General features: G+C 61.6%; 52 protein-coding genes, 1 pseudogene and 1 riboswitch (2 of these 54 running past the window's edge). Of the genes and pseudogenes, 22 read left to right on the plus strand and 31 right to left on the minus strand.

Features of this window, described 5'->3' with window-relative positions; genetic code table 11:
- The 4 genes in view from dmpG to KRX12_RS04175 are tightly spaced (at most 17 nt apart) and all read right to left on the minus strand, a layout consistent with a single transcriptional unit that may run on beyond the window.
- On the minus strand, positions 1–854 hold the 5' portion of the coding sequence (dmpG, locus tag KRX12_RS04160) for a 4-hydroxy-2-oxovalerate aldolase (protein WP_218365831.1). 151 nt of this gene lie to the left of the window's left edge; 854 of the gene's 1005 nt are visible here — the first part of the coding sequence; it begins with the start codon at positions 852–854; the stop codon falls past the left edge of the window.
- A gap of 17 nt (positions 855–871) precedes the next feature.
- Complete coding sequence (locus tag KRX12_RS04165) at positions 872–1777, minus strand: acetaldehyde dehydrogenase (acetylating) (RefSeq protein ID WP_218365832.1); 906 nt, start codon at positions 1775–1777, stop codon at positions 872–874.
- The gene (locus tag KRX12_RS04170) at positions 1777–2565 is read right to left on the minus strand and encodes a 2-keto-4-pentenoate hydratase (RefSeq protein WP_218365833.1); all 789 of its coding nucleotides are present in this window, start codon (positions 2563–2565) and stop codon (positions 1777–1779) included. The genes KRX12_RS04165 and KRX12_RS04170 overlap by 1 nt, the downstream gene beginning before the upstream one ends.
- Positions 2566–2574: 9 nt before the next feature.
- Positions 2575–3510, minus strand: a complete 936-nt coding sequence (locus KRX12_RS04175; protein WP_218363551.1) for a 3-carboxyethylcatechol 2,3-dioxygenase — start codon at positions 3508–3510, stop codon at positions 2575–2577.
- Between the two features lie 192 nt (positions 3511–3702).
- Between KRX12_RS04175 and KRX12_RS04180 the strand changes: the two genes are divergently transcribed.
- Both KRX12_RS04180 and KRX12_RS04185 read left to right on the plus strand, forming a co-directional pair.
- On the plus strand, positions 3703–4095 hold the full coding sequence (locus KRX12_RS04180; RefSeq protein WP_218365834.1) for a (deoxy)nucleoside triphosphate pyrophosphohydrolase: 393 nt from the start codon (positions 3703–3705) through the stop codon (positions 4093–4095).
- Positions 4092–6941, plus strand: coding sequence for a DUF3427 domain-containing protein (locus KRX12_RS04185; protein ID WP_218365835.1), 2850 nt, complete (start codon positions 4092–4094; stop codon positions 6939–6941). The genes KRX12_RS04180 and KRX12_RS04185 overlap by 4 nt, the downstream gene beginning before the upstream one ends.
- A gap of 4 nt (positions 6942–6945) precedes the next feature.
- Here the strand turns inward: KRX12_RS04185 and KRX12_RS11000 are convergent, their stop codons facing one another.
- Positions 6946–7512, minus strand: coding sequence for a bifunctional 3-phenylpropionate/cinnamic acid dioxygenase ferredoxin subunit (locus KRX12_RS11000; protein ID WP_370625538.1), 567 nt, complete (start codon positions 7510–7512; stop codon positions 6946–6948).
- Between KRX12_RS11000 and KRX12_RS04195 the strand changes: the two genes are divergently transcribed.
- From KRX12_RS04195 to pth (KRX12_RS04240), 10 genes are all read left to right on the plus strand, one after another.
- Positions 7511–8344 (plus strand): fumarylacetoacetate hydrolase family protein, encoded by an 834-nt coding sequence (locus KRX12_RS04195; RefSeq protein WP_218363553.1) that lies wholly within the window; start codon positions 7511–7513, stop codon positions 8342–8344. The two genes, KRX12_RS11000 and KRX12_RS04195, sit on opposite strands and share 2 nt — an antisense overlap.
- A 243-nt stretch (positions 8345–8587) precedes the next feature.
- Entirely contained in the window at positions 8588–9250 is a 663-nt protein-coding gene (locus KRX12_RS04200) for a 50S ribosomal protein L25/general stress protein Ctc (protein ID WP_218363554.1), read from the plus strand.
- A gap of 145 nt (positions 9251–9395) precedes the next feature.
- A complete protein-coding gene (locus tag KRX12_RS04205; RefSeq protein WP_218365836.1) occupies positions 9396–10904 on the plus strand; it encodes an ABC transporter substrate-binding protein in 1509 nt (502 codons plus the stop codon).
- Between the two features lie 455 nt (positions 10905–11359).
- Positions 11360–12010 (plus strand): class II aldolase/adducin family protein, encoded by a 651-nt coding sequence (locus KRX12_RS04210; RefSeq protein WP_151530097.1) that lies wholly within the window; start codon positions 11360–11362, stop codon positions 12008–12010.
- A 427-nt stretch (positions 12011–12437) separates the two neighbouring features.
- Positions 12438–14195, plus strand: coding sequence for an L-fucose isomerase (locus tag KRX12_RS04215; protein ID WP_218363557.1), 1758 nt, complete (start codon positions 12438–12440; stop codon positions 14193–14195).
- 73 nt (positions 14196–14268) lie between these two features.
- Entirely contained in the window at positions 14269–15609 is a 1341-nt protein-coding gene (locus tag KRX12_RS04220; protein WP_255550094.1) for a rhamnulokinase family protein, read from the plus strand.
- A gap of 11 nt (positions 15610–15620) precedes the next feature.
- Positions 15621–16967 (plus strand): L-fucose:H+ symporter permease, encoded by a 1347-nt coding sequence (gene fucP, locus KRX12_RS04225; protein ID WP_255549018.1) that lies wholly within the window; start codon positions 15621–15623, stop codon positions 16965–16967.
- A gap of 66 nt (positions 16968–17033) precedes the next feature.
- The gene (locus KRX12_RS04230) at positions 17034–17462 is read left to right on the plus strand and encodes an RbsD/FucU family protein (RefSeq protein ID WP_218363559.1); all 429 of its coding nucleotides are present in this window, start codon (positions 17034–17036) and stop codon (positions 17460–17462) included.
- Positions 17463–17561: 99 nt separating this feature from the next.
- On the plus strand, positions 17562–18557 hold the full coding sequence (locus tag KRX12_RS04235; protein ID WP_255549078.1) for a LacI family DNA-binding transcriptional regulator: 996 nt from the start codon (positions 17562–17564) through the stop codon (positions 18555–18557).
- A gap of 66 nt (positions 18558–18623) precedes the next feature.
- Positions 18624–19166, plus strand: coding sequence for an aminoacyl-tRNA hydrolase (gene pth, locus KRX12_RS04240; RefSeq protein ID WP_218363561.1), 543 nt, complete (start codon positions 18624–18626; stop codon positions 19164–19166).
- Here pth (KRX12_RS04240) and KRX12_RS04245 read toward each other — a convergent pair.
- Together KRX12_RS04245 and KRX12_RS04250 are read right to left on the minus strand one after the other, a co-directional pair.
- Positions 19163–20659 carry an FtsX-like permease family protein gene (locus KRX12_RS04245; protein WP_218365838.1) on the minus strand — a complete coding sequence of 499 codons (1497 nt, stop codon included), beginning with the start codon at positions 20657–20659 and terminating at the stop codon, positions 19163–19165. The genes pth (KRX12_RS04240) and KRX12_RS04245 overlap by 4 nt on opposite strands.
- Positions 20656–21402, minus strand: coding sequence for an ABC transporter ATP-binding protein (locus KRX12_RS04250; RefSeq protein ID WP_218365839.1), 747 nt, complete (start codon positions 21400–21402; stop codon positions 20656–20658). Before KRX12_RS04250 ends, KRX12_RS04245 begins: the two co-directional genes overlap by 4 nt.
- 130 nt (positions 21403–21532) lie before the next feature.
- Between KRX12_RS04250 and KRX12_RS04255 the strand changes: the two genes are divergently transcribed.
- The 4 genes from KRX12_RS04255 to KRX12_RS04270 all read left to right on the plus strand — a co-directional run bounded on the left by KRX12_RS04255 (position 21533) and on the right by KRX12_RS04270 (position 25264).
- Positions 21533–22297: a sensor histidine kinase gene (locus tag KRX12_RS04255; RefSeq protein WP_218365840.1), complete on the plus strand. Its 765-nt coding sequence runs from the start codon at positions 21533–21535 to the stop codon at positions 22295–22297.
- Positions 22294–22947, plus strand: a complete 654-nt coding sequence (locus KRX12_RS04260; RefSeq protein ID WP_218363565.1) for a response regulator transcription factor — start codon at positions 22294–22296, stop codon at positions 22945–22947. Before KRX12_RS04255 ends, KRX12_RS04260 begins: the two co-directional genes overlap by 4 nt.
- Before the next feature lie 22 nt (positions 22948–22969).
- Entirely contained in the window at positions 22970–23470 is a 501-nt protein-coding gene (tpx, locus tag KRX12_RS04265; RefSeq protein WP_151530087.1) for a thiol peroxidase, read from the plus strand.
- Between the two features lie 312 nt (positions 23471–23782).
- On the plus strand, positions 23783–25264 hold the full coding sequence (locus KRX12_RS04270; protein ID WP_218365841.1) for a sodium/glutamate symporter: 1482 nt from the start codon (positions 23783–23785) through the stop codon (positions 25262–25264).
- Positions 25265–25365: 101 nt separating this feature from the next.
- On the opposite strand, the gene KRX12_RS04275 is transcribed toward KRX12_RS04270, so the two are convergent.
- The 3 genes from KRX12_RS04275 to KRX12_RS04285 form a co-directional block, all read right to left on the minus strand.
- Positions 25366–26820: a glyceraldehyde-3-phosphate dehydrogenase gene (locus KRX12_RS04275; RefSeq protein ID WP_218365842.1), complete on the minus strand. Its 1455-nt coding sequence runs from the start codon at positions 26818–26820 to the stop codon at positions 25366–25368.
- A 187-nt stretch (positions 26821–27007) separates the two neighbouring features.
- Positions 27008–27187: a hypothetical protein gene (locus KRX12_RS04280; RefSeq protein WP_151530084.1), complete on the minus strand. Its 180-nt coding sequence runs from the start codon at positions 27185–27187 to the stop codon at positions 27008–27010.
- A 152-nt stretch (positions 27188–27339) separates the two neighbouring features.
- Positions 27340–28341: a nitronate monooxygenase gene (locus KRX12_RS04285; RefSeq protein ID WP_218365843.1), complete on the minus strand. Its 1002-nt coding sequence runs from the start codon at positions 28339–28341 to the stop codon at positions 27340–27342.
- Between the two features lie 31 nt (positions 28342–28372).
- Here KRX12_RS04285 and pth (KRX12_RS04290) point away from each other — a divergent pair, with 31 nt between their 5' ends.
- Positions 28373–29038: an aminoacyl-tRNA hydrolase gene (pth, locus tag KRX12_RS04290; RefSeq protein ID WP_370625539.1), complete on the plus strand. Its 666-nt coding sequence runs from the start codon at positions 28373–28375 to the stop codon at positions 29036–29038.
- Positions 29039–29055: 17 nt separating this feature from the next.
- Here pth (KRX12_RS04290) and KRX12_RS04295 read toward each other — a convergent pair whose 3' ends face one another.
- On the minus strand, positions 29056–30006 hold the full coding sequence (locus tag KRX12_RS04295) for a Sir2 family NAD-dependent protein deacetylase (protein ID WP_218365845.1): 951 nt from the start codon (positions 30004–30006) through the stop codon (positions 29056–29058).
- Between KRX12_RS04295 and KRX12_RS04300 the strand changes: the two genes are divergently transcribed.
- Positions 30005–31639 carry a peptide chain release factor 3 gene (locus tag KRX12_RS04300; RefSeq protein ID WP_151548919.1) on the plus strand — a complete coding sequence of 545 codons (1635 nt, stop codon included), beginning with the start codon at positions 30005–30007 and terminating at the stop codon, positions 31637–31639. The two genes, KRX12_RS04295 and KRX12_RS04300, sit on opposite strands and share 2 nt — an antisense overlap.
- Before the next feature lie 308 nt (positions 31640–31947).
- On the opposite strand, the gene KRX12_RS04305 is transcribed toward KRX12_RS04300, so the two are convergent.
- Entirely contained in the window at positions 31948–32562 is a 615-nt protein-coding gene (locus tag KRX12_RS04305; RefSeq protein WP_218365846.1) for a DUF4282 domain-containing protein, read from the minus strand.
- 242 nt (positions 32563–32804) lie between these two features.
- Here KRX12_RS04305 and KRX12_RS04310 point away from each other — a divergent pair, with 242 nt between their 5' ends.
- Positions 32805–33887 carry a hypothetical protein gene (locus KRX12_RS04310; protein WP_218365847.1) on the plus strand — a complete coding sequence of 361 codons (1083 nt, stop codon included), beginning with the start codon at positions 32805–32807 and terminating at the stop codon, positions 33885–33887.
- Positions 33888–33923: 36 nt separating this feature from the next.
- A riboswitch (FMN riboswitch) is annotated at positions 33924–34049 on the plus strand.
- Positions 34050–34198: 149 nt separating this feature from the next.
- The gene (pnuC, locus tag KRX12_RS04315) at positions 34199–34906 is read left to right on the plus strand and encodes a nicotinamide riboside transporter PnuC (protein WP_218363573.1); all 708 of its coding nucleotides are present in this window, start codon (positions 34199–34201) and stop codon (positions 34904–34906) included.
- A 199-nt stretch (positions 34907–35105) separates the two neighbouring features.
- Here the strand turns inward: pnuC and KRX12_RS04320 are convergent, their stop codons facing one another.
- The 8 genes from KRX12_RS04320 to KRX12_RS04355 form a co-directional block, all read right to left on the minus strand.
- Positions 35106–35411 (minus strand): hypothetical protein, encoded by a 306-nt coding sequence (locus tag KRX12_RS04320; protein ID WP_218365848.1) that lies wholly within the window; start codon positions 35409–35411, stop codon positions 35106–35108.
- 271 nt (positions 35412–35682) lie between these two features.
- Entirely contained in the window at positions 35683–36771 is a 1089-nt protein-coding gene (locus tag KRX12_RS04325) for a 3-hydroxyisobutyryl-CoA hydrolase (RefSeq protein ID WP_218365849.1), read from the minus strand.
- Positions 36772–36952: 181 nt separating this feature from the next.
- Positions 36953–37864, minus strand: coding sequence for a polyphosphate kinase 2 (gene ppk2, locus KRX12_RS04330; RefSeq protein WP_218365850.1), 912 nt, complete (start codon positions 37862–37864; stop codon positions 36953–36955).
- A gap of 106 nt (positions 37865–37970) precedes the next feature.
- Complete coding sequence (locus tag KRX12_RS04335) at positions 37971–38297, minus strand: putative quinol monooxygenase (protein WP_151530073.1); 327 nt, start codon at positions 38295–38297, stop codon at positions 37971–37973.
- Positions 38298–38338: 41 nt separating this feature from the next.
- Positions 38339–40135 (minus strand): ABC-F family ATP-binding cassette domain-containing protein, encoded by a 1797-nt coding sequence (locus tag KRX12_RS04340; RefSeq protein ID WP_218365851.1) that lies wholly within the window; start codon positions 40133–40135, stop codon positions 38339–38341.
- A 64-nt stretch (positions 40136–40199) separates the two neighbouring features.
- A complete protein-coding gene (locus KRX12_RS04345; RefSeq protein WP_218365852.1) occupies positions 40200–41147 on the minus strand; it encodes a 4-(cytidine 5'-diphospho)-2-C-methyl-D-erythritol kinase in 948 nt (315 codons plus the stop codon).
- Entirely contained in the window at positions 41144–42064 is a 921-nt protein-coding gene (gene rsmA, locus KRX12_RS04350; protein WP_218363579.1) for a 16S rRNA (adenine(1518)-N(6)/adenine(1519)-N(6))-dimethyltransferase RsmA, read from the minus strand. The genes KRX12_RS04345 and rsmA overlap by 4 nt, the downstream gene beginning before the upstream one ends.
- A 143-nt stretch (positions 42065–42207) precedes the next feature.
- A complete protein-coding gene (locus KRX12_RS04355; RefSeq protein WP_218365853.1) occupies positions 42208–43347 on the minus strand; it encodes a resuscitation-promoting factor in 1140 nt (379 codons plus the stop codon).
- Positions 43348–43803: 456 nt separating this feature from the next.
- On the opposite strand from KRX12_RS04355, the gene KRX12_RS04360 reads away from it, so the two are divergent.
- The gene (locus KRX12_RS04360) at positions 43804–44676 is read left to right on the plus strand and encodes an HAD family hydrolase (protein ID WP_218365854.1); all 873 of its coding nucleotides are present in this window, start codon (positions 43804–43806) and stop codon (positions 44674–44676) included.
- Here the strand turns inward: KRX12_RS04360 and KRX12_RS04365 are convergent.
- From KRX12_RS04365 to rsmI, 5 genes and pseudogenes are all read right to left on the minus strand, one after another.
- Entirely contained in the window at positions 44661–45485 is an 825-nt protein-coding gene (locus tag KRX12_RS04365) for a TatD family hydrolase (RefSeq protein ID WP_218365855.1), read from the minus strand. The two genes, KRX12_RS04360 and KRX12_RS04365, sit on opposite strands and share 16 nt — an antisense overlap.
- Before the next feature lie 4 nt (positions 45486–45489).
- A complete protein-coding gene (gene metG, locus KRX12_RS04370; protein WP_218365856.1) occupies positions 45490–47322 on the minus strand; it encodes a methionine--tRNA ligase in 1833 nt (610 codons plus the stop codon).
- Between the two features lie 95 nt (positions 47323–47417).
- Positions 47418–48680: an alpha/beta fold hydrolase gene (locus KRX12_RS04375; RefSeq protein ID WP_218365857.1), complete on the minus strand. Its 1263-nt coding sequence runs from the start codon at positions 48678–48680 to the stop codon at positions 47418–47420.
- Positions 48681–48803: 123 nt separating this feature from the next.
- Positions 48804–50684 carry a BCCT family transporter gene (locus KRX12_RS04380; protein WP_218365858.1) on the minus strand — a complete coding sequence of 627 codons (1881 nt, stop codon included), beginning with the start codon at positions 50682–50684 and terminating at the stop codon, positions 48804–48806.
- A gap of 321 nt (positions 50685–51005) precedes the next feature.
- Positions 51006–51881, minus strand: a pseudogene (rsmI, locus tag KRX12_RS04385) (16S rRNA (cytidine(1402)-2'-O)-methyltransferase); the annotation flags it as partial.
- A gap of 140 nt (positions 51882–52021) precedes the next feature.
- On the opposite strand from rsmI, the gene KRX12_RS04390 reads away from it, so the two are divergent.
- The gene (locus tag KRX12_RS04390) at positions 52022–53692 is read left to right on the plus strand and encodes a dolichyl-phosphate-mannose--protein mannosyltransferase (RefSeq protein ID WP_218365860.1); all 1671 of its coding nucleotides are present in this window, start codon (positions 52022–52024) and stop codon (positions 53690–53692) included.
- Here the strand turns inward: KRX12_RS04390 and KRX12_RS04395 are convergent.
- The 6 genes from KRX12_RS04395 to KRX12_RS04420 form a co-directional block, all read right to left on the minus strand.
- Positions 53689–54402 (minus strand): zf-HC2 domain-containing protein, encoded by a 714-nt coding sequence (locus KRX12_RS04395; protein ID WP_255549019.1) that lies wholly within the window; start codon positions 54400–54402, stop codon positions 53689–53691. The two genes, KRX12_RS04390 and KRX12_RS04395, sit on opposite strands and share 4 nt — an antisense overlap.
- Entirely contained in the window at positions 54399–54803 is a 405-nt protein-coding gene (locus KRX12_RS04400; RefSeq protein WP_151530061.1) for a DoxX family protein, read from the minus strand. Before KRX12_RS04400 ends, KRX12_RS04395 begins: the two co-directional genes overlap by 4 nt.
- Positions 54804–54910: 107 nt before the next feature.
- Positions 54911–55690 carry a fructosamine kinase family protein gene (locus KRX12_RS04405; RefSeq protein WP_218365861.1) on the minus strand — a complete coding sequence of 260 codons (780 nt, stop codon included), beginning with the start codon at positions 55688–55690 and terminating at the stop codon, positions 54911–54913.
- 76 nt (positions 55691–55766) lie between these two features.
- Positions 55767–56153, minus strand: coding sequence for a hypothetical protein (locus KRX12_RS04410; protein WP_151530059.1), 387 nt, complete (start codon positions 56151–56153; stop codon positions 55767–55769).
- Between the two features lie 320 nt (positions 56154–56473).
- Positions 56474–56887 carry a hypothetical protein gene (locus tag KRX12_RS04415; protein WP_218365862.1) on the minus strand — a complete coding sequence of 138 codons (414 nt, stop codon included), beginning with the start codon at positions 56885–56887 and terminating at the stop codon, positions 56474–56476.
- Positions 56888–56898: 11 nt separating this feature from the next.
- A protein-coding gene (locus tag KRX12_RS04420) for a Na/Pi symporter (RefSeq protein ID WP_255549020.1) crosses the window boundary here: on the minus strand, positions 56899–57159 show its 3' portion. Its footprint extends 981 nt past the window's final position; only the last 261 of its 1242 coding nucleotides appear in the window; the start codon falls outside the window, past its right edge; it ends in the stop codon at positions 56899–56901.

The raw sequence follows: 57159 nt of genomic DNA on the forward strand, positions 1-57159 counted from the left end.
TACACGCCCATCTGCCCCTGAACGATCGACCCGCGGTCCATAGCGGGCAGTCGATCCACCATAGGTTTGAGTACATCCTCCGCGGCATGCAGGATTTCCTTGGTCTGCACACCAGTGTCAATTCCTAGCCGCTCGAATGCTACGGCAAGGACTTCCGTCGGTGAGTTGCCAGCCCCGGCGCCTAGCCCGGCGAGAGAACCATCAATTTGGCTCGCACCTGCGCGAACCGCGAGAACAGAGTTAGCCACGCCGAAGGACATATTTTGATGACCGTGGAAGCCCACCTGGGCATCGTCACCGATCTCGTCCACGAGCGCCTTCACACGGTCTGATGCCTGCTCCATGATCATTGCACCGGCCGAGTCCACGACGAACACGCACTGGCAGCCAGCATCCACCATGATCCGCGCCTGCTGTGCGAGAGCAGCCGGCTCCGAACGATGCGAGAGCATGAGGAAGCCACTTGTCTCGAGTCCCAGCTCGCGGGCAGCTTGGAAGTGAGAGATAGACACGTCGGCTTCGGTGCAGTGGGTGGCAACGCGAATCACGTCTACCCCTCGCGCTTGTGCTTCCTTGATGTCATCTACGCGCCCGACACCAGGTAGAACCAGAGCAGCGATTTTGGCATTTTTCGCTTCATCGCGTGCGGCCGCGATCAGATCGAGTTCATTGACCTTGGAGAAGCCATAGTTGAAGGAGGATCCGCCCAGGCCATCGCCGTGAGTAACCTCAATCATCTCTACATTGGCATCATCGAGGGCTCGTACGACTGTGCGCACCTGCTCCTCGGTGTACTGATGGCGCACCGAGTGTGAACCATCACGCAGCGTTGTGTCATTAATACGAATACTCATGGGTGAAAATTCCTCTCCTAGATCAGGCTCGCGAGTCGTTCGCCTGTGGCCACAGCTGCTGCAGTAATGATGTCCAGATTGCCTGCGTACTCCGGCAAGTAATCGCCGGCACCGGTCACCTCAAGCAACACAGTGACGCGACCCCAGCCATTCCATTCCGGTCGTGCTTCATCGAACTGCGGAGTAGCAGTGACGTGATAGCCGGGAACATAGGAACTCACGCGTTCAACCATGGTCTCGATTGCAGCGAGAACCTTGTCTTGCAGTTCGCCTTCCTGTGCCGCCTCGGCAGGCAACGAGCAATAGACGGTATTACGCATATTCATCGGCGGCTCAACGGGATTGAGCACGATAATGGCCTTGCCTCGCCGCGCCCCGCCCAGCTTTTCCAGCGCGGTAGCTGTAGTTTCTACAAACTCGTCAATATTGGCACGCGTGCCTGGTCCTGCGGATCGAGAGGAAATCGAGGCAACGATTTCCGCATACTCCACGTCAACAACGCTGGACACAGCAGAGACGATAGGGACCGTAGCCTGTCCGCCACACGTGATCATATTGACGTTGTCGAGGTCTTTGATCTCGTCCAGATTCACACTGGGAGAGAAGTAGGGTCCCACAGCCGCGGGGGTTAAGTCGATTGCCCGGATTCCCGCTTCCCGATAAAGCGGGGCATTTGCGAGATGCGCATTGGCGGAGGTTGCCTCAAAGACGATATCCGGCAACCTGTCCTGCTTGACCAGCCACTCGACACCTTCGGCCGATGTAATCAAGCCCTTGTCTTTTGCCTTCTTGAGCCCTTCCGATTGTGGATCGACTCCCACCATGTACACCGGCTCAATGACCTCTGACTTGAGGAGTTTGTACATGAGGTCGGTGCCGATATTTCCCGGACCAACGATGGCTGCCGTGATCTTTTTACTCATTATTGTTGCCCTTCACTAAAAGTGGCTGTCAAAGTTCCATATTTGCCGTAATCCACGCGAACGCTTTCTCCCGCGTGTACCGCTGCGGCGCCGCAGAAACTACCTGTAAGAATGATTTCTCCTGCCTGGAGCGGGGTTCCCTGCTCAGCAAGCACGCCGGCTAGCCAGACGAGGGGCTCTAAAGGGTGCCCCATGACTGCCGAACCGATTCCTGATTGCGGCGCGCCTTCTCCCACCGTCATCTCGGCTTCAACCTCAGCCAACTGCTCAATAGGTATGTCAACCGGATTGGAGCTCAAAATGACTGCCGCACACGAGGCATTGTCTGCCACTGTGTCAACGAGACGGATATCCCAATTCCGAACGCGGGAGTCGATGATCTCTACTGCGAGATAGGCTTCCTCTACTGCGTCGACAACCTCGTCAAACGTGGCATCAGCGCCCAGATCGCGATTGATCTTAAAAGCCAATTCAGGCTCCACTTTTGGAGCGATAAACTGAGAGACATCAATGTGGTCCCCATCGTGGAATAGCTGCTGATCGGTGAAAAAACCAAAATCGGGACTATCAACGCCAAGCTGCTGCTGCATCGCGATGGACGTGAGCCCAATCTTCCTACCAAGGATGGTGCGCCCTGCCTCTTTTAGTGCACGTTCTTGCCACTGTTGGATGGCATAGGCACCGTCCAGATCTAGATCAGGAATGGTGTTGCGCGGCGGCTCGATGGCTTCTTTAGTCTCATAGGCTGCGAGCAGTGCTGCGGCAACCTTCTCTTTCGCATCATTCATAGCTGCGCCCTATCCTTTCGCCATGATTCCGAAGCCAGCGATGAACTCCTTGATTGGCTTGTAGTACTGATAACGGACTTCTGCCTCGGGATTGGCGGCCGCAAGTGCGGAAAACGCCGCCACCCAGGTGCGTACCTCGTGGGAGGAGTGACCTGCTTGTTCGTCCATCTCGTCAGCCGTGTAGCTATCGAATCCAGTTGGATCGTTGCCGGCACACACCTGCATGAATGCTGTGTCCCACTCCGGGTTAAGGTCCTGAATAGGGGCCTCGCCTTTGGCAAATGCGACAGCGTTGTTGATCACGTTCTGCTCTCGAGCGTGCCGGGCTTCTTCCGTGGGATGACGGCCGTTGAGCAAGAGTTTCTTTTGTTCTTCGGTGGCCGTAGCCCATTGCGGCACCGGAGGATCGTGGGACAAACCTCCCGATGCCATGAACAGCACCCGTTCATCGCGGTCTGCGAAGAAGCGCCCCACAGCCTCACCCAGGTGCCGTACACGTTCCATTGATACGAAGGGGCGAGCGACTCCATTGACGAAGATAGGAATAACTGGGACTCCCTCGATATCGCCGTAGATCACCTCTAGCGGCTGTACTCCCCCGTGGTCGATCTCCATGCGACGCGAGATAGCGACGTCGATATCACTGGAAATGATGAACTGAGCGAGCTCCTCTGCTAACTCGGTGGGAACATTGAGCTGCCCAACTTGTCCGCCCCAGTCTCCAACGCTCACACACTCGTAGCCCACACAATAAGGCGGCATCAGATCATAGAAGAATCCGTTGTAGTGGTCGGGCCAGAAGAGGACCACAAGCTCCGGGTCATAAGACTTCACGTAGTTTCGAGCCTGTTCGAAAGCGTTGTGGAGTTCTTCGAGCACGTCCTTCGGTGGTTCAAGAACATTGAGCAATGGACTGTGCGACATCGCAAGTAACTGTGTAGACATGCCCCTAGCGCCCCTCTTTCCTATTAGCGTCCTTACGTTCCAATCCACAATATGGTTCAGGTCACTATGATCGACAGCTCTCGTTCCGATTGATGGAACACTCCGCATGAGCCAATATCAGGGTCTGGTGTCCGGGGCGATTGCTACAATTGCAACGTCAAACAGCACTAACCCCCGATGACGCGAGGCGTGATGAAGAAGACCATTCGAGTGACCGGCGCCGTACTCCAACGAGACGGAAAGATCCTTGCCGCCCAACGAGGACAGGGAAAGAGCCTCGGCGGCTTCTGGGAGTTCCCGGGGGGAAAGATTGAAGAGGGAGAGACACCGGAGGCTTCCCTCGCCCGCGAGCTCAAAGAAGAGCTACTGATCGACGCCCGGATCGAAGAACACATCACCACCACGCGGCATGAGTATGATTTCGCGATCATTGAACTGGCCACATACGTGTGCTCTCTGCCCTCCGGGGAAGAGCCCACACTGACCGAGCACGAGCAGGTCCGCTGGCTCAGTAAAGAGGAGCTAAAGGACGTGGAATGGGCGCCGGCCGATGTTCCTACCGTGGAGATCCTGTCACACGCATGAGCAACACCAATCCCACACCGCAGCTGCTGGATGATCTTCACCATGGCTTTATTGATCAGGACCATGCACCACAGGGCGATGGAACCCCTCATCTGATCGATAATCGCGATCCCAACACGATGCTGGCCGCTATCACCCGAGAGATGGAGCGGTGTAGTTCCTTTATTTTCTCGGTGGCGTTTATTACCCCGGGCGCTCTTGCCCTCCTCAAGCCGTACCTACTCAAGTACACGGGTAAGGCGACGATCATCACGTCCACCTATCTGGATTTCAACTCGCCGGAAATGTTTGAGGAGCTGCTCCAACTTCCGAATATTGAAGTTCGCGTGGTGGATGACCACGCTTATGGATTCCACGCCAAGGGCTATATTTTCTCCACGGTTTTCGGTGTCACCGCCATTGTCGGCAGTGCGAATATGACCCGTAAAGCACTGATGAAAAATCAGGAGTGGAACGTCAAATTCAGCGCGATGGAACACGGGGACATCGCCTATCAGCTACACGACGCCACGAGCTACCAACGTGGTATCTCCGTTCCTTTGACTCGGGACTGGATCGAGGAGTATCGCTCGCGCCGTCAGGCGCCAGCTTTTCCTGAGTGGGACACCCAACTACGCACGAGAGAGCGCATCACCCCCAATGACATGCAGCTTCATGCATTGGAAGAGCTCACTAAGCTGCGCAGCACCGGCGCTCAGAAAGCACTGATTATTTCCGCCACAGGCACCGGTAAAACCATTCTGGCCGCACTTGCCGCACGTGCAGCGCAACCGACTCGCCTCTTGTTCCTTGCTCATCGGGAACAGATCGTGCGTAAAGCGCGCGAGGAGTTCAGCCGTGTGATTGACGCAGAGGATGACGAGTTCTCTGTATTCCTCGGCAATGAACGGAATGCCACGCCTCGCTACGTATTCTCCACCGTGCAGACGATGTCTCGCCACAGCAGCTTAGACAGCCTGAGCCCTGATCAGTTCGATTACATCATTATCGACGAGGCTCACCGTTCAGCTGCTGACTCCTACCGCCGGATCATGGACCACTTCACGCCTGATTTCCTCTTGGGGCTCACTGCGACTCCCGAGCGTACGGATGATCGCAGCGTCTATGAGCTCTTCGATTTCAACGTGGCATTCGAGATCCGCCTCGGCACTGCGCTGGAGAACGATATGCTGGCGCCCTTCGACTATTACGGTGTAGCTGACTATGTCGCGGAAGACGGCAACACCGTAGATGACGTCACAGATTTGAAATATCTGGTCGCCAAGGAACGCGTGCAGCATCTTCTGGAGAAACTACGCGTCTATGGTCGCGTGCGGGATGTGTGTGGTCTTATCTTCTGCAGTCGCACCGAAGAGGCGCAGGACCTTTCTCGCATGCTCAATGAGTCTGAACTATTCGGGCGACCTCTTCGCACTGTAGCTCTCAGCGCCACCGACTCACACGAGGAGCGCGAGCGCATGGTGCGGCGGCTCGAGGCCGGCGAGCTGGATTACATTATTACGGTGGATCTCTTCAATGAGGGGATCGATATTCCGAAGGTCAATCAGATCGTAATGCTGCGCCCCACGCAGTCAGTCATTGTATTTACGCAGCAGCTCGGTCGCGGTCTAAGGAAGTACCCGGGTAAAGAGAACCTTCGTGTCATCGACTTCATCGGTAACTACAAGAACAATTATCTGGTACCGATGGCTCTCACTGGTGAGACCAGAATAAAGGGCGTCCTTCGAGACGGCGCACGTGCAGCGAAAGCAGTGTCCGGACTCAGTCATATCTCCTTCGATAACATTGCCCAGCAACGCATCCTCGACGCTATTAGCACGGCAACAATGGACAACTTCCACCTATTGAAGCAGGATATAGCAGATCTGCGCGCTCGCCTCAACAAAGTACCCACGCTTTATGACTTCGCCCGCTTCGACCATGTTGAGCCGGAGGTCATGGCTCTCAAGAAGAAGAATTATTGGTCGCTGTTATATTCTGCGAAGTTCTGCGAGGAGAGCCCAAGCGAGACTCAAGTAGGCTTGCTCAATCTGCTCTCTCTGAGGATTCTCGACGGTAAGCGCCCACACGAACCGCTCCTGCTTCGTCGTCTCATCGATGGCCCCACAACAATCGACGAGACCCGCGCTTTGTTTGCCGATTACGGCACAACATCCGATCGCGCCACCATTGATAGCGCGGTCCGCGTGCTCACCGGAGAGTTCGACTGCTGGAAAACTGAGCCAGAATTTCCGGTCATCACGCGAGAAGGCAACGACCTCAGGCTTTCTTCGATATTCCAGGAGAATTATCGCTCATCCGAGCTGTTCAAGGCTCATGTCGACGACATTATCGAGACCAGCTTATTCCTCAACAAGGAGAAGCATTCCATCGACGGAAAGATGATCGTAGGCAAGCTATACAACCGCGAAGATTTCTGCCGGCTTTTCAACTGGAGGCGCAATGAACGCGGCGTAATTAACGGCTACAAGATAGATAAAGAGACGAACACCTGCCCGATCTACATCACCCACCACAAGGGTGATGCGTTCTCTGAGAGCACCCGCTACGAGGATTATCTCGACTCCCCGGAGACCATGACCTGGTACACCCGTGGACGACGTACCCTGCAGAGCAAGGAGCTCATCCCGATCATCGACAACTCGGTCGACCTCCACATGTTCGCGAAGCGGGATGATCGCGAAGGCACTGATTTCTTCTACCTTGGCCCAGTGACCTCACGCGACGCGACTCAAGAACGGATGCCGGTGAAAGATGGCAACGTTGACATTGTGCGCATGAAGTTGGATTTTGAGGTCCCCGTAAATCCCGCAGATCTGAGCTATCTCCGCGGAGCCGAGGCCTAGCCCCTCACTCCCCTAGCAGCACCCACACGTGCCCGTCGTTCAGCCGTACTGGGTAGGTACGCACGGGCTCGCTGGCGGGTGGGGTGAGCGCGTCCCCAGTTTTAAGACAGAAGGCTGCCACGTGCACGGGGCATTCCACCTCGCAGCCTTCCACCCAGCCCTCAGCGAGCGATGCATCCTCGTGGGTGCAGGTGTCGTCGATGCAGTAGAACTCGTCATCCTCGGTGCGAAACACAGCGATGGGTGCATCGAGGCCGGTCACCGCGGGTTCAAGCACGATCGCGGATTCGGGTGCAATGTCTGCCGCTGCTCCTGCATCGCACCAGTGGCCGGCGCCACTGTGCGTTCGGGCATCACCATCGTGAGCGCTGTCGCGCTTCTCCGCCTGGCTGTGTTCGTCCGTGGAGGTCGCTGCTTTCTTCCTGAAGAGCCGCACCCGCATCCTCCTTCCTCGCACCTGTGTGTGTCCTTTCAACTTTAAACACCCGCTGGCCCCACCGGTGCGCGGCCCACCCCTTCCGCGCCAGCCGCACTGCACTCCAGCCACGGGGCAAGTAGCCTCGGTGGACATGAAGCTTGCTACCTTTCGCTCCCCGCTTACCCCGGATCGGACTCGCGTGGGACGCGTCGACGATGACCACTCGGCCACTCTTGTTGGTGAGTTTGCCGATGTGGCAGAGCTACTCCAGCAGCCCAATTGGCGAGAGCTCGCCGCACACGCCTCGGAGCTGACGGTCGAGTTTGAGCAGCACACCCTGGCCCCGCCGATTCCGCGCCCCGGCAAGATCATCTGCGTCGGCCTGAACTACGCGGCCCACATCGCGGAGATGGGCCACGAACGCCCCGATGTGCCCACCTTGTTCATCAAGTTCCCCGAGGCGCTGATCGGCCCCTTCGACGATATCCAGGTGCCGTCTTTCGCTCAGGACACTGCAGACTACGAGGGTGAGCTGGCAGTGATCGTCGCTAAGCGCACCCGCAATGCCACACCGGAAGAGGCCGCGGATTCTATCGCCGGCTTCTCGGTAATCAATGATTTCACCTGTCGTGAGCTGCAAAAACGCACGCAACAATGGCATCAGGGCAAGTCCTTGGAGCGCACCAGCGGTTTCGGGCCGTGGCTGGTCACCCCTGATGAGTTGGATGCGGAGGCGCGGCTACACACCGTGGTCAATGGCGAAGAGCGCCAGAATGCGCCGCTATCGGATCTGGTGTTTAGCCCAGCAGATCTCGTCTCCTTCTGCTCACAGCTGTACACGCTCAATCCTGGCGATGTAATCGCCACCGGCACTCCGGCGGGTGTGGGGCATGGTCGCGGCGAGTATCTCTCCCATAATGATGTGGTTCAGGTCTCTATCGACGGGATCGGCCGTATCCGAAATCGGGTTGTCTTTGGTGGATAACCTGCGGGTTGTGCTAGACTTCCGTTCGTCTCGGCGAGGGGGTTTGTAACCCAAGCCCCGTTATCGACGCGATCCAAGAGCTCAGCCCCACCTATTGGGGCTTCTAGCCTGCGGCGATGCGAGATGCCACGCACTGCCTGCGGGCTTTTTTCGTGTCGTGGACCTGCACATGGTTCCGGCGCGATCAAGCACAATCCGTCTGCGGTGCGCTGACCACTAACACAAACTTTTAAGGAGATAACAATGGCTACTAAGGCAATTGATATCAAGGCAAGCGCTCGCACTGAGTTCGGTAAGGGCGCTGCCCGCCGTGCCCGCCGCGACGGCCTGATCCCCCTCGTGGTGTACTCCAAGCACCTGGAGGCCCCGGTGCACGCCACCGTCGACCGCATCGAGTTCACCGCCATCGTGCGTAACCACGGTGTGAACGCGATTGTGAACGTCAACGTCGATGGCGAGGAGCACCTCACCATGATCAAGCACGTTGATCAGAACCCGCTGAGCTTCGACATCGACCACATCGACCTCTACGCCATTTCCCGCGGCGAGAAGGTCGAGGTCGAGGTGCCGATCTCCTACACCGGCGAGCCGGCTCCGGGCACCCTCGTCTACCAGGATGCAGACACCCTGCTCCTGCTGGCCGACGTGCTCTCCATTCCGGAAGAGATCGAGATCGACATCGAGGGCCTCGAGGTCGGTACCCAGATCCTGGCCAAGGACGTTGCTATGCCCGGCAACTGCTCCCTGGCTGCCGATGAAGACGTGCTGGTTCTCAGCGTCGTCTACCCGGAGACCGAGGACGTCGAGCCGGGCGAGGCCGAGAACGAGGATCCGGAGGACGTCCCGACCGTGGACGAGGACGATGCGGATTCCGACGAGGACTCCGACTCCGAGGACAAGGAGTAATCTCCTTTCACCCTGGCGCGATGCTTATCGACGCCACCTCGCACCACCACCCTAGGCGCCCTTCGTGCGTGCCTAGGGTGGTGGTGTATCTGGGCGCGCTACCATGAGGTGACTCTCGGTGCTTATCTAGAAAGCTTCTTGCCTCATGAACGTTGCCACCACCACTGCCCTTGCGGCAGTGTGTGCCCTATCGATTGGGCTTGTGTCCTGTTCCGCCGATTCCGGCACCCCCAACGCCAACTCCGCTCGTCTCGGCGTGGCGTTTTCCCCCGTCGCCGGCTTCGCGCCCTTTAGTGCGGATGCCTCCATCGCGACGCGTTTAGGCTCCTCGGAAACGCTCGTGCGCATCGCCCCCGACGGCACTCCCGAAGGCTGGTTGGCCTCGTCTTGGGAGCAGCCCAGCTCCACCACCGTGGTATTCGAACTGCGCTCCGGGGTGGACTTTCATGATGGCACCCGCATGGATGCCGAGGCCGTGGCCAACTCGCTCAACGAGGCTTTTGCCTCTCCTTATCGGCCGCGCGGACTCGGCTCGGCGGCGCTGCGGGCCACCGCCACAGACACTCTCGAGGTGACGGTCACCTCCGATCGCCAGGACCCGATCTTGGCGCAGCGCTTCGCAGACCCAGGCACCATGATTCTTTCGCCCAAGGCCTACACCACAGAAGACGAGCGCCTGGTGATCACCCCGATCGGCTTCGGCACCGGCCCCTATGTGTGGAAGGACGCCACCCCGCAGCACGCACACCTTGAGGCCAATGCGGACTACTGGGGCGATCAGCCCGGAGTGCCCAGCGTGGATGTCACCTTCTCCGCCGATCCGGCCGAGCTGGCCCGCGAGGTGCAAAGCTCGCGGCTCGATGTCGCCGCCGGCTTGCCGGCTGAGAGCCTGAGTGACGTGAGCGAGCGCGCCGAGGTGATGACGGTATCCACCCCGCGCACCAGTCTGCTGTATTTCAATACGGGCAAAGGCATCTTCACCCGTGCCGATGTGCGCAGCGCCGCGATTGAGGCGCTCGATGTGCCCGCACTGGTCCGCGATAGCTACCCCGCAGATAAGGATGCGCTGCAGAATACGCTCTTCCGCGCCGCCGAGCGCGGCGATGGCACAACGAAGCCGATCAAGCTGAACACCCCAGCCACAGACGACCTCGAGGATGGCCCTACGCATATCACCATGGCCACCTACTCCGATATCCCCGAGCTTCCCCAGCTCGCATCGGAGATCGCCGAACAGCTCGAGCAGGCCGGTTTCCAGGTCCAGCTCAGCATTGATAGCTATGGGGCGCTGGAAAACCGGATCCTGGACGGGCGTTTCGATCTTGTTCTCGGCTCCCGCAACTACATGAGTGGTGCTGCGGACACACTCAGCTATCTCGCCTCCGATGCCACCTGCGGCAAGCGCTATAACATCGCCCGCTATTGCGATGGGAGCGTGGACGCAGAGATTGCCACCGCATTAACCACCACAGACACCGAGAGCCGCGAGACCGCGGCCGCACAGATCGCTCGGGAGATTCTCGCCAGTGGCGCGGTGCAGCCCATCGCCGTCGAGCAGATCCATCTCAGCAGCCGCGGCTTCACCGGCCTGGCCGAGGATCCTTTCGAAGTGCAGCTGCTCACCTCAGATTTCCGAGCAGAACCCTCCGCCTAGGCCACTACCCCCGCACGGGCCGCTGCTGACGCCCTGCCCTGCGCCGCCTGCGGGGCAAGCGGCCGCGCTGTGCTGCGCCGCGCTCGCCGCCGCCTAGGCAACAATCGCCTGCGTGCAGCGTGTTTCTATCTTCCATTTCTCGGCTGAGGAGACCGTGGACTGGTGCTGCACTGTATTCGAGCAAAGCGAACCGCGGCGAACCGCAGCGGATATAAACACAGCCATATCCGCTAAATCACCCCTTTTAGTGGGTATTTGTGTCGTACTTGCCATAACTCACTTTATTCCACGTACGCTATGCCGATCGCTGCGAAGAGTAGTAACATGACAAATGAGAGCGCTATCATTTCTCGTTTTATAGCCTCTAGCTGCATATATCGCTAGTCACCACATAGACACGACAGTGATAGCCATCCACGGCTTCTACTCGCAGACCCAATCGCCAGGAGGACACCATGCTTCTCTCAGAAGAGAGAACACTCATCGCCGACTACTGCCAGCACTTCGCATCCGACGGGCTGGTCGTGGGAACGGCCGGAAATATCTCTATTCGCGCCGGTGAGCTCGTCGCCATCACCCCCACCGGACTGCCCTACGTCGGAATCACCCCAGAAGACATCTGCGTGGTCAATTTCGACACTGGAGAGCAGGTCGAAGGTCAGTATCGCCCCACCAGCGAGATTCATCTCCACCTCCAGGCACTGCAGACCACTGGGCTCGACTCGATCGTGCACACGCACTCCGCCTATGCCACCACCGTGGCCAGCCTGGAAGGCGTGACAGAGCTGCCCAATATCCACTACATCACCGCCACCATGGGCGGAGCGATCCCCGTCACCGAATATGCCCGCTATGGCAGCCAATTGCTCGCCGACAATGTCGAGGCCGCACTACAGAGCAAAACCGCATGTCTGCTCGGCAATCACGGCTCCGTAGCCGCAGGTAAGGACCTGGCCGAGGCCTACACCAAGGCACAGTCCATTGAATGGCTGTCCAAGGTCTACCTCAACGCCCGCGCCGCAGGAACGCCGCGCATCCTCACGCCCGAGCAAATGGAAGAGGCCAGCGCCGCCATCGCCACCTACGGCCAGCCGCACAAGCGCTAAGCCGCACAACCACTCAGCCAGACTACGAAGAGCCCACCATCGCCATGGTGGGCTCTTTTGCGCTGTCATGTGTGAGCGTTATCATGCCGCACCCTTTTCCCCCGCCCCGCGCCGCCGGATAACTACCCCCATTGGGCGGCCCCTTCCTCCAGCCTTTCCCACCCTCACAAGCCAGGGTGACGACCGTCTCAGCCGCCCCTAAGCTGGGCGAACGCCACAAAACCCACCCCGTATGTGTGGGGCTAGCGGGAAAGATGTCGAAACCCCTTCCCCGCCTGTAGGGCCGGTGTTAGACTTTTGATAGCGCTAACATACGGGCATGAGACAGTGCCCACGGACCGATGGCTAGGCCCAATCGCCCCCACCGGCCACGGCGCTCCAGATCCCCCATACTGGGGTGACATTACCTCCCGAAGGAGAAGTACTCATGGTTCATCATCCGAAGATTGGCATCCGACCCACCATTGACGGCCGTCGTCGCGGAGTCCGCGAATCACTCGAAGATAAAACGATGTGGATGGCCCACGCTGCCGCCGATCTCATCACTAAGAATCTCCGTTACCTCGACGGCGAGCCCGTCGAGGTCGTCATCGCCGAAACCACCATCGGCCGCCCCGGCGAAGCAGCTGCCTGCGACGATCTTTTCGCTGGCCAGAACGTGATCGCCGAACTCACCGTGACCCCCGCCTGGTGCTATGTCACGGAAACCATGGACATGGATCCCAACCGTTTCCACGCCATCTGGGGCTATAACGGCACCGAGCGCCCCGGCGCCGTCACGCTGGCCGCAAATCTCGCCGCCTATGCTCAGTACGGCATTCCCGCATTCAGCATCTATGGTCACGACGTTCAAGATGCCGATGACACCGACATCCCGGAAGAAGTCTCTGACAAGATCCTGACCTTCTCCCGCGCAGCCGTTGCTGCGGGCCAGATGCGCGGTAAGGGCTATCTGCAGATGGGCTCGACCTGCATGGGCATCGCTGGTTCCTCCATCGATCGCCACTTCTTCCAGGACTATCTCGGCATGCGCGTGGAGTCCGTGGACATGACCGAGTTCATCCGCCGCATCAACGAAGGCATCTTCGATCCCGAAGAGTATGAGAAGGCACGCGCATGGGTGCGTGAGAACGTCCAGATCGGCAAGGACTTCAACCCCGAGCCGCGCGACGATGCCGAAGAGCAGTGGGACTTCATCACCAAGATGGCCCTCATCGGCCGCGACATGATGGAGGGCAACCCCAAGCTCGCCGAACTGGGCTTCGAGGAGGAAGCATGCGGCTTCAACGCCATCGCCTCCGGCTTCCAGGGTCAGCGTCAGTGGACCGACACCTACCCCAATGGTGACTTCATGGAGACCATGCTGAACACCACCTTCGACTGGAACGGCGCCCGCCGCCCGGTGGTGTTGGCCACGGAGAATGACACCCTCAATGGTGCCAGCATGCTCCTCAACTACCTGCTCACCAACCGCACGCAGATGTTCTCCGATGTGCGCACCTACTGGTCCCCCGAGGCCATCGAGCGCGTCACTGGTGAAAAGCCCACCGGCGGGGCCGCGAATGGCTTCCTGGACCTGCGTAACTCCGGCGCCACCACTCTCGACGCCACCGGCGTGATGAAGGACGCCGAGGGCAATCCGTGCACCAAGCCCTTCTGGGAAGTCACCGAAGAGGACCAGAAGGCTGTCATGGAGGCCACCACCTTCCATGCGGCAACCCACGAGTATTTCCGTGGCGGTGGATTCTCCACCCACTTCCGCACCGCTCCGAACATGCCTGTCACCATGATTCGCCTGAATCTGATCAAGGGTGTCGGCCCGGTGTTGCAGATCGCCGAGGGTGAGACCGTCACCCTGAGCGAAGAGGCCACCACCAAGATCGAGAACCGCACGGACCGCACCTGGCCCACCACGTTCTTCGCCCCGCGTCTGACGGGCAAGGGCGCATTCACCTCGGTGTATGACGTGATGGACAACTGGGGCGCGAACCACGGCGCCATCGGCTTCGGCCACTTCGGCAAGGAGCTGATCACTCTCGCCGCCATGCTCCGTATCCCAGTGAACATGCACAACGTGGACGATGCAGAGATCTTCCGCCCGCGCGCATGGGGTCTCCATGGAACCGCAGACAAGGAAAGCGCCGACTTCCGCGCCTGCGAAAACTATGGTCCCTTCTTTGCCTAATTGCGCAGTGCACTGAGCGACAAGAGATAAGGATCACATAATGTCACGGGTCATCAGGACTTTGGCAATCGACATGGGCTCGTCCTCCGTTCGTGGAATTGTTGGTGCATGGGACACAGATTCCAAGAAGCTGACAAGGTCGGAAGTGTTTCGTGCAGAACACCACGTCTGCACCGATGAGCAGGGAAACCTGTACTGGGTCTTGGAGGCGCTGAAAGACGCAGCCGCCCAGGCACTCCACGCGGCCGGAGATATCGACTCAGTTGCTGTCGATGGATGGGGAGTCGATTTCGTCGTCGTCGACGAGAACAATAATCCTCTGTCGCAGGCACGCTCCTATCGGGATAGTGCCGGCGCCCGAGGCCGAAGCCTGATGGCATCACGAATGCCGGAGGCGGAGCAGTACCACGCCTCCGGTGTTCTCCCCCAAGACATTAACTCTGTATATCGCCTCGCACTGCAACCGCCCAGCACCGGCACGGTGATGTTCCTCCCGGACTTCATCGCCCGCTGCCTGCTCGATCAGCCCACCCAGGCGTGGGCGTCGCGAGGAATCGCCTCTACCTCGGGGCTTCTCGCGGCAAGTCATGAGGATTGGTCCGAGGAGATACTCGCCACAGCGGGTATCGACCGGCAACGACTCCCCTCTATCACCAGCGAGCGGCGCGTGATCGGCACCCGTTCCGATGGCGTGCGCGTCATCGCCGCTGGCTCTCATGACACCGCCTGTGCACTTTCATCGTTGTCTCGGGAGTGTGGCTATCCCGAAGACGCCATGTTTATTTCCTGCGGATCATGGTCCGTTGTTGGCGCGCAAACCTCAGAAGCGGTGGTGACAGAGGAGGCCTACTCCCGAGGGGTCACCAATGAAGCCACCGCACGGGGCGATAACAGAGCCGAGCTCAACCTCACTGGGCTCTGGGTCGCTCAAGAGTGTCGGCGCGCCTGGGGAAATCCAAGTTACGAAGAACTCAACCGGCTGCTAGCGGACGCCTCAAATCCAGGCGCCATCATCGATGTGTGCGACCCACGCTTCAGTGCCCCTGGAGACATGCCGGATCGCGTCGTGCAGGCAGCACGTGAACATAACGTCACCCTTTCGACACGAGGCGAAATCCTGCGCGTCGTATTTGATTCCATCGCCCGAGCCCAAGCAGACGCGATCCACACGCTTCGCACTCTGACCGGATCCACGGGGAAAACCTATGTCATGGGAGGCGGGGTAAAGAACCTCTTCCTCATGCAAAGGACAGCCGCCGCCCTCGGCGAAAGCATTCACGTGACGGATCCTGAGGCCACGGCCCTAGGAAACATCATCAACCAGCTCCTCACCCTGAACGTTCCCCCTGCAGACCTAGCGGAATGGGTTCGCAACGCTGGGGTGATCACCACCGTCTGCCCGACGGACGACTGAAAGAAAAGATCATGACTGACACTTCCGTTAGCAGTCCACAAACAACACCCCCGAAGAAGGAACGGAAAAAGTACCTGAACGATGGAATGCTCGTTCCTTTCATCCTTCTGGTGTCCTGCTTCGCAGCCTGGGGCATGTCCACCGACATGACCGCGCCTCTCGTCAAGGTATTTGGTTCGGTCTTCTCGATGTCGACGTTCCAATCCTCGCTCGTGCAGTTCTCCTACTACGGGGCCTACTTCCTGCTCGCCATTCCGGCGGCCTACATTAACTCCAAGTTGGGCTATAAGGGTGGCGTATGTATCGGCCTCTTCCTCGCTGCTGCCGGCGCCTTTGCGTTCTACCCCGCGAGCCTGAGCATGACCTTCGTGGCCTTCATCGGGGCCCTGTTCTCCCTCGCCGCCGGCCTGTCTATCCTCGAGACCTCTGCTAACCCGTTTGTTATCGCCATGGGTCCGGAAGAGACCTCAACGCGGCGCCTGAACTTCGCCCAATCCTTCAACCCCATCGGTTCTAACCTGGGTGTGCTGGTTGCGGCCATCATGATCCTGCCCAATATTCACGAGCACACGGCAGAAGAACGAGCATCGCTGCCCCAAGAGGAACTCACCTCTATGGTCTCGGGCGAGCTCAAGGCCGTGATGATTCCCTTCGTGGGCCTCGCCATCCTGTACTTGGTGCTCGGCATTGCCATCGCGCTGGTCAAGATTCCTGATCGCTCTCGAAGCGCCGGAGACGACGCAGTCGCGCTTCCGGTACCGAGCTCGGGCCGCCTGGGCCGGTTGATCAGCAATCGCCGCTACTCCTTCGGTGTGGTTGCCCAGTTCTTCAACATTGGCGCCCAAACCTGTATCTGGACCTACGTCATCCACTACGCCACCAATGTCGTCGGCAAGACCAACGCCGAGTCGGGAATCTGGCTCCAGGTCTCCCTGATCTGCTTCCTCGTTGCCCGCTTCGTCATGACCGCCCTGATGGGCATCATCGACGCCCGCCGACTCTTGATCATCATGTGCTCCTTGGGTGTCGTGCTCACCTTGGTCGGTATTCTCACCGGGAACATCATCGGTTTGATCGCTATCGCTTCTCTCTCCGCCTGTATCTCCTTGCTATTCCCCACTATCTATGGCCAGGCACTCACCGGACTCGGAGAAGACACAAAATTCGGTTCGGCTGGACTTGTTATGGCCATCGTCGGTGGCGCTATTCTTCCTCCGGTACAAGGCCTGCTCGTCGATACTATCGGCACCGCCCACTCGTTCATTGTTGTTCTCGTCTGCTTCATTGTGGTGCTGTCCTACGGAGTATTTACTCTCCGCTTCAAGAACCCTGGCGAAACCGCGCCGGCTGCCGCATAGGAGGCTGAATACATAATCACTCTCACGCCCCCTCATCGTCACCTCTTTTCACACTAAGGAGAACACATGCTCCGCAATATCCCGGAGAAGATTTCACCGGAACTCCTCTACACTCTGGCCCGCATGGGACATGGCGATCGCATCGTCATCGGAGATGGAAATTTCCCAGGCTACACCCTCAATTCCACGGTCATCCACGCAGATGGTCACACCGTGGCTGGCATGATGGACGCAATCCTCAAGCTCATGCCCTTGGATCCCTATAATCCGTGGCAGATCGGTCTCATGGAAACTGTGGGAGACGATCCAGAGCCTCCCGTATGGAGCGAATTCGCAGAGATCGCCGAACGCAGCTATCCGGGCCATACCGTGAAGCACTTTGAGCGATTCGAGTTCTATGAGCAAGTAAAGAAGTGTTTCGCAGTTGTTGCGACCACGGACACCGCTCTCTACGGAAATATTATTCTCACGAAAGGAATTGTCATTCCAGAATAGATTCACGTATTTCGACAGACTGTATGGCGCCTAGGCCACCCGCATTCTCGGGTGTCCTGGGCGTCATGTACACTTACCGGCGTGCGTAAAAAGGCAGTTATGCAGGATGTGGCACAGTTAGCGGGGGTATCCACGCAAACTGTGTCTCGAGTGGTAAATAACCATTCTTCCGTGCGACCAGCCACCCGTGAACGCGTCTATGCCGCGATGCGCGAGCTCGACTACCGGCCCAACGCAGCGGCCCAAATGCTTGCCTCCGGCTCCTCCCGCTCCATTGGTGTCCTTTCTGTGGGCACGATGTCTCATGGCTTGATCACCCTCTTTGCCGAGCTGCAGGCCCATGCCAAACACCGGGGATGGCATGTGCTCACCTCCTCCTCGGCCAATGCCGACTTCGCGGAGGCGCAATCCGCCCTTGACTATTTGCGCTCCCGGCAAGTGCTGGCGACGGTCATCCTCTTCCAGCATCGCAGCCTTCTGCCGCTCTTCGAGCATTGGACGGGCGCGCCCGGGGTGATGATCAGCTCCGTCGACCACGGCATTGAGGGCATGTCCACCATCGGCATCGACCAAGTCTCCGGCCTCCACTCCGCCTTGGACCATTTGTGGGACCAAGGAATAACCGATACGGCCATGATTACCGGCGATCGGGAATATATCGACGCCCGGGAACGTATGGTCATCTACCAGCGCTATAGCCGTTTGAAGAAGCACTCCTTCTCGCTTTTTGGCGGCAGGGGCTGGGGTGCCTGCGATGGCTATGCTGCCGCGCAGGAGATCCTCAACGTTGGCCTCCCCGAGGCCGTCATCGGCGGCAATGACAAAATCGCGGTCGGCTGCGCCCGCGCCTTCGCCGAGCACGGCTTCACCGCGGGCAAGGATTATAAGCTCATCGGGATTGACGATGATGAAGTCAGTTCCTACCTGACCCCTCCCCTGTCCTCTATTCGCCAGGACTTCGCCGAACTCGCTGGTGTGGTCATTGATGAACTCGCTGGGTTGATGGAGGGCAAGCCCCACCGCAAGCTCCTGCTGCCCTCCCATTTCATTCCCCGCGCCTCATCGCTGCCGGAGGATGCGCCCGAGCTCGGCTAGAGCCCACAGCAGCTGATCCTAGGCCCGGAAACCGCGGCGGTAGCGCTGCTACTAGGGTGAGGAACCATGGACAGTTTTATCGTGGTTGGGCTGGGAAACTCCGGCTCAAAATACGCCGAGACCCGCCACAATATCGGCTTCATGGTGGCCGATGAGTTGGCGGGCCGCGGGATGGCGTCGTCACGCTTTAGCGTGCATAAAAAATCCGGCACGCAGATCGCGGAGCTGCGCCTGGGCCAGCAGCGGCTCATCGTGGCCAAGCCACTGTGTGCGATGAACCTCAGTGGTCGGCCGGTGCAGGCCTTGGCGCGTTTCTTCTCGCTACCCCCGAGCAAGATCCTGGTGGTGCACGACGATATGGAGCTCGATTTTGGCCAGGTCGCGCACAAGATGGGCGGTGGCATGGCCGGCCATAATGGGCTGCGCTCGATCGCCCAAGCGCTGGGAACTCAGGACTTTCCGCGCATTCGGGTGGGCATCGGGCGCCCGCCGGGTTCCCAGGCACCGGCGAGCTTTGTGCTCAAGCCCTTCAGTACCCGTGAGCGCCGCGAGCTGCCCTTTGTGTGCAGCGATGCAGCCGATCTGATCGAGCAGAGCGTCACTGGCTAGTCGGCGCGGCGCACCCGTTTCGCCCCGGCGAGCACTCGCGAACGCACCGGCAGAGTCACACTCAGTGCCACCACCATCACCACCGCACCGGCAACGACAATAGCGATCCATGAGGCGGGGTGTTCGAAAACGGTGGGATCGGTGTCAGTGAATTCCTGATAGCTGGAATAGGGCAAAAAGAGGATGCGGCCGAAGATGAAGGTCATCACACAGGTTCCCACGAGGGGGCCGAGCATCTCGAGCCACGAGACAGCCAGGCCGACGCGATTGGGCACGCCCATCTTGTGCAGCGCCAGGGTTTGGGGCGCGCGTTCGAACTCAGCGGAGCATTGATTCATCATCGCGGAAATACCGGCCAGAATGAAGGTGAAGGAGATGGTGAATATCACGCCGGTGGTGATGTCCCTGTCAAACTCAGCAAACATCTGCGTGACTGCGTCTTGGATATTAGGGTCGCTGGGATTCTGAAAGGGTGCGGAGGCAAGAACCGCCACGATGAGCGAGACGGCTGCCACTCCGGAGACGCGTCGCCAGGCTTTTACCGGTTCCAGCGCTATCCGGCGGGCCGGCCAGCTGACCAGCAGCCACGGGGCTCGGGCTAGCAGCCGCGATGCCAGCTGCATCACCAGCGGCATCACCAGATCCACGCTGAGCAGGAACACCACAATCACCGCCACAGATTTGGCGTATTGGGCCGGACCAGAACTCAGCCGCGGTGCGGGCGTGAGCAGGAACAATCCGATGGCGGCAATAAGCACGGCGATCCGCCAAAAGCGCAGGGCCCGCGGTGCGGAACGGCGCGATACTCCCAAGGGGGAAATATTGATCCGCACCAAACTCCACCAGGCCGAGAGCGTGACAAAACCTAGCAGCGCAATATCGAGCAGTGCATAAAGCCACAACGGCGCCAGGATTTCTTCATAGCGCACCGTGTCTCCTTGAAAGGACAGGCGCTGAAAGAATGGCAGCAGAAGCAATGTTCCGCCCGTGCCCAGCACCACACCCACCGCGGCCTGCACGAGGGTGTCGATTAGCCCCATGCGATTGACTTCCGCGCGGGAGAGCCCGAGCAGGCGGAAGCAGGCCAGTCGGCGTTCCCGCATCCGGGCCCCCAGCAGGGTGGCTGAGCTGGTAAGCGAGAGCACGGGGAAGATCAGCAGGGCGCAGGCGAAACCGGCCAGGAATACATAAAACCCGAGGAGCGTCGACATCGTGGGATCCGCAGCGATGGCTTGGACCGCGAGTTCGCGCGGGTGCTGTTCGCGGTAGACAAACATCCACGTGCCGGAGGCCACGATCATCACGATTGCGGTCACCGCGGTAAACGCTGCGATCGACAAGAGCGTCAAGAGCCCTGAGCCATCGCGCCGGCTCATGCGCGCAGAAAATACCTGGTAGGCAATCGAGCGCAGATTCGCCGCGCCACGATACACCCGCTGCGGCTGTGGGGCGCTGGTGGGCGCCGTGGAGGAGTCTGTGGTGGGGTTCATCATTGCCCCTCCCCGGTGCTGCGTCGCATAGCCGCGTGGGCGGTGGCGGTGCGGGTACGGGAGCCATCGATGGGCCGGTCCGTGTGTACCCGCCCATCGCGGATCTCGATGAGCCGGTCGCACCACTGCGCCACGTTGCTGTCGTGGGTCACCGTGAGCAGGGTGGAGCCGCTGCGCTCGACTAAAGCGGTGAGTAGCTGCATCACCTCATGTCCGGTGGCTTGGTCGAGGGCGCCGGTGGGCTCATCGGCGAAGATGATCGTCGGTTCGCCGGCGATGGCGCGGGCTACGGCCACGCGCTGGGCCTGGCCGCCGGAGATATTACCGGGCAGCTTGCCGCCATGGCCGCTCATGCCCAGCTTCGCAAGCAGTTCATCGGCCTGGCGCAGCGCCGCGCGACGCGAGCTGCCGCGCAACTGTAGCGGCATGGCCACGTTTTCGCGGCTGCTGAGCTCAGGGATGAGCTGGCCGTCCTGGAATACGAAGCCGAAATCGTGCAGCCGGATGCGCGAACGCTCGGTGTCGCTGATGGTGGTGATATCACGCTGGTTGTAGATCACCGATCCCGCATCCGGCACCAGCACCCCGGCGAGACAGTTCAGCAGTGTCGATTTACCGGAGCCGGAGGGGCCCATGACGGCCACTGCCTCGCCGGCGCCGATCTCGAGGGAGATATCGTGGAGGACATGTTCCGCGCCGAAGCTCTTTGAGAGGTTCTGCGCGCTGAGTAGTGAGTGTGTTGTCATATCTCTCATTCAAGGCTCTACGCTGGTCTTTCCCAATAACCTAGAGGCTAGTTTTCCACGTAGTCCTAGCACTACCCCCGCCGCCGCCAGCACGGCGATGGCGGCCGGCGGCCCTTTTAGAATGGGAGCCATGGCAGGTTTGTTTTCTCGATTCCGCATCCGGGTCGCTGGGCCTCGACGCGAGCGCAATGAGGAGATCCGCGAGCTCATTGATTCTCGTCGCACCATCGTGGATGCCTATGAGGTGGAGCGGCGGCGCATTGAGCGGGACCTGCACGATGGTGCCCAGCAGTCCTTCGTCGCGGCGGCGATGGCGCTAGGCGAGGCCGAGCTGGATCCCGCAGTGGAGAATAATCCGCAGCTGCGTGCTCTTTTAGAGCAGGCCCACCGCAATCTTGATGAGGGGCTGGCGGCCTTGCGGAGTACGGTGCGCGGGATTCATCCGCACATGCTCAGCGACGCCGGCTTGGTGGCCGCGGTGGAGGAGCTGCTGCAATCGATGGCGCTGCGTTCCTCGCTGACCTGCCCGCATCCACTTCCCACCCTGCCGGAGGGGGTATTGGCCTGCGGGTATTTCTTTGTGTCTGAGGCGTTGAGCAATATCGGCAAATACGCCCCCGAGGCGCGGGTGGATGTGTTGCTCACGGTCGATTCCGGGCTGCGGATCTCGGTGCTCGATACCGGCCCGGGTGGCGCCCATATCGTCGCCGGTGGTGGCCTGCACGGTATCAAAGAACGTTTGGCGGCATTCGGGGGCACGATGGAGGTGAACTCGCCGCCGGGCGGGCCCACCCAGGTGGTGGCGGATGTGCCGCTGCTGCTGCATCGCGGGGAGTCCGGCATCGTGCTCGGCACCCTCAGCTCTACAGCGGAGAGAAAGGATCGCTCGCTATGAATATTGTCTTGGCCGATGATTCCGGCCTGCTGCGCGAATCCTTGGCAGCCATGCTGGAACGCCAGGGCTTTCATGTGCTGGCGCAGTGCTCCTCTGCCGAGGAGATCATGCCGCTTATCGACGCCCACTCCGCGGAGATCAGCCTATTGGTCACGGATGTCCGCATGCCGCCGTCGATGAGCGATGACGGCCTGCACGCGGCCGTGGCGGTGCGGCAGCGCTACCCCGAGCTGGGCATCGTGGTCTGTTCCCAGTATGTGGCGCCGGCCTATGCCCGCACCGTGCTGGAGATGGCCGGTGGTGTGGCCGGCACCGGCTATGTGCTGAAGGATTCGGTGGGGCATGTCGCTGATTTCATCCGGACGCTACGCACGGTGGCCGCCGGTGGCATGGTGATTGATCCGCAGGTAGCCCAGGCCATGGTGCATTCCCAGCAGGGCATGAGTGATCTCACCGCCCGGGAAAGTGAGGTGCTGGCGCTGATGGCTCAGGGGTTATCCAATCCGGAGATCGCGAGCCGTCTCGTGGTCTCAGGCGCGGCGGTGGCGAAACATATTGCCGCGATTTTTCAGAAGCTGGGGCTCTCCCCCGAGGAGGACAACCGCCGCGTCAAAGCGGTGCTGCGTTATCTCTCGGACGTCGGTGTCTAAGGTATTCGGGTACAAAGGAGACATGACTCTTCATACCGCTTTTAAAGGAAACCCCGTCACCGTCTCCGGCGAGCTGCCCGAGGTGGGCTCGCGTCTCGGCGAGTTTTCGCTGACGAATGACTCGCTCGAGACTGTCACCAATGCTGATTTCGCTGGGCGCCGCGTGGTGCTCAACATTTTCCCCTCGGTAGATACCGGCGTCTGCGCCGCTTCCGTGCGCCAGTTCAATGAGCTCGCCGCGGGGCTGGACAACACCGTGGTGGTCAATGTCTCCCGCGATCTTCCCTTCGCCTTGGCTCGCTTCTGCGGTGCCGAAGGCTTGGAGAACGTGCAGGTGGCCTCGGACTTCCGCCGTGGCTTCGGCGATAACCTCGGCCTGGTGCAAACCGATGGCCCGCTGGCCCAGCTGCTGGCTCGCGCCGTGATCGTCGTAGATGGCGAGGGCACCGTGCTGCACTCCCAGCTGGTAGAGGAGATCGCCACCGAACCAGACTATGAGGCTGCTCTCGCGGCGCTGCGCTAAGCACGCTTTCGGGGCAGTGCCCGCTTCTACCCGCCTTATTCCAGCCTCTCGTGCGTGGATGAGGCGGGTTTGTGTGTGCCCGGCTTCGCCGAGCACGGGATCACACTAGCCACGGTGTTCACCGATAGCGGCGCCGCCGCGGGCTGGAAAGCATGCACCACCTTGCAGGGACAACACCCCTGCATTCTCGGGGCCGTATCAGCTGTTCTATTTATTCCGCACAGCACAGGCTAATGTACTTCATAACTTCCCTGTTGTGTGCGGTGCGCCACATGTGCATCCCGGAAAATAGAAAAGGAGATCTCCTAAGCCATGACCCCCAACTCCGTTGGCTTTGCGCTCGTCGTGCTCTTAGTCGTGCTCTTCGTGGGCAAGGTCGTGCGTATGCGCGTTCGGTGGACGCAGAACCTCTTCCTGCCCAGCTCTATCATTGCTGGCACCCTCGCCCTGCTTCTCGGTCCCGAGGTGCTGGGCACGATCGCCAGCTGGTTTGGCGAGAATACCGCCACAGAGTATCTGCAGGCTGGTGGCCTCTTTGGCGAGGACATGCTCAGCGTATGGAAGACCCTGCCGGGGCTGTTGATCTCTGTCGTCTTCGCCACCCTCTTCTTGGGCCAAAAGCTGCCCAAGCCCAAAGAGGTCTATCACTTGGCCGGCCCGCAGCTCTCGGTGGGCGTGGCCTTCGCCTCCGGCCAGTATGTGGTGGGCATGCTGCTCGCCATGCTGGTGCTGGCTCCCCTGTTTGGGATGTCCCCCATGGCTGGTGCGCTCATCGAAATCGGCTTTGAGGGCGGACACGGCACCGCCGCCGGCATGATCGACGTCTTCCACGAGGTGGGCTTCCCCGAGGGCGGCGATCTCGCCGTGGCCGTGGCCACCGTGGGCCTGGTGGGCGGCATCGTGATCGGCGTGGGTGTGATCAACTGGGCTATCCGCACCGGCCGCACCACCATCGTCACCGAGGTCAAAGACCGCTCTCTCGAAGAGCAGCGTGGCCTCTTCCGCCGCGATGAGCAATACACCGCCGCGATGATGACCTCTCGCCCCTCCTCCATCGAGCCGATGTCGCTGCACGCCGCATTCATTGGGCTGTCCATCCTCATCGGTATCTGCATCCTCGAGTTCTTGCAGTGGGTGGAGCAGATGCTGTGGGCAGATAAGGTCGAGCTGCTGCGCTATGTGCCGCTCTTCCCGATCGCCATGATCGGCGGCATCATCGTGCAGATCCTGCTGAATAAGACCGGCTATGACTACCTGGTGGATTCCAATATGATGCTGCGCCTGCAGGGCCTGGCGCTGGATATGCTCATCGTGGCCGCACTCGCCACTATCTCCCTGCAGGCAATCGCCGATAACTTCTGGCCCTTTGTGCTGCTGTGCGTGGGCGGCATCATCATCAACGTCGTCATCTTGCTGTGGCTGGTGCCGCGCACCATCCCCTCCTACTGGCTCGAGCGCGGTATCGGCGACTTCGGCCAGTCCATGGGTGTCACCGCTACCGGCCTGATCCTCATGCGCATCGCCGACCCCGATGGCGAAAGCCCCGCCTTCGAGGCCTTCGGCTATAAGCAGCTGGTATTCGAGCCCTTCTTCGGCGGCGGCGTGATTACTGCGCTCGCTGTGCCGATCATCTACCAATTCGGCCCCGGCTGGATTCTGGGCCCCATGCTGGCGCTATTTATCGCCGCGGTGGCGTGGAGCTTGCTCTATTGGGCGAAGAAGAGCAAGGACCCGCACGCCGAGAAGCTGGTACAGCGCAAGCAAGAATCTGACTCTTCCCCCGAGCCGGTCTAAACCCCGTCGCCGGCTGGGCTGCAGAGCCCGCCGAGTCGGCGTCGACAAGCGCCACAACGCCCCACCCGAAACCGAGGGTGGGGCGTTGCTTTCTGCAGGTATTAGTCCAGCTCAGAGAGCGCGCGACGCGGCGGATAGACGCGCGGCCGAGTGCCGGCGATCTCCTCCACGATGCGGATCACCTGGTTGGAGTAGCCGAACTCGTTGTCGTACCACACATAGAGCACCAGGTGATTGCCGGTGGCGATGGTGGCCAGACCATCGACGATGCCGGCGTGGGTGGAGCCGATGAAGTCATTCGACACCACCTCAGGCGACTTGATGTAGTTGATCTGCTGGCGCAGCTCGGACTTCAGCGACACGGTGCGCAGGTAGTTATTCACCTCATCGGCGTCCACGTCCTTCTTCATAGTGAGGTTCAGCACCGCCATGGACACATCCGGGGTGGGCACGCGAATGGCATTGCCGGTGAGCTTGCCTTCGAGCTCCGGCAGGGCCTTCGCCACGGCCTTCGCCGCGCCGGTAGAGGTGAGCACCATGTTCAAGGTGGCGGCACGGCCGCGGCGCTCGCCCTTGTGGAAGTTATCGATCAGGTTTTGATCATTGGTGAAGGAGTGCACGGTTTCCACGTGACCGAACTCCACCCCATAGCGGTGATCGATGGCCTTGAGCACCGGGGTGATGGCATTGGTGGTGCAGGACGCGGCGGAGAGCACCTCGTCCGAGTCCTCGATATCGGTGTGGTTGATGCCGTAGACGATGTTTTTGATATCGCCCTTACCCGGGGCGGTGAGCAGCACCTTGGATGCACCCTTGGACTTGAGGTGCTGGGACAGCCCGGCGCGGTCACGCCACACACCGGTGTTGTCCACCACGATGGCGTCGTTGATGCCATAGGTGGTGTAGTCCACCTCTTCGGGGCTATTGGCGTAGATCATCTGGATGGGGGTGCCATTGGCCCAGATGATTTCCTTCTCCTCATCGATGGTGATCGATCCCTCGAAGGCGCCGTGGATGGAGTCGCGGCGCAGCAGCGAGGCGCGCTTGGCGATGTCATCCGCGCACTTCTTGCGCACCACCACAGCGCGCAGGCGGGTGCCCCGCCCCTGGGCCTCGCGGGCGACGAGGATGCGGGCCAATAGCCGACCAATACGGCCGAAGCCATAGAGCACCACATCGCGCTGCACATCGGTACCCTTATCACCGATCACATCGGCCAGCTGCTCCTCCAGGTAGGCACGCAGATCGCCACCATGCTTCTTGTGGCCGATGGCCAGCCGGGCAACGTCAATGGAGGCAGTGCCGAGATCCATCTCCAGCAAGGTCTGGAAGACAGGCAGGGTGTCTTCCAAGGGCAGCTCGCGCTCCACCACGCGGCGGGCATAGCGGTGCATCTTGATGATCTCGATGTCCGACGGATTCACCAGCAGACGGCCGAAGATTGAGGTGACCACATTCTTCTCGCGGTGTAGGCGGCCGATCAGTGGGATCATCTGCTCCGCGAGCTCGATACGCTTGCTCCAGTCGCTGGGGTTGGGGGTGTGGGCGTCGGTCATAGTGACGTTCTTATCCTCCGCTAGTGATGGGTGAATGGTTCAATGTCCACCTCAAACGGTAGCGAAGATGTGGTTTTCAGGGGGCCGTTTTCACCCCACTTTCTCACCTGTCGGGGGAGTTTTATGTCTGTTCTCCCCCATCCGGCCACGCGGATGTGAGCCACCCCCTACTCGGCTGTGATCCGCGCTACCACTTACGCGCTTTGGCGATCGCCTTCTTCAGCGCCTTATCGTCCAAATCCAAGGCATTGGCCTTGCGCAGCCGATGGCACACCACCGGACACGAGCAGCAGCGCTTCTTGGAACGGCAACACTTCTTCTTCGTCTTGCCCTTCTCCAAATTGCGGCGAACCTTCTCCAGCTTCATCCTTGCCCCTCCTTCGCGCTCATCGATGCTTATCGACGCCACCTCGCGCCGCGTCCCCGCGATCCACAGACAGCCGGCCTGATTACCGTAGCCTTAACTAGTGAAAGTGTAGCTGACCTAAGTGGCGTGGGGGCGGGAATCACCCAGCGTTCTTAGCGGCGGCTGGCGGCGGATGTCAGCTGCTGCACGATCTCGGCGGCAGGGGCCTCGAGGCAGTCGTTCACTCCTTCCCCAGCGAGGCAATAGGCCCAGGCTCGGCTCGCCTTCTGCCCCGCTGGGGCGGGAGCGAGATGCGGAAACACCGGCGGCATGGTGGCCGCAGCGTGTTCGTCCACCCCCGTGATCACCCCACGGGCCACTCGCCCAGTGAAGGCGCGCGTGGCAGCGGTGCGCAGCTGGCCCTCGCGCAGAATCGCACGATTGCTCTCGGAGGTGCCGGCTTCCTCGGCCAAGAGGAAGGCAGTGCCGCAGGACACCGCCACCACGCCCTCGAGTGCCAAGGCATTCGCCACAGCCTCTGGGGTACTCAGCCCGCCGGCGGCGATGAGCGGCAGCTCGCAGCCGGCCGCGACGGCGGCACAGAGCTCCGGCAGGCTCATGGTGGTGGGCTCATCCTCCTGCTTCCAGGTGCCGCGATGCCCGCCGGCGCTGGCTGCCTGCACGATCACCGCATCCGCTCCCACCAGCTGAGCCTGCCGGGCCTCATCGGGGCTGGTCACAGTCACCCACACCTCAATCCCGCGCTCCTGGGCCTGCTGCACCTCCGCGGCAGAAAAGCAGCCAAACATGGAGCTCACCACCAGCGGTCGCGCCTCGAGCACGGCCGCGAATTTCTCCTCCCAGCCGAAGCTATAGTCCACCTCAGATGTCCAACGGCTGCCCAGCGCGGCGGCGCACTGCTCGTGGGAGTGGGTCTCGAGGTAGCGCGGCCGCGGATGCGGGGCGAAAAGATTGACGCCCACATTCAGCCCGCCGGCAAGCTCCGCGGCAGTGGCCATATCCTGCCGCAAAACCTCCACACTGGCGCGCCCCGCCGCGAGGAAACCGAGGTGCCCGGTATTCCACAGCGCCGCCGCCAGCTGTGGGGTCGATGGCCCACCCGCCATAGGGGCGGCAATAAGTGTGATTGTCCGATCCTGCAGGAGATGACTCATAGCGGTTGAGCCTATGTGCAAGAATCGATGCGTGCACCGATTTGAAAACCTCAGCGACTCCCTCCGCTCCTTCTTCGCTCGCCTCGGCTCGCGGACTCCCACCCCCACCACGAGCCTGCCCGAGCGCATCGATTACCTGATTCTGGGACTGGGCAACCCCGGTAGTAACTATGAGGCCACTCGGCACAACGTGGGATACATGGCCATCGATGACATCTTGGCGCGCCGCGGCGATATCCTCACCCCGGTCGCCGGTACCCCCTTGAGCATCGCCGCCCTGGAGCATGAGGGTCGCAGCATTGTGCTGGCCCGCTCGCATACCTATATGAATAACTCGGGCGAGGCTATCGAGGCTCTCCACCGCCACCTCGAGCTGGATGCCGAGCACGTGATCGTGATCCACGATGAGCTGGATCTTCCCGCTGGGACGGTGAAAATCAAACGCGGCGGCAATGAAAACGGCCACAACGGGCTGAAATCGCTCAGCGCCGCGTTGGGCACGCGGGACTATGTGCGGGTGCGCATCGGCATCGGCCGCCCGCCGCAGAGCGAACCGGTCGCCATCCCCGTGTGGGTGCTCGGGCCTATCGATCCCTCCCCAGAGATGGAGCAGGCCATTGCTCGGGCCGCCGAGGGCGCCTGGCTAGCTGCTAGCGACTCGCTCAGCGCCGCGCAGAATACGACCAACCGGCGCTAGTCTCGATGCCTCGCAGCTCAGGCCAACCCAGTGGCGTCGATCACCGCATCGAAGGCCTGCCGCACGTCGCTGCGCCATAACACCGCAGCGCGGGTATCGGCCCGCCCGGGCCCGCCATTAATCACCACTACCGGCTTCCCGGCGCGCTGCGCCTCGATGGCGAAACGATAGCCGCTCATCACCGCCAGAGAGGAGCCAGCCACCAGCAGGAAATCGGCCTCCTCCACGAGGGCATGGGCCGCCGCCTTCCGCTTCGGATCCACCGGTTCGCCGAAGTAGATCACATGGGGTTTGAGCACCTGGGAACCGCAGTAGGGGCAGCCCACTAGGTGAAAACTCGCAACGATCTCCTCATCAAGGGCAACATCGCCATCGGGGTTCACCGCACCGCGCCTAGCCTCGGCTTTTTCAATGTAGCCGGGATTGGCGGCATGCAGGCGGGCGTCGATAAGCGATCGTGGCATGATTGCCCCGCAGCTCAAGCACTCGATGCGGGAGAGATCGCCGTGGAGTTCCACCAGGCTTGTGCTGCCGGCGGCGCGGTGGAGGCCATCAACGTTTTGGGTAATCACCCCAGTGATCAGCCCCGCAGCTTCTAGCTCCACCAGCTGATAGTGCACCGAGTTCGGCCGGGCTGCGGCCATGTGCCGCCACCCTACAAAGGCCCGCGCCCAGTAGCGGTGCAGGGCGGCGCGATCATAGCGAAACTCCTGATAGGTCATCGGCCGCGACCGGGCGAGCGAGCCCTGCGGCCCGCGATAATCCGGAATACCGGAGGGCGTGGACACCCCCGCACCGGTGAGCACAGCGGCGCGCCCGCCGGCGAAGAGCTCCGCGATCTGTGCCACCGCCTCCGCAGGCGGGGTGGGCGGAGCCGTCTCATCCACTACGCGCTGAATCGAACGCACCGCGGAGGCATGTGTGCGAGCGATTGATTCAGACACCGAGGCGTTAAGATGAAACACCATGAGCAGAGTAGTTGACGAGGCCTCGCGCCGCAGAACCTTCGCCGTGATCGCACACCCCGACGCCGGTAAATCCACCCTGACCGAGGCTTTGGCGCTGCACGCGCACATGATCGCCGAAGCCGGCGCGGTGCACGGCAAGGCCGGGCGTAAAGCCACCGTCTCCGACTGGATGGATATGGAAAAGGAGCGCGGTATCTCTGTCGCCAGCTCCGCTCTGCAATTCGAGTACGCGCCCGAAGGCCACCAGGGCGAGCCCTACATGATTAACCTGGTGGACACCCCCGGCCACGCCGACTTCTCTGAGGACACCTACCGCGTGCTCACCGCCGTGGATGCCGCGGTGATGCTTATCGACGGCGCCAAGGGCCTCGAGCCCCAAACCCTCAAGCTCTTCCGCGTGTGTAAGGCCCGCGGCCTGCCCATTGTGACCGTGGTGAACAAATGGGACCGCGTGGGCAAAGAGCCACTGGAATTGATGGATGAGATCGTTTCCGAGATCGGGCTGCAGCCTACCCCGCTGTTCTGGCCGGTGGGTGCAGCCGGTGATTTCCGGGGCCTGGCCCGCATCAACTCCGATGGCGAGGCGGAGGAATATATTCACTTCCTGCGCACCGCCGGCGGCTCCACCATTGCCCCCGAGGAGCACTACAGCCCCGAAGAAGCCGCCGCCAAAGAAGAGATGGCGTGGGAAACCGCCGCCGAGGAAGTCGAACTCATGGCCGCCGATGGCGCGGTGCATGACCCCGAGCTGTTCCTCGAGTGCACCACCTCCCCCACTATTTTCGCCTCGGCGATGCTCAACTTCGGTGTGCACCAGATCCTCGATGCCCTCTGCGCTCTGGCGCCGCAGCCCGCGCCCCGTTCCGCGGACCCGGCCGTGGTGGCCGCCGCAACCTCTGCCATCGACGATCACCGCGATCTGGACAGCGACTTCGCCGGCGTGGTCTTTAAGGTGCAGGCCGGCATGGATCGCAAGCACCGCGATACCCTCGCCTTCATGCGTGTGGTCTCCGGCGAGTTCGACCGCGGCATGCAAGTAACCCACGCCCAGTCCGGGCGCAGCTTCTCCACCAAGTACGCGCTCACCGTCTTCGGCCGCACCCGCGACACCGTGGACACCGCCTATCCCGGCGATATTGTCGGCCTCGTCAACGCCGGCTCGCTCGCCCCGGGTGACACCATCTACGCCGGCCGGAAAGTGCAATTCCCGCCCATGCCGCAGTTCGCCCCCGAGCACTTCCGCACCCTGCGGGCGAAAACCCTGGGCAAGTACAAGCAGTTCCGTAAAGCGCTGGAACAGCTGGACTCCGAGGGCGTGGTGCAGATCCTGAAAAACGAGGCCCGCGGCGACGCCGCCCCCATTATGGCTGCTGTCGGCCCCATGCAGTTCGAAGTGATGCAGGCCCGCATGGATGTGGAATACAACGTGGAAACCATCACCGAGCCGGTCCCCTACTCGGTGGCGCGACGCACCACCGCCGCCACCGCGCCCGAGCTGAATAAGCAGCGCGGCGTGGAGATCTTCACCCGCACCGACGGCGAACTCATCGCGCTCTTTGGCGACAAGTGGCGCCTGAGCTTCATTGAGAAAGAACACCCCGAGTTCGAGCTCTTCCCGCTGGTGGCGGACTAGCTCGACACCGAGGCTAGGGTGCAGGGGTGCTAGTGAGCCTTGCTCTCGTGCTTACCATCGCACCACTGCTCCGGCGGCACCGTCGCCTTTACTTGGGCGATATGCTCACCACACCCAGCCCACGTGGTCTTATGGCAGGTGGGACACGGCACAGGACGGCACATAGCAGTACTCCTTGATTCTCGGTAGAACTCTTTCTACCTGCGATAATACCCCTTGGCGGCGAGGTAAAAGACAAAGATGGGGGCCGCTGCCTGATGGCAACGGCCCCCTTCTAGTCACAGCGCCCGCGTGCGGGAGGTGCTGTTTTAGCGCCCCACGGTGGCTTCGCGCAGCGCAGAGGTGTTCTGAGCAGTGCGCACCAAGGCGATGTTCATCTCCAGCGCCAGGCGAACGCCCACGATTTGCAGCAGCGCCGGAATCCAGCCGAAGAGCAGAGCGATGATAGCGAAGAAAGTCGCCATGGCGCCCACTTCCGAGTCGCCGACATCCGAGGCCACGAACAGCCAGATAAACACCCAGAACACATAGCCCAGAAGCGCCAGCACGATATTGACCAAGTGGATGGCCTTGGCAAACTTGATGGTGATGAAGCTCGAAAAGCTGAAATCAAACAGCGCCTGCAGGAAGTTCTTCGACTCCGCGCCTACGGCGTTGAGCTGAGGAAAGCCAGCGGAGTCTGAACCAGCCACCGGCCCCTGCTGGGTGGCGTTGGACTGCTGGTTCCCAGCACTGGGGTAGAACGGGGCCGCACCCTGCTGGTTGGACTGCTGGTTAGCCTGCGGGGTGGTGTACTGGGTATAAGGCTGGTCACTCTGCGGGGTGGCCTGCTGGTTGGTGTTCTCCGCCGAGAACGCGCCCGGATTATCCTCGCCCTGGTTGTGCTCGCCCTGGTTGTCCTTGGGCGAATACTGGTCGTTCATGGATAGATGATCCCCTCTGATTCTCAGATCGAATGAATGCCTGCGCCGCGAATGCGCCGGTCATGGCGTCTATATACGAGCGGTTAGGCTAACGAACATACACTGCGGGGTCAATCATTTCCCCGCCGCCTTCGCCCTCACAAGGGGGGCTGCGTTTCTGCTACCACGGCGGTGGTGGCAGGTGCGGGGTGGCGTCGATAAGCATCCCGCTCAGCGGCGGAAGCTAGGTAGAATGCGAGCTTGTGACTATCCCCGCACCACGCAGCATTGCTGAACTCCGCGCCGACGGCTACTTTCATCAAGCCTGTCTCGACGCCGCCTTCCTTCCCACCCTATCCACGGCGATGGCGGTGGAGGCCGGCGATACCGACGGCGAGAACGTGCAGATCCGGCTCAGTTTCTCTGGGCACCGCCCCACTGAGCTCACCGGTCAGCGCCTCGCCAGGATCCTGCCCACTGGGGTGTGGCAGTGGCTGCACCCGCGTATCGCAGAGGCGGCCGAGGAGTTCGCCATCCCTGAACTCGAGCACGAATGGGTGGCGCCCCGGCCACCAGAGCTGGATCTTGAGACCGCAACACGGCTGCTTGCAGACGATGCGGGCGACGCTGCTGAGGCCGACGATGCCACTCCGCGCGCCTATCGCAGCCTCGCCACCGCGGAAGAACTCGCGGCCGCGATACGCACCCTCTTTTGCAATGACCCCGTACTCTTTTTGCCCACCGCCGATGGCGCCACCATCATGGCCACTGTTCCCGCTGCCGCTGCCGCAGATTGTCACCGCACCCTCTTTCACGCCGGCGCCTTCATGCCGGCCTCACCGGATATGGATCGCAGTATCGATGGGCTGGCTCGGCTATTCGAATGCGAGTATCGACCCTGCGGCGCGGGCCGCTATGAGCTGCGGGTGGCTGGGCAGATCGTGGGGGTGAGCACCCGCGAGTCCATCGTCGTTGACTATGGCCACGGCATGAGCTTTGCCCAGGTGCTGCGCGACGCCCAACAGGTGCCAGCCAGCTACCCGCCCGCCACCGATCCCGCCGTGACTGCCCATCCGGCGATCGTCCAGATGGCACACACCAACGGCATCCCCGCGCTGCTGCGCATCGAGGGCGCCCAGTCCGCGACTCTGACTGCGGATATCCACCGCGCCCGGCGATGTGTGCTCTATCGCAGCGGGGCGATGCCGCCGCCGCCGACGGTACCACCTGGGATGCCACCGCAGGGCTCGGTGTCGCAGGGCTCGGCGCCGCAGGCTCCGCAGAACCCCGCGGGTGCTCCTCGCGGCGATGGCACTACCCCCGTGTCCCAACCTCCATCGACCTAGTTTCTGTGCCCGCCCGCGCTCACGCGCTATAGTGAGAGGCGTTCTCAGGGCGGGGCGTAATTCCCCACCGGTGGTGATAGTCCACGAGCCGCAGCTTCGGCTGTAGCAGACTCGGTGAAACTCCGGGACCGACGGTAATAGTCCGGATGGAAGAGAACCTAGGCGCTGAGCGCGCCGCGCTAGGCGAGACTGCCACCCTGCTGTGGCCTGTAGTCTCGGGGGCGCGGTGGCTGCGATGCTGACCTATGTTGTGTTTCACCTGAGGATTTGTTTTCTGCTCAACCGAAACATGAAAGCGTGTAGGTCAGCGAATGAATCCTATAGTCGAGCTTCTTGATGCCACCGTCATCATCGGTGGTGCTCCTATTCTGTGGCGCGAAATCATCGGCAATGCTTTTGGCATTGGCTCCGCCATTTTTGGTTTGAAAAGGCGCGTATGGGCGTGGCCGGTGGGCATCATCGGCAATATTTTGCTCTTCACCGTCTTCCTCGGCGGCGTGTTCCACACACCGCAAAATCTTGATCTCTATGGCCAAGCGGCCCGCCAAGTGATGTTCTTGGTGGTCAGCGCCTATGGCTGGTACGGCTGGCAGCGCAACCTGAACAAGCGGGATCGCTCCTCCGATCAAGCCGCCGTGGAGCCACACTGGGCCACACCGCGGCAACGCCTCGCCATCCTCACCTTCATGGTGATCAGCACCGTCGTCTGCGCCCAGATTTTCTCCGCGCTTGGCTCGTGGGGGCCGTGGGCGGATGCGTGGATCTTCTCCGGCTCGCTTCTGGCAACCTTTGGCATGGCCAAGGGCTGGATCGAGTTTTGGCTGCTGTGGCTCAGCGTGGACATCGTCGGCGTACCGCTGCTGCTCGCCGCCGGCTACTACCCCTCGGCCGTGCTCTACCTCGCCTATGGCGGGTTCGTGGCGTGGGGATTCGTGGAATGGTCCCGTATGGAGCGTCGTCGCCGCAACCAAACCAGCGCGGCGTCCACCGAGGCAGAACTCAGCCACAGCGCAGCCTAACAGGAAACTGTTGGCGCCATTCGCGGCATGTGAGGGGTGCTTAACGCACAGTTAAGGCTAAGAGGAAGTCACCATCAACCGTAGAGAGTGATGGTCAGGTATCGGCAAGCAAAAATTGAGGAATCCGATGCTCCGTGGAGGAGTGGTCAGCGGACGCAGAAAATGAGCGTGACGTGCCTAGTGCGCCGAGCGACGACTCTTAATAGAGAAATTCGCCGCAGCTGGCGCACACTTGCTCCCCTTCTTCGTATATCATTCCACAGCAATAGGCTGGGGAGCTGTAGTTCCAAGCGTCAAGCTCGACGTAGCAATCTTTACAGATGTCACTCAGATAGGACGGGTCGCCTTCAGACAAAGTAATGTCGACCCCGATGAGGTCGTCGCTCTCTGTTCCGCAGTAATCACACGTTGTAACTTCGCTCTCGACAACTAACTCTTCTTCAGTTTCGCTATCGCTGTTCTTTCCGAATATCCGGCTAAAGAAACCCATGGCTTGTCCGTTCATGAAGCAAGGCTGTTTTGTTTACCTTAACATGCCTCTAGGGACTCCGGCGGGTTCTTCATGGACCTTCTCCTCATGGGGACAAGATTGAAACCGGCGGTTACATGTCGCTTCTGTAGTGCCTATCAGCTGGCCAGTATCCACTCACGTCTTAGGTTCGGGGAAGCCGCAGCCGGTGGCGGCCAGCCGCGGCCAAAGGCGGCCCGGCGCATAGGACAACGCAGCCGGCCAGGCTCATGCGCACTCGGTCGGCTGCGTTGTTCTTCTGTAGCGGCTACTTCACGGCAGCGCGGTATTTCTCCACATCCACCTCGGCGGTCGTGGCCGGATCGAAGACGGCATCGCGGCCCTTATCCACCAGTACGGCACGCACGCCCTCGACAAAGTTCTTGTCCTCGCGCAGCACCTTGCCCACGGCGAACTCATTGGCCAGTGCCGCCTGCACATTCTCCACGCGCTCATTGGCATCCATCAGCTCCATGGTGGCCACCAAAGACGCGGGGTTGGCTTGGGCCAGGTGGCCGCGGACGAGGTCTTGGAACTCCTCGCTGGGGCACTCCTGCAGCTTCGTTACTACCTCTTCCCACGAGGCAGCATCAAAGACCGTCTCGATATGCTCCATGAGCTCGGCCAGCTGGGATTCGCCCGCAAGCGGCTCGGCGAAGCTATCGATCACCGCGTTCATGCCGTCGGCGTCCGCGGCCGATTCCAGCGCCTCGCGGAGCTGCTCGAACTTCTCCGAGGGCACATAGTCGGTGGCGAGACCCGACCACATCATGTCCTGCGGGCTCAGCCGCCAGGTAGTGAGCACGAGGAACTTGGCGAGCGGGAAGGAATGGGAGCCGGTGGCGTTGACCATGCGCTGGAAGGCGTAGGTGACGCCCACATCGGGGCAGAAACCGATCGCCATCTCCGGCATGGAGGCCCAAGAGCGCTCCGAAACCACGCGCCGGCTGCCGTGCACCGAGACGCCCAGGCCGCCGCCCATGACAATGCCATCAATGAGGGCGATATAGGGCTTGGGGAAGTCCACCACCGCCGCGTTCATGGCGTACTCGACGTCTAAGAAGCGATCCCCCACCTCGGGCTGGCCGGCGAGGATAGCCTCGCGGATCACCCGCACATCACCACCGGCACAGAAGGCCTTGGGGTTATTGGAGTAGATCACTACTCCGGACACGGCGTCATCCTCGCGCCACTCGTCGAGGGCGTCGTGAATGATCTGACACATCTCGGTGTCGAGGGAGTTGAGGCTCTTCGGGCGGTTGAGCTCTAAGAAGCCGACCGAGCCACGAACCTCTGCGATTACTGTTTTCTCTGCTGCGGCACCCTGGGTGCCTGTAGTGGAATTTTCTGTAGTCATATACACAGTGTGTCACAAAATGCCAAATGATGTGGCGGCGAACACTCATCTTAGTCTATGGCCACAGCGTCCATAGCTGCGGGTTCTTCTCTCCCGCGGGTGTGTCGCGCAGGATGCAGAAAAACGCGCACCCTCCCCACTGGTGCGGGGAGAATGCGCGTGAGACTGCGGCGGGTGGGCGCTATTTCTTGTCTTTCTTGGACTTCTTCGACTTCTTCGACTTCTTGCTCTTCTTGTCCTTCTTCGAGCCGCCCTCGACCTTGCGCTTTTCCAGCTGCGCGGCCACATCCGGCACATAGCGGAAATCGGAGCGCGGCGGCCGGTCGTAGTTGGTTTCCGATTCTGGGCGCTCGGGGATCTCCGGCAGCTCGCGGTCGATCTTCTCATAGGGAATCGTGGACAGCAGATGGCTGATCACGTTGATGCGGGAGCGCTTCTTATCCTCGGATTCCACGGTGTACCACGGCGCGGAGGGGATGTCGGTGTGGATGAACATCTCATCCTTGGCGCGGGAGTAGTCCTCCCAGCGGGTGATGGACTGCAGATCCATCGGCGAGAGCTTCCAGCGGCGCAGCGGATCATTGCGACGCGAGCGGAAGCGCTTCACCTGCTCCTCATCAGAAACGGAGAACCAGTACTTGCGCAGCATGATCCCGTCTTCCACCAGCAACCGCTCGAAGATGGGGGCCTGGTGCAGGAAGCGACGGTACTCAGCGGAGGTGCAAAAGCCCATCACGCGTTCCACGCCGGCGCGGTTGTACCACGAACGGTCAAAGATCACGATCTCACCGGCGGTGGGCAGGCGCTCAATATAGCGCTGGAAGTACCACTGGCCCTGCTCGCGGGAGTTCGGCGCGGGCAATGCCTCGATGCGGCAGGTACGCGGGTTGAGGTACTGGGTGATGCGCTTGATCGCGGAGCCCTTGCCGGCGGCATCGCGGCCTTCCATGACGATCACCACGCGGGCACCGGTTTCCACCACCCACTGTTGCATGTCTACCAGTTCGGCTTGGAGGTGCTTCAGCTCTGCCTCATAGGCCTTTTTCGATAGCTTCGGCGGGTCAGTGAAATCCTGTGTGTCCTTCTTGCTCATGCTCACCAGAGTACCTGAAGAATCGCTGAAAAAATCACCCTATTCAGCATTAAGGGGCCAGTCCACGCTGTGTGTCCTGGCCCCGTATGCCGATACGGTTCGGCTATTACTCCTCCACGGAGAATTCAGCCATCTTATCCCACTCGGTTTTGCCCTCGATGAGGGTGTTGATGATCTCCGGGGTCTTCACCAGCAGGCGCGGCATATCCACGCAGGCCTTCTGGAAGTGATCGGAGTTGACGTGCGGCTCCGCGGCATCGTCCTTGAAGCCCTCGATGAGGATATAGCTGTTCGGTTCGTCGGTGGAGCGGTACCACTCAAAGAAGAGATTGCCCTCCTCGGCGCGGGTGGCCTCGGTGAACTCGGCGACTTCCTGGCGGAAGGTCTCCACGTACTCGTCCTTGACGGTGAATTTCACATTGATCAAGATCATGGCCCCAGCCTACGAAAAAACCGCACCCACGGCCACCAGCGCTAGGCTTCCATCTGCTCGCCCAACTCTAGCCACTGCATTTCCAGCTCCTCGGCGCGAGCTGCCGCATCCTTGAGCTTGGCGTCCAGCTCGATCATCGCCTCCTGATCCACCGCCTGCGCCGCGGCGGCCATTTTTTCATTGAGGGAATCGATCTCCGCGCGCACCTTATCCAGCTTGCGCTCGGTGGCGGACAGCTTCTTCGACAGCTCCCGCCACTGCTTCTGATCCATCTTCTTTTCGCTTGACGACGCCTCCTTCGTGCCCACATTCAGTGGCCCCGAGCCTTCCGCCGCTGCCATCTCATCGCGGCGGGCGAGATACTGCTCAATTCCGCCCGGCAGGTTGGTGAGCGCACCATCGCCAAACAGCGCCCACGTGGAATCCGCGATGCGCTCAATCAAGTAGCGATCGTGGGAGATCACCACCAAGGTGCCCGGCCAAGAGTCCAATAGGGATTCCAACTCTTGCAGGGTATCGATATCGAGATCGTTGGTCGGCTCGTCGAGAAGCAGCACATTGGGCTCCGCCATGAGCACACGGGTCAGCTGTAGCCGCCGCCGCTCGCCGCCGGAGAGATCCTTGATCGGGGTGCGCTGGCGCTTGGGGGAAAAGCCCAAGCGCTCCGCCAGCTGCGAGGCCGAGAGCTGTTTTTTGCCGAGTTCCACATAGCTGGCCACATCCTCCACCGCATCAAGCACGCGGCGCTCGGGATCGAGGTCATCTAATTCTTGGCGCAGCCAGCCCAGCCGCACCGTTGTGCCCTCGATGCGGCGCCCAGCATCCAGGGCATGCTCCCCCGCCAGCGCCCGCAGCAGGGTGGTTTTGCCCGAGCCATTCACCCCGACCAGGCCGATGCGCTCGCCCGGCGCGAGCCGCCAAGTGAGATCCTGCACCAGCACCCGGCCATCGGGGGTGGAGATTGTGGCGTCTTCGAGCTCGATGACCACTTTGCCTTGGCGGCGCTTGGAGAAGGCCATGAGCTCCACGGTGTCGCGCGGGGCCGGCACATCGGAAATCAGCGCCTCCGCGGCTTCAATCCGGTAGCGCGGCTTCGAGGTGCGGGCCGGTGCGCCGCGACGCAGCCACGCCAGTTCCTTGCGGGCGAGGTTGCGGCGGCGCTGTTCCATCGCATCTGCCTGGCGGGCGCGCTCGGCGCGGGCGAAGGTCCAGTCGTTATAGCCGCCCTCATACACGTCCACGGTGCCGTCGTGGACCTCCCAGGTGTGGGTGGCCACGGTGTCGAGGAACCAGCGATCGTGGGTAACCACCACCACCGCGAGGTTGCGCTGGAGCAGATGATCGGCCAACCAGCGCACGCCTTCCACGTCCAAGTGGTTGGTGGGCTCATCGAGCACCACCAGATCCAGCTCGCGCACCAGCGCCGCGGCTAGGTGGGTGCGGCGACGCTCACCGCCCGAGAGCGCGGAGACCGGGGTATCCAATCCGAGATCCACGATCCCGAGGCCCGAGAGCACGTCACGCACCTTGGCATTGGAGGCCCACTCATAGGTTTCTAGCCCCAGCTGCTCCAGCACGACCTCACCCACGGTGCGGGTATCGTCCAGCTTGGCCCGCTGCGTCACCACGGCCAGGCGCAGCTCCTTATTGTGGGAGACCCGTCCCGAATCCGGGTCCAGCTGCCCGGAGAGGATCTCAATGAGGGTGGTTTTACCACCTCCGTTGAGCCCCACCACGCCGATCCGATCGTGCGATTGCACGCCAAGGCTCACGGAGTCGAGCAGGGTCTTCATCCCGAAGCTCTGGGTGACATTTTCTAGGTTGATCAAATTAGCCACGTCGGCAGGTATGTCCTTCTCACTAGTCGGCGTCGAAAGGTGGGCGAACTACGGTATATACGGCTTAAGACTCGAGTGTTTCTATACCGCGAGTCACGGTGTGGACGGCGAAGGCGTCGAAAACGGTGCCCGAATCGCGCAGCTCCTCAGCCACGGCCTCGGCCGCCTCGGCGCTCTCGCATAGAAATGCCGTGGTGGGCCCCGAGCCGGAAACCATACCGGCGAGTGCCCCCGCGGCCGTGCCGGCGGCGAGGGTGGCCCGCAGCGCCGGCAGCAGCGACAGCGCCGCCGGCTGCAAGTCATTGTGTAGCTGCCGCGCCACCGCGGCCGGATCGCCGCTGAGCAGAGCGGTAGCTAGAGCACTGGTGTCTGTGCTGGGCGCGCCGGCCTTGCCTGCCTGGCGCATCTCATCGAGCTTGCGAAATACCTCGGGGGTGCGCAGCCCCTGTTTCTGAATCCCCAGGGCCACATGATAGGTGCCGCGGCTGAGCATCGGCACCAGCTGCTCCCCGCGGCCAGTGCCCAACTGCGTGCCACCTACGAGGCTAAAGGGCACATCGGAGCCGATCTCGGCGGCGATCTCTAGCACCCGCTCCTGTGGCAAGGGAGCGTAGCCCTGGAGCGCATGCAGCACGGCGGCAGCATCCGCGGAGCCGCCGGCCATGCCGCCAGCGGTGGGGATCCCTTTGTGGATGTGGATATCTATCACCGGCGGGGTGATCTCTGGGTGGTGTATGCGCGCCTCCTGCAGATAGCGGGTGGCGGCGCCGACCACGAGATTGCTGGCGTCGAGCGGCACCGCGCTAGCGGCCAGGCCCGAGGCGCTCACCGCGCCCACATACTCGCTCAACCGCGCCGGCCCCGCAGCAGGGCTGAGGCGCACCACATTGTGATTGGACAGGGATTGAAACACGCTCGTCAGCTCGTGGAACCCATCCTCGCGGGCCGCCCCTACTCCGAGAAAGAGGTTGATCTTGGCGCAGGCCCGCACCGAGGTGCTCGCGAAGCTCATTCCGCGGCCTCCTCTCGGGCGGCTAGGGCTATATCGACGAACTCTCGCACCCCGAGGCGTTCGCCGCGCAAGGTGGGATCGATGCCGGCGCGGCTAAGAATCGCCGCGCTGCGCTCGCCTGAGCCGAAGTGCCCGGAGAGTGCGGCGCGCAGGGTTTTGCGGCGCTGGGCGAAGGCGGCATCGACGATAGGAAATACCTCCGCGGCACTGGCCTGCCAGGGCATGTTCTCGCGCTCATAGCAATCGATACGCACCAGCCCGGAGTCGATCTTCGGGGCCGGCCAGAACACGTTCTTGCCCACCAGCCCGGCGCGGCGCACCTGGCCGTAGTAGGCGGCCTTCACGCTGGGCACCCCATAGATTTTGCTGCCCGGCGCGGCGGCGAGCCGATCGGCCACTTCCTTTTGCACCATCACCAATACCCGCCGCAGGGAGGGAAACTCCGCCAGGATGTGCATGAGTACCGGCACAGAGACGTTATAGGGCAAGTTGGCCGCCAATACCGTCGGTGCCACGGCGCAGTCACTGCGCTGGAACTCCAAGGCATTGCGATTGTGCACGCTGAGGGTGGATGCGGCGGCACCGGCGCGGGCGGCGGCGGTGGCCGGTAGCTCTCCGGCGAGCCGCGGATCGATCTCCACGACCGTCACCGAGCGGGCCACCTCCAGCAATCCGAGAGTGAGCGAACCAAGCCCTGGGCCGATCTCGATCACATCGTCTGTGGCGGTGATCTCGGCGGCGGCGATAATCATCCGGACGGTATTGGGATCGTGCAGGAAGTTCTGCCCCAGCTTCTTCGTCGGGCTCACATCGAGTTTCTCGGCGAGCTCGCGAATCTCCTTCGGGCCAAGCAGCTGGACGGCGCTGCCCTGCGGGGATACTCCCCCATCCTCGGCATGCGGCGGTGCGGTAGTCATAGTTTCTTCAGTGTAGTGGCTGATCGCGCGCCACCCATTACCGAGGCGGCGGAGATAGCACGAAGCGCCCACCACAGAGGGTGGGCGCAGCAGACAGCGGGCGCGAGCAGGTACTCGCCGGCCCGCCCGAGCGAGCAGGGTGCTTAGCGAATGCCCAGCTTGGCGGTGCAGGCGGGCCATGCGCCCCAGCCCTGCGCGGCCTGTACCCGCTGGGCCACGGCGATCTGCTGCTCGCGGGTGGCCTGGCCGGCGGTGGGGGCGTACTCGCCGCCGCCATAGGCCTGCCAGGTGGAGGGGGCGAACTGCAGGCCACCGGAGTAGCCATTACCGGTGTTGATGCTCCAGTTGCCACCGGACTCGCACTGGGCGAGCTGATCCCAGACGCTGCCGCCGGCCACGGCCGGAGCGGCCGGCTTCACGCCACGCTTGATGGTGGCGGGAGTGGAGGGGCGCAGTTCCTTTGTCTTGATCGTCACCGAAGCCACCTCCTTGCCATTGACGAGGGTGACCTTGCGGGTGATCTCTCGCTCGCCCGGGGTGGCTTCGCGCTCCACCACTTCGCTGCCCTGCTCCAGGTTGGCATCATCGACGTAGACCGGATCGGCGGTGAAGGACTCGGTATCGGTCACTTCCTTTTCTTCCACCCGGGTGATGTCGATGGTCATTCCGCGCTTCAGCGGCGTATCGAGGGCGGGGCTTACCTCATCCTTATCGCCCAAGGTGATGCCGCGTTCCTTGAGCACATCCCCCACGGTGCGCTCGGCCACCTTGGAATAGGTCACGGAACCGCCATCGTTAATGGTGATGATCTTGGACTTCACCACATCCACAGTGAGCCCGTCGCGGGGAATCACGGTGGTGCCGTCGAGGGAGATGAGATCGGAGGGATCCACCATGCCGAGCTCGGCCAGCAGCTCATCCACAGTCAGTGCAGTGGAATCAACGGTCTTTTCCTCGCCGTCAATCACCAGCGCAACCTGCTTGGCGCTACGCACGGTGATCGTCTGATCATCAGTGATCGCACTCTCTGGGCTGGGGCTCACAAGATCGCGGTCGGCGGCCGGAATATCAGCCTCATCCAGCGCGGCACCGACGGTATCGGAGGCGGTAGCGAGATTAATGGTCTCACCATTGAAATCAATGGTGACATCATTTTTGCTCACCGCATTGGCGGAGACCACACCACCGACCAGCAGGGTGGCCAACATGCCGCCGGTGGCGACACGGAGCGGAGTCGAGCTAGAGCCGGTGCCGTTAATGCGAGCCTTGGTGCGGTGTCCCATGAAAGCCAGTGTTCCCTTCACCCTTAAGGTGTCGTGTGGTTGTTGTGTCGTGGCGCTCAGGTGGGGAGATACATTTGGGTGTTTCTCCCCCGCTGGCGCAATGGATGTAACAGTACGGTAACAATTCTGTGATGTCTAGAGAACGCTGTCTCCAGAACGCGCGAGTCTTATATTCCAGACCATGCAGCTGAAGCGCCGTCCTCAGCATAACCACAGCCGTCACACCCGCCCCTGCCCTCTCAGCTGTGCCGGTTGTGCGAAGAATATTCCCCTCTGCACCGCCGTTGCGCCACCCCCGCTCGCTCGGAGTGTTCTTAGACACAGCCGGCGCTCAGCCAGGTGGGCTGCACCGGGTGGGCGCGCGTTAGGATGAGAATTCTCCCCGTGCGCTCCGCTGCGAGCACCCTGGGGGAAGAAATGCCGCCGTGAACGAGACTCCCGTAGACGAAGGATCCTATGCTCAGCCCCACTGATATCCCCGCCGGCCTACTCCGCGAGCACAGCATCGCACTTGTCGTCGCCGATATGGATGGCACCCTGCTGGGCGATGATCACATGATCCCAGAAGGGTTCTGGCCGCTGCTGAACCGCCTGAACCGCGCTGGTATCAGCTTTGCCCCTGCCTCGGGGCGGCAATACGCCACCTTGCGCGAGCAGTTCGCCCACCCCGCCGCAGATAATCCGCCACGCAACTTCATTGCAGAAAATGGCACCAATGTGGTGCTCGATGGCACCACGGTCTCGAGCACCACGATCTCCCCAGATATCGTGCGCAAGGTGCTGGACACGATCTCTCAGCTGCGCGGCCGCGGCCACGATATCGGCATTGTGGCCTGCACCCCCAAGGTGGCCTATGTCGATCGCAGTGATGAGGCCTTTCTAGAGCAGACGCGGCGCTACTACGCATCGATGCAGCAGGTGGATACAGTAGCCGAGCTCAACCCCGAGGAGATCATCAAGATCGCGGTATTCGGCTTCGACTCGGTGGAAGAGAGCATCTACCCGCATCTGTCTGAGTTCTACGAGCAGGCACAGGTGACCGTATCCGGCAAGCACTGGATCGACATCATGGCAGCTGAGGCCGATAAGGGCCACGGCCTGCGAGAACTCTGCGCCCAGCTGGGGATTACCCCCAGCCAAACCTTAGCCTTCGGCGACTATCTCAACGATCTCGAGCTGCTCCAGCAGGCCGGGGTCGCCGTGGCCATGGCCAATGCGCACCCGCGCATCGCCGAGAGTGCAGACTTTATCGCGCCCTCCAATAGCGAGCAGGGCGTGCTAAAGGTGCTCCGCACGCTACTCGACGCCCACGATCAGTCCGCGAGCTGATATACCCGCCGGAAATTCGCCGCCACTGCAGCGCTGAACTCCTCGAGCGCCATGCCGCGGGCCGTGGCGATGCACTGGGCGGTGTGGCCGATGAAGGCCGGCTCATTGCGGGCGCCACGGAAAGGCTCGGGCGTCATATAGGGCGCATCCGTTTCATAGAGAATCTGCTCCATGGGCGCCAGGGCCGCCGCTTGGCGTAATTCCTCATTGCGTTTGAAGGTGACATTGCCGGCGAAGGAGAGCACATAGCCGCGCTCGATGGCCTCCCGGGCCACCTCCAGTGGCGAGGAAAAGCAGTGCAGAATCACCGTCTTAGGCTGCGGGGAGCTATCGAGCACCCGCAGCAACTCCGCATCGGCCTCGCGATTATGAATCATCAGCGCCTTGCCGCTGCTCACTGCGAGGTCAATATGAAAGCGCAGCGCTTCCTCCTGCGCCTCCAGCGGGGCGCACCACTCTTCTTTGCCGATCCAATAGGTATCGAGCCCGGTCTCACCGATGGAGACGCACAGGGGATCGGCGGCCAGTTCGCGCAGCCGAGCGCGGGCGGCGTCGTCAAGCTCACGAGCGCGTGTGGGGTGAATGGCACACGCCGCCCACACCCGATCGAGCTGCTGTGCCACGGCCAGGGCGGCCTCGGCTTCCGCCAGGCCATCGCCGACGGTCACCATGGCCTCTACCTCGGCAGCGCGGGCGCGCTCGACCACCGCGGCCGGCTCATCGGGGCAGGAGGTGAGGTGGGTGTGGGCGTCGATAAGCCCCGTTGCCCCGGCGAGCGGGGTGGGCGTAGGTCGCTTCTTCTTTCCCATGGCTCTAGCCTGCCACCGGGGCCCAGGAGGGGCCCTCCTCGGCCAGGGCCGAGTCGAGCTTCTGGATCAGCGGCTTCGGCTTGGACAGCGGCGTGCCGGGCACGCACTCCACGCGCTGCCAGGCGGCCTGCTGCTGGGTGTAGTCGCCCATGATCACCGGGTAGGTCTTGTTCTTCTCCGGCAGGCCCACGCCCACCGGCTCCACCGGCATATCATCGGCTACCTCGCGCACCTGCGGGGTGGCGGCCCACTCGCCCTCGCGGCCCAGGGTCTCGTGCACCTTTTGGGCGGTATGCGGGATGAAAGGAGTGAGCATGGTGTTGCAGTCGGATACCACCTGCAGCGCGGTCCACAGCACGGTGGCGAGGCGCTCCCGCTGGGTCTCATCCTTCGCCAGCTTCCACGGCTCATTCTCCGCGATATAGGCATTGGCCTCGCCCACAATGTGCATCACCTGGTTGATCGCGGCCTTGAACTTGGAGTGCTCAAGGTTCTCCCCAGCCTCCACGAAAGCCCGCTCGGTTTGCTCCAAGAGCGCCTGCTCGGCGGCGGTGAGCTCACCCGGGGTGGGGATCTCGCCGAAGTTCTTATAGGCCATGGACACGGTGCGGTTGACCAGATTGCCCCAGCCATTCGCCAGCTCGTTGTTCACGCGGCGCACAAACTCGTCCCAGGTGAAGTCGGTGTCATTATTCTCCGGGCCGGCCACGGCGATGAAATACCGCAGCGGATCGGGGCCGAACTCCTCGAGGAAGTCCTTGACATAGATCACCACTCCCTTGGAGGAGGAGAACTTCGAGCCCGACATCGTCAAATACTCCGAGGAGACCACCTCAGTGGGCAGGTCGAGCTCCCCGAGCGGGCCGGCCTCCCCGCCCTTCGAGCCCTGGCCGCGATAGCCCAGCAGCTCCGCCGGCCAGATCTGGGAGTGGAAGGTGATGTTGTCTTTGCCCATGAAGTAATAGGACCGGGTCTCTGGGTTATTCCAGAACTCGCGCCACGCCTCCGGCTCGCCGATGCGATAGGCCCACTCGATGGAGGAGGACAAATACCCCACCACCGCGTCGAACCACACATAGAGCTTCTTGGCGTTGTTTTCTTCCCAGCCCTCGATGGGCACGGGCACGCCCCAGTCGATATCGCGGCTCATGGCGCGCGGGCGGATGTCCTTGAGCAGGTTCATCGAGAACTTCAGCACATTCGGGCGCCAGTCTTTGCGCTCAGTCAGCCACGTCTCCAGCGCCTCGGCGAGGGCAGGAAGATCGAGGAAGAAGTGCTCCGTCTCGCGGAACTCCGGGGTTTCCCCGTTGAGCTTGGACACCGGATTAATGAGATCCGCCGGGTCCAGCTGGTTACCGCAGTTATCGCACTGATCGCCGCGGGCGCCATCGCAGCCGCAGATCGGGCAGGTGCCCTCAATATAGCGGTCGGGCAGGGTGCGCCCCGTGGAGGGAGAAATTGCCCCCTGGGTGACTTCCTTGACCATATAGCCGTTGTCATAGAGCCCGCGGAAGAGCTCCTGCACCGTGGCGTAGTGGTTGCGGGTGGTGGTGCGGGTAAACAGGTCATAGGTCAGCCCCAGCCCGGCGAGATCCTGCACAATCTGGCGATTGTAGCGATCAGCGAGCTCCTGGACGGCCACGCCCTCCTTCTCCGCCTGCACAAGTAGCGGCGTGCCGTGCTCGTCCGTTCCCGAAATCATCAACACGTTGCGGCCACGCATTCGCTGGTAGCGCGCAAATACATCGGACGGTACGCCAAACCCTGCCACGTGACCGATGTGGCGGGGGCCATTGGCGTAGGGCCAAGCTACTGAGACGAGCACAGATTCAGACATGCCTACGAGCATAATTGATAGACAGCTAAGTCTAAGACTTAGGCGTCATTCGCTTATCGACGCCACCCTCACGCCCGCACCCACCGGCACGGCACTTAGCGCACCCGCTGGCCCGCGGCGAGCTCGAAGAGATGCCGCAGCACCGCCCCGTTCTGGCTCGTGCGCAATCCACCGTGCTCATATTCGCTGGTGATATAGAGTGCGACATTCTCCAGCAGCTCCCCGGTCTCGAGGGAGAAGTTCAGGGGCACGAATACGTCATTGGCGTAGACCGCAGCTGCCCCCTGCACCCCGGCGTTCCGCAACGCCTCGGCATCGTAGAGCGTGGGCCACTCATGAGCGGCGAGGATCTCGGCCACCTCCGCCCACGGCTGGAAGGCGGGCACTGTCTCGGACCACTCCTGGAACACATGCTCGCCGAGCAAGAGCGTGGGATCCTCGCGGAACTCCTGCGGCAGACAGCGTTGCGCCGCCCAGTTGGTGGCCCCGCCATCGGCGTAGGAGGATTCGTGCAGCACATAGTAGAGCGGGTTGCGGCCCCCATAGGGCAGCAGGCCAGCAAGATCATAGGCGAATTGGCTGGACTGGGGATCCAGCTGCAGGAGCTGATAGAGCTTCAGCCAACCGTCATCGGAGCCGAGCAGGTGCCCCAGCGAGCGCAGCCGAGTCTCAGAGACCACCTCGCCATTGGGCAGCACGATCTCCCCGGCACGGGCCGCCTCGAGCAGCTGGCGCATGGTCTCGCGCAGCTCGGGGAAGCGGCGATAGAACTCCTCCGAGTTGCGGCGCATCCGGCGATAGCATTCGGAATACACCTCATCCACGGAGTGACCCACCGCGGACAACCCGCCGGTGAAATAGCAGTTATCCAGCGACTCGGGGTGCGTGCTGAGGTAGTGCAAGGTGGTGAAACCACCGAAGGACTGCCCCAGGCTGCACCAGGTATCCACCTGGAGAATCTCGCGCAGGGCCTCCGCGTCGCGGACGATGCCATCGGCGCGCAAGTGAGTGAGGTATTCGGCCACCTCGGCGGCGCTATTGTCGGCCAGAATGCGCTCATCGACGGGGCTGGACTGGCCGGTGCCGCGCTGATCCAGCATCACCACTTGATAGCGTTCGAGGGCCGTGGGCAGCCACGAGGGCTCGGCCGGCTGAGCACAGGGGCGGGGTGCTTCCACTCCTGGGCCGCCTTGCAAGAACAGCAGATAAGGCTTGTCCTCGCCACCGGGGGCTGTGACCACGCGGGCGAAGACGTCGATGGTGCGCTCGTCTGCGGGGTCGGCGCTCAAAGGCTGGGTGAAGGTGATGTTGCTGAGAGTCAGCTCACCAAGGTGCTGGGTAGATATCGTATGGCTCATAGAGCCACAGTCTACTGACATGTCTGGACACCATCGTCCAGCCCGAGGCACCCGCCCGCGACACACAGAAAACCGCCCTCCCCTTTTTAAGGAGAAGGCGGTCAGAAGCCAGTGGCGAAAAGATTAGATCATCTTGCGCGCTTTGCGACGCACCTCGGAACGGCGCTGTTGCGCCTGCTTCCACTCGTTGTACACGCGGCGCTCGCGGGCCAGCTTCATAGCCCAGCGCTGCTGCTCCTTGTGATCCAAGTAGAGCTTGTCATTGCTCAGGTCCTTATGCAGGGCAACCATGAGCAGGATGATCACCACGAGGAAGGGCGAGGCAGCCACAATGGTGACGTTCTGCAGGTTCTGCAGGGAGTCCTGGCCATCGCCGATGAGCAGCAGGGTCAGGCCGATGCCGGCGGTGAGAATACCCCAGGCGGCAGAGACGAAGCGGTTGGCCTCGATCGCGCCGTTCTGGCTCAGCGAGCCCATCACGGTGGAGGCGGAGTCCGCCGAGGTGATGAAGAAGGTGGACAGCAGCACCATCGCTACGAAGCCGGCAATGAAGCCGCCCGGCAGCTGGTGCAGCAAGTCGAAGAGCTGGCGCTGGCTGTCGCCGTCACCCCAGATGGATTCACCGCGCTGCTCGAAGGTGATGGCGGTGCCACCGAAGATCGAGAACCACACAGCAGAGACTGCGGTGGGCACCAGCAGCACGCCGAGAATGAACTCACGCACGGTACGGCCGCGAGAAATGCGAGCCAAGAACATGCCCACGAAGGGGCTCCAGGAGATCCACCATGCCCAGTAGAAGATGGTCCAGCCGGAGACCCATGCCGCGGCCTCGGGGTTGCCGTTGTTGGCAGTGCGGGCGGCCATCTCGAAGAACTGGGAGAAGTAGGAGGACACCGAGGTGGGCAACATGTTGAGCACGTTGACTGTTGGCCCCATGGCGAACACGAAAATAGCGAGCAGCGCTGCCAGCACCATGTTGGCGTTGGAGATGTACTGAATGCCCTTGCCCACACCCGACATTGCGGAAATGATGAAGCAGACGGTCAGGATCAGCACGATCATCACCACGGTGGAGTTCTGCGGATCCTCGATCACGCCAGAAGCATCCAGGCCGGACTTGATCTGCAGCGCACCGATACCCAGAGACGCGGCGGTACCGAAAACGGTCGCGATCACCGCGAGGATGTCGATCATCTTGCCGATGATGCCGTTGGCACCGCGCTCACCGATCAACGGAATAAAGGCCGAAGACAGCAGCTGCTTCCGGCCGAGGCGGAAGGTGGAATAGGCGATAGCCAGGCCCACGATCGCATAAATCGCCCACGGGTGCAGGGTCCAGTGGAATAGCGTGGACGCAAACGCCGAGGAGGCTTGGTGGTCCGGGTGCCCGGGCACACCATTACGGAAGAAGGTCAGCGGCTCGGACGTACCGAAGAACATCAGGCCGATGCCCATACCGGCCGCGAACATCATCGCGATCCAGCTGGGCGTAGAGAACTCCGGCGCGTCATCATCGGCGCCAAGGTTGATATTGCCGAACTTGCTCAGCGCCACGTACAGGATGAACGCAACAAACACGGTGCCGAAGAGCACGAAGGCCCAGCCGAGCTTGTCAATCACTTGCGCGAAGGCATCATTAGCGAAAGCTGCGAAGCTATCGGGCAGGGTCAGACCCCAGACCACGATAGCGATCACCACAGCCATCGAGGGGATGATAATGCCCCAGCTCAGTGGGGCATTTTTATCTTCATAAGCGCCGTAGTCATTAAACTGCGCGGCGGCTTCCTTGTAGTTATATTCGTCCTCGGAATCGAGAAGTGAGGCGAACTCGCCCGCGGCGGTCGTGCCGCTGGAGTCCTCAGTGCTTCCCGAGGTGCGTTCAGCCCCTGCGGAATTCGGGGCCGTAGTAGCCGACGCGTTTACCGCGTGGGCATCCGCACCGGATCCTTCGGTCTCGTCTACGGCAGGAGTGCCTGCCGCGTCATTCTGGTCAGAAGTGCTCATGCTTCTAGCTTGGTGAAAATTCACCTCATTGCCAAAAGGAGAGAGCGCTTCGCTGGGCAGAAACTCGCAGCATAGGGGTTCTCCCCTCTCCTCAGAGCTAGCTCAGCATTGGCTTAGAAGCTCCACAGATAGCAGCTTTTCCCCTGTTCAGGGGTGAGTTTGACCATGCCTGAAGGACAACGTCGATAAGCGAAATGTCACAAGACGATAACAATTCGCTCAGACTGAGGTTGATCCACGCTCAGTTGTTGGCTCAAGCCCATTATTAGCACCCGCAGCCGAGCCTTCAGCCGCGGCGCTGGGCGCAGCCTTCATCGCATCGCGCTCGGCGATCACGGCATCATAGAGCTCGTTTTTGGACACCTTATGGCGCTGAGCCAGTTCCTTGGTCACGTTTTTCACGCGCTCTCCCGCGGCAACGCGCTGCACGGCTTGGGCTACCAGCTCCTCCATTGAGGTGTCCGCCGCCCCGGTCGCGCCGGCGATCACCACCGAAATCTCGCCCTTGACACCATTGCTCGCCCAGTCGGCAAGCTCCGCCAGACCGCCGCGTTTAACCTGCTCATAGGTCTTCGTCAGCTCCCGGCACACCGCCGCCTGCCGCTCGGGGCCGAGAATCTCCGCGGCCTCCTCAAGAGTTGCGGCGATGCGATGCGGGGATTCAAAGAAGCACACCGCCCGCTCTTCTGTACGCAAACTAGCAAGCCAGGTGCGGCGCGCGCCCGCCTTGCGCGGGGCGAAACCATCGAAACAAAACTTGCCCACCGGCAGACCCGACAGAGCCAAGGCGGTGGGTACTGCCGAGGGGCCGGGCAGGCAGGTCACCGCTATGCCCGCATCGTGAGCGGCCTGCACGAGGGGAAAACCGGGGTCTGATACCGCGGGCATGCCGGCGTCGGTGACCACCAGCACCGAGTGGGCCGCAGCGGCGGCAAGCAAGTCCTCCACCCGCGCGCTTTCATTGTGATCGAAATTAGAGATCACTTTGCCCTTGATCTCTACCCCCAGCGCCGCCGCGAGGGAGCGGGTGCGACGCGTGTCCTCGGCGGCGATAATGTCTGCCTGCGCCAAGGCAGCGACCAAGCGCGGCGAGGCATCGTACATATTGCCCAGGGGCGTAGCCGCAATGATCACCCCGCGGGGCAGCGAGTCAGCATAGGTCGGTGGTGCAGGGTGACGCGCGGAGGAGATGCTCATGAGCTCTAGCTTCTCACATCCCCGCGCGCGCCGAGGAAGGCGTACTCTGCCGAGCGCGGCGGCACCGAGCGAGAGGAGTTCGCGGTAATCCCCTCAGCGCCCTTTAGCGGTGTCCGGCTCAACATTTAGACTAAGTAGCCATGAGTTCAGCTTCGGCGAGTGCGCATGGCGCTGTAGAGCCGCCCTCCGATTCCCCAGACCGGCCTCGTGCTGCGGCCCCGCTCCTCAATCGCGAACCCCATATGGGCTCGACCGCGGTGCATGGGCGTGCCTGGCGCGGCGGCTCGCTGAGCTCTGAGCTGGTGTGGCGCCGCTGTGACACCCTCATCTTCGTCATCATCGCGGCGCTATCTTTTTTCACTCGCTTCATCGCCCTGAGCGCCCACACCGCCAGCGGCACCCCCGTGTTCGACGAGAAGCACTATGTGCCCCAGGCCTATGACCAACTGCGCAGCATCCACGGCCAGCTCGGGCTGCTCGCGGGCGGCGGAATCGAATCCAACCCGGGCTATGGGCTCGTGGTGCACCCGCCCTTGGGCAAGCGTCTCACCGCGCTGAGCGAGGCGATCTTTGGCTACTCCCCCTTGGGCTGGCGCGTGATGGCGGCCCTCTGCGGCAGTGTCCTGGTGCTCGTCATTATGCTGCTCGCGCGTCGTATCTCCCGCTCGTCTCGCGTGGCTCTCTTCGCCGGAATCATTGCGCTGTGCGACGGCGTCCTCTTAGTTATTTCCCGTTTCGGCATGCTGGACATCTACCTGGTGTTCTTTGTCCTCTGCGCCTGCTACGCCTTTATCCGCGACCGCGAAGAAGTGACCACACGGGCCCTTCAGCCCGGCCCGGCACCGCTGCGCTTTGGGCTGCGCCCGTGGCTGCTCGCCTGCGGGCTGTTTTTTGGCTTAGCGCTGTCCGTGAAGTGGTCGGGGCTGTACTACATGGCCTTCTTCGGCGTCATCACCGTGTGGTGGGATGCGTGGGTGCGTGCTGGGGCCGGCGATAAGAAGGCCGTGATCCGAACACTATTTCGCGATGCCCCGAAGGCCTTTGTCTACCTCGTCATCCTCCCCGTGGCCTGCTATATCTTCAGCTGGCGCGGCTGGTTCGCCGCAGAGACCTCCTCTTTCCGGCATGCCGCCGAGGAGGGAAAAATTGAGGAGGGTGCGTGGTATGCCTCGCTTCCCGATACCGTGGCGAGCTGGGTGTACTACCACGACAAGATGCTGAGCTTCCACTCCTCGCTCACCAACTCCAATGGCCACGAGCACCCGTGGGAGTCCAAGCCCTTGAGCTGGTTAGCCGCCCTGCGGCCGGTGCTCTTTTATTCCGACACCGATATCGCGTGCGGCGATTCCACCTGCCGGCGCATGATCTTTCTTTATGGCACGCCGATTATTTGGTGGCTCACCGTGCCCGTTCTCGTGTGGGCGATCGTGCAGTTCTTCCTGCGTGGCCGCGGCGCTTATCTCATGGTGCTGCTCGGCTTCAGCGCCGGCTATGTTCCGTGGCTCTTCTCCTATGATCGCCAAATGTATTTCTTCTACGCCGTGCCGCTCATCCCGTTCATCATCATCGGCTTAGCGTTGATCCTGAATCAGATGTGGGGCGCAGGCACCACACTGCGACGGCACCCCCTGGCCAGCTCGCATCCAATGGCGCGATTGCGGCTGCACACCTGGCATGTGGGCAGCGTGCTTGCCGTGAGCTATCTCGTTGCGACGGTGGTGTTCTTCGCCCTCTACTCCCCCATCTTCTACGGGATGTTGATCAGCGATGACTACTACTTCACCATCATGTGGCTGCGTAGCTGGCGTTAGCGGAGATCGGTGCTCTGCATGGGCATGGCGGATAGTTGCCGCCACGCCAATTCCAGCGCCACCAATCCTCGATCAGCGAGCCAGTAGCACAGCAGCACCACGGCGCTGAGCCCCACCAGTAGCAGCCAGTACACGCTGTCACGATCGATCGTGCCCAGCACCATATCGCGAGCGCCAAAGCCGAGGCTGAAGGTAAATAGCGCCCCATAGACGGGTAAGAGGCCCATCGCGATGCGGGAGCGCCACACCGCGAATACGAGGCCGAAGGCCAGAGCAAACCGCACGGTGGCGCCTTCGACGAGCATCCGCGCGAGATAGGGATCAAGCTCGCTTGCCTCCCATGCCTGTTGCACGGAAGCGGCGGCGGCGAAGAGTTGGATGCCCCAGAACAAAAACGCCAGCGCGCAGATCACCAGCAGCACGCGGCTGATGCCCACCCCGATTGCGCGGCGCGATGCTTGGCGACGCCGCTGCGGCTCCACCCCAGCGAGAATCATCTCAGAGAGATCGGGAGGGGTCACCCCCGCCCCATCGGAGTCGTCGGCAACACAAAAATTCAGGCTGCGCTTCAATGCCGCGGCCTCGTTGAGAAAGGCTCGGCAGTCGCTGCACTGGGACAGGTGCGCATCGAGCGCGTCATCATTGATGCCGGTGGGTTCGCCGTCCAGACGGGCAGATAGCGCCGCCTGGACCTGTGCGCAGTCCATCATCTGGTGAGCACTCCGTCGATACTGGCCCGGCCCGAGCCAAAGACGATCACCATGATGAGCGCGGTGATGAGCAGCAGCACATATTCAAACCCGCCCGTGCCGACAAAAACGCCCGAATCGAGGTGCACGAAATACAGGGCACCAGCCATGACCAGAGCTAATACGGCCGCGGCGATGGTGGTGAGAAAACCCACCACCAATAAGCCACCGCAGGCGAGCTCCGCCATCATGGTGATATAGGCGGAGAGCTTGGGCTGCGGCACGTGCATGGCACTGAAGCTGCCGATGGTCTCATCCATGCCGTCGATCGCGACCTTCTGCCAGCCATGGGCGATGAAAAGGAAGCCGAGCACGGCGCGCAGGAGAAACAGCGCTGCGTCCCTCATTGCTGGTCTATCCATGGTTTCTAAGACTAACACCCCAGCGCGGCCACGACCGTCTCAATAAAGCCGCGCGATCACAGCGCGCCGCTGTGTCCTCGCGGCGCGGACACTGCGGCGTATCCGCCTTAGTTTCCTAGTGACGTCACGGCGCGTGCCGCCGCGCCCAGCTCGCGGCCATAGGACGGGCCGTGGGTGGCCGCGTGGACGGCGAGCGGGTGCATCTGGTGCAGCGGAATGAGCTCCCGCCAGTTCTCCTCGAGCGCGGAGATGCTCTGGTAGCCCTGCACGATCTGATCGAAGAAGGGGGCACCGAATAGCGCCAACATGGCTATATCAGTCAGTGCGGCGCCACCGTGCGCGGCGGGATCGATAAGGATGGGGCCTTCTTCCGAGAAAAGCAGGTTACCGGCCCAGAGGTCGCCGTGGATGCGCGCCACCGGCGGGTTATAGTCACTAGCTTCGATGCGCTGGCAGGCGGCGAGCACGTCGCGATAGTCCTGCTCGGACAGCGTTCCCTGCTGCCGCGCGGTCTCGGCAAAGGGCAGCACGCGCTGCTGGGTGTAGAAGCTGCCCCACTGCTCAGAGGGCGTGCAGTCTTGGGGTTGGGTGCCGATGAAATTCTGTCCCCGAAACTCCTCGCCGCCTGGGGCTGGTGGTGCACCATGCGCTGCGGCTCCAGCGCGGTGCATGAACGCGATCTGCCGACCCGCCTCGTACGCGGCCTCTGCGGTGGGGCGCACCTCGGTGACTCGGGCAGTCACGATGGCTGTTTCTGAGGCCTCGAGCACCTCCACGATCGCGGCGGGCGCGCCTTCTTTGAGCCACCTCAGTCCGGCAGCTTCAGCCAGGGCCGCCCCGTGCTCGTTAGGTCTTTTGATGAATACATCGTCTCCGTAGGAGTCCATGCCTCCAGCATGCCAAAGATGCACGGCCGAGGTGTGGCGCGCTATCCCCGTCTCCACCTGGTAGCCACGAGTGAGACTAGTCAGTCTCCCCCTTGGACGGCTTGGGCGGCAAAGAGTTCAGCAAGGCGTCTTCCGCGGACACCCGCGGCTCCTCGCTGGATTCGCTGGATCGCTCGCGATCCCGCCGTAGTTCCGCGATCGAGTCTTCTAGGAATTCCAGCACGGAACGCCACTGCACGGCGGTGCGCTGCATGTACTTGTCGAGCTCATCAGTAACAGCATGCTGATCAGCCTCGCGTAGTTCTTCTTCGGCGGCCTCAACTATGGCGCGCTCTGCCTGAGCTTGAGCCTTGCGTGAGCGCAATTCCGCCAATTCCTTGCGCAAACGGCTTACATATTCCTCAGCCTCGGCAAGTTTGACTTCCAGTCGAGCTTCCAGTTCGGTATCACTTCGTTCACTCATGGATCCGTCTTCCTCACAGCCACCGAGCAGGTGACCTCTCACTGCACGTCAGGCCGGTGCGGCGCATGGTGCCAGCACCAACCCTTATTACACAGTTTCGTTCCTGCTTTGATGTTTTTTATTCACTGGGAAAAGTGGGGTGCAACCAAGGATACTCCCTCGGTGCCTGATGAGCAGTCCTTCTGCCGAGGCATTCGGGACTGCACTCTCGATCGTGTTATTTCGCCGCCGCTATAGGTGGTCGTTTCCTCGCACCTACACCGACTCTTAAACGGCCAAACCCCAAGCGCTCGTCCATCGCTTGGGGTTTCCCTCAGGTATCAGGGCTCGTGCGTATCGTCATGGTCAACGGTGTCACTATCGGTGCGGGGCGCCGTCTGTACCGACGGTGCCTTCTCCACGGTGCTGCTCTCAGCGCCACTAGCGGCGCTTGTCGACGCCGCCTCGCGGTCATCTGCCGCCGCATCCGCGTCCTCATGGCCAGCGCGCAACTCTGCAATAGCGTCTTCTAGGAACTCCAGCACGGTGTGCCAGTGCACGTGCGTCTGCCGTTCATACTCGTCGAGATGATTGACTGCCTCGTGCTGCATCTTCCGTTCCGCAACATCGTCAGGATCATCGGATTTCTTCACGAGAGCAGCGATGTCCTCGCGGATGCTCGCTGCATATTTTTCCGCTTCGACGAGCTTGGCTTTGAGCCTGGACTCAAGATCGGGCGCGCTATGTTCGGACATGAATCAACTCCCTAGAAGAGATTAGTAGCCAGGATCAGCAAGAAGGGGACTACGAGGAACACGCCCACGGTCCACACCACAGCCCAAATCTTTCGTTCTGCGGAGACCCGTGCCAGCATTTCCGCTCCCCGCGGAGGGAGTCCGCGAAGGAAGGGAAGGCCGAAGATAATCAGGGTGGCGAACACATTGAATAGCAAGTGCACGAAGGCGGCCTGCATCGCCAAGGTACCCTCCGCGCCAGTGAAGCCGAAGGCGGCAATCAGCGCGGTGAT

It is taken from the genome of Corynebacterium sp. TAE3-ERU2 (assembly GCF_019209955.1).
GTDB classification, from domain to species: Bacteria; Actinomycetota; Actinomycetes; order Mycobacteriales; family Mycobacteriaceae; genus Corynebacterium; species Corynebacterium megadyptis.

Coding starts and splice junctions, on each gene's coding strand:
- KRX12_RS04270 (WP_218365841.1), top strand. CDS start 23,783: ATGACCCCCAACTCCGTTGGCTTTGCGCTCGTCGTGCTCTTAGTCGTG.
- KRX12_RS04360 (WP_218365854.1), top strand. CDS start 43,804: ATGCTCAGCCCCACTGATATCCCCGCCGGCCTACTCCGCGAGCACAGC.
- KRX12_RS04205 (WP_218365836.1), top strand. CDS start 9,396: ATGAACGTTGCCACCACCACTGCCCTTGCGGCAGTGTGTGCCCTATCG.
- KRX12_RS04220 (WP_255550094.1), top strand. CDS start 14,269: ATGGGCTCGTCCTCCGTTCGTGGAATTGTTGGTGCATGGGACACAGAT.
- KRX12_RS04375 (WP_218365857.1), bottom strand. CDS start 48,680: ATGAGCCATACGATATCTACCCAGCACCTTGGTGAGCTGACTCTCAGC.
- KRX12_RS04405 (WP_218365861.1), bottom strand. CDS start 55,690: ATGGACTCCTACGGAGACGATGTATTCATCAAAAGACCTAACGAGCAC.
- KRX12_RS04170 (WP_218365833.1), bottom strand. CDS start 2,565: ATGAATGATGCGAAAGAGAAGGTTGCCGCAGCACTGCTCGCAGCCTAT.
- KRX12_RS04195 (WP_218363553.1), top strand. CDS start 7,511: ATGAAGCTTGCTACCTTTCGCTCCCCGCTTACCCCGGATCGGACTCGC.
- KRX12_RS11000 (WP_370625538.1), bottom strand. CDS start 7,512: ATGTCCACCGAGGCTACTTGCCCCGTGGCTGGAGTGCAGTGCGGCTGG.
- KRX12_RS04415 (WP_218365862.1), bottom strand. CDS start 56,887: ATGTCCGAACATAGCGCGCCCGATCTTGAGTCCAGGCTCAAAGCCAAG.
- KRX12_RS04355 (WP_218365853.1), bottom strand. CDS start 43,347: ATGGGACACCGCACCAAGGCTCGCATTAACGGCACCGGCTCTAGCTCG.
- KRX12_RS04180 (WP_218365834.1), top strand. CDS start 3,703: ATGAAGAAGACCATTCGAGTGACCGGCGCCGTACTCCAACGAGACGGA.
- KRX12_RS04250 (WP_218365839.1), bottom strand. CDS start 21,402: ATGACAACACACTCACTACTCAGCGCGCAGAACCTCTCAAAGAGCTTC.
- KRX12_RS04320 (WP_218365848.1), bottom strand. CDS start 35,411: ATGAACGGACAAGCCATGGGTTTCTTTAGCCGGATATTCGGAAAGAAC.
- KRX12_RS04175 (WP_218363551.1), bottom strand. CDS start 3,510: ATGTCTACACAGTTACTTGCGATGTCGCACAGTCCATTGCTCAATGTT.
- KRX12_RS04260 (WP_218363565.1), top strand. CDS start 22,294: ATGAATATTGTCTTGGCCGATGATTCCGGCCTGCTGCGCGAATCCTTG.
- KRX12_RS04400 (WP_151530061.1), bottom strand. CDS start 54,803: ATGGATAGACCAGCAATGAGGGACGCAGCGCTGTTTCTCCTGCGCGCC.
- KRX12_RS04235 (WP_255549078.1), top strand. CDS start 17,562: ATGCAGGATGTGGCACAGTTAGCGGGGGTATCCACGCAAACTGTGTCT.
- KRX12_RS04165 (WP_218365832.1), bottom strand. CDS start 1,777: ATGAGTAAAAAGATCACGGCAGCCATCGTTGGTCCGGGAAATATCGGC.
- KRX12_RS04210 (WP_151530097.1), top strand. CDS start 11,360: ATGCTTCTCTCAGAAGAGAGAACACTCATCGCCGACTACTGCCAGCAC.
- KRX12_RS04245 (WP_218365838.1), bottom strand. CDS start 20,659: ATGATGAACCCCACCACAGACTCCTCCACGGCGCCCACCAGCGCCCCA.
- KRX12_RS04185 (WP_218365835.1), top strand. CDS start 4,092: ATGAGCAACACCAATCCCACACCGCAGCTGCTGGATGATCTTCACCAT.
- metG (WP_218365856.1), bottom strand. CDS start 47,322: ATGTCTGAATCTGTGCTCGTCTCAGTAGCTTGGCCCTACGCCAATGGC.
- KRX12_RS04305 (WP_218365846.1), bottom strand. CDS start 32,562: ATGAACGACCAGTATTCGCCCAAGGACAACCAGGGCGAGCACAACCAG.
- pth (WP_218363561.1), top strand. CDS start 18,624: ATGGACAGTTTTATCGTGGTTGGGCTGGGAAACTCCGGCTCAAAATAC.
- KRX12_RS04285 (WP_218365843.1), bottom strand. CDS start 28,341: ATGAGTCATCTCCTGCAGGATCGGACAATCACACTTATTGCCGCCCCT.
- KRX12_RS04215 (WP_218363557.1), top strand. CDS start 12,438: ATGGTTCATCATCCGAAGATTGGCATCCGACCCACCATTGACGGCCGT.
- KRX12_RS04365 (WP_218365855.1), bottom strand. CDS start 45,485: ATGGGAAAGAAGAAGCGACCTACGCCCACCCCGCTCGCCGGGGCAACG.
- KRX12_RS04295 (WP_218365845.1), bottom strand. CDS start 30,006: ATGGTGTTTCATCTTAACGCCTCGGTGTCTGAATCAATCGCTCGCACA.
- KRX12_RS04280 (WP_151530084.1), bottom strand. CDS start 27,187: ATGAAGCTGGAGAAGGTTCGCCGCAATTTGGAGAAGGGCAAGACGAAG.
- KRX12_RS04230 (WP_218363559.1), top strand. CDS start 17,034: ATGCTCCGCAATATCCCGGAGAAGATTTCACCGGAACTCCTCTACACT.
- KRX12_RS04335 (WP_151530073.1), bottom strand. CDS start 38,297: ATGATCTTGATCAATGTGAAATTCACCGTCAAGGACGAGTACGTGGAG.
- pnuC (WP_218363573.1), top strand. CDS start 34,199: ATGAATCCTATAGTCGAGCTTCTTGATGCCACCGTCATCATCGGTGGT.
- KRX12_RS04410 (WP_151530059.1), bottom strand. CDS start 56,153: ATGAGTGAACGAAGTGATACCGAACTGGAAGCTCGACTGGAAGTCAAA.
- KRX12_RS04395 (WP_255549019.1), bottom strand. CDS start 54,402: ATGATGGACTGCGCACAGGTCCAGGCGGCGCTATCTGCCCGTCTGGAC.
- KRX12_RS04325 (WP_218365849.1), bottom strand. CDS start 36,771: ATGACTACAGAAAATTCCACTACAGGCACCCAGGGTGCCGCAGCAGAG.
- ppk2 (WP_218365850.1), bottom strand. CDS start 37,864: ATGAGCAAGAAGGACACACAGGATTTCACTGACCCGCCGAAGCTATCG.
- rsmA (WP_218363579.1), bottom strand. CDS start 42,064: ATGACTACCGCACCGCCGCATGCCGAGGATGGGGGAGTATCCCCGCAG.
- KRX12_RS04345 (WP_218365852.1), bottom strand. CDS start 41,147: ATGAGCTTCGCGAGCACCTCGGTGCGGGCCTGCGCCAAGATCAACCTC.
- KRX12_RS04255 (WP_218365840.1), top strand. CDS start 21,533: ATGGCAGGTTTGTTTTCTCGATTCCGCATCCGGGTCGCTGGGCCTCGA.
- KRX12_RS04275 (WP_218365842.1), bottom strand. CDS start 26,820: ATGACCGACGCCCACACCCCCAACCCCAGCGACTGGAGCAAGCGTATC.
- KRX12_RS04390 (WP_218365860.1), top strand. CDS start 52,022: ATGAGTTCAGCTTCGGCGAGTGCGCATGGCGCTGTAGAGCCGCCCTCC.
- KRX12_RS04300 (WP_151548919.1), top strand. CDS start 30,005: ATGAGCAGAGTAGTTGACGAGGCCTCGCGCCGCAGAACCTTCGCCGTG.
- tpx (WP_151530087.1), top strand. CDS start 22,970: ATGACTCTTCATACCGCTTTTAAAGGAAACCCCGTCACCGTCTCCGGC.
- fucP (WP_255549018.1), top strand. CDS start 15,621: ATGACTGACACTTCCGTTAGCAGTCCACAAACAACACCCCCGAAGAAG.
- KRX12_RS04380 (WP_218365858.1), bottom strand. CDS start 50,684: ATGAGCACTTCTGACCAGAATGACGCGGCAGGCACTCCTGCCGTAGAC.
- KRX12_RS04200 (WP_218363554.1), top strand. CDS start 8,588: ATGGCTACTAAGGCAATTGATATCAAGGCAAGCGCTCGCACTGAGTTC.